53 protein-coding genes, 1 tRNA gene and 1 pseudogene (1 of these 55 running past the window's edge) are annotated in these 56,894 nt (G+C 59.5%); 19 read left to right on the forward strand and 36 right to left on the reverse strand.

The window, feature by feature from the left end; translation table 11 throughout:
- From BLU28_RS16075 to BLU28_RS16115, 9 genes are all read right to left on the reverse strand, one after another.
- Positions 1 to 304, reverse strand: a 304-nt coding sequence (locus tag BLU28_RS16075) for a helix-turn-helix domain-containing protein (protein ID WP_139190406.1), incomplete at its 3' end; no start/stop codon positions are given.
- Positions 305 to 586: 282 nt separating this feature from the next.
- Positions 587 to 2,368, reverse strand: a complete 1,782-nt coding sequence (locus BLU28_RS16080; protein WP_035208819.1) for a chloride channel protein — start codon at positions 2,366 to 2,368, stop codon at positions 587 to 589.
- A 21-nt stretch (positions 2,369 to 2,389) separates the two neighbouring features.
- Positions 2,390 to 3,220: an MBL fold metallo-hydrolase gene (locus tag BLU28_RS16085; RefSeq protein ID WP_035208821.1), complete on the reverse strand. Its 831-nt coding sequence runs from the start codon at positions 3,218 to 3,220 to the stop codon at positions 2,390 to 2,392.
- 2 nt (positions 3,221 to 3,222) lie between these two features.
- The gene (locus BLU28_RS16090) at positions 3,223 to 4,005 is read right to left on the reverse strand and encodes a TatD family hydrolase (protein WP_006697457.1); all 783 of its coding nucleotides are present in this window, start codon (positions 4,003 to 4,005) and stop codon (positions 3,223 to 3,225) included.
- Between the two features lie 11 nt (positions 4,006 to 4,016).
- Positions 4,017 to 5,567: a methionine--tRNA ligase gene (gene metG / locus BLU28_RS16095; RefSeq protein WP_006697458.1), complete on the reverse strand. Its 1,551-nt coding sequence runs from the start codon at positions 5,565 to 5,567 to the stop codon at positions 4,017 to 4,019.
- Positions 5,568 to 5,817: 250 nt separating this feature from the next.
- Complete coding sequence (locus BLU28_RS16100) at positions 5,818 to 6,843, reverse strand: DNA polymerase III subunit delta' (RefSeq protein WP_072494371.1); 1,026 nt, start codon at positions 6,841 to 6,843, stop codon at positions 5,818 to 5,820.
- Positions 6,836 to 7,510 carry a dTMP kinase gene (tmk, locus tag BLU28_RS16105; RefSeq protein ID WP_077987113.1) on the reverse strand — a complete coding sequence of 225 codons (675 nt, stop codon included), beginning with the start codon at positions 7,508 to 7,510 and terminating at the stop codon, positions 6,836 to 6,838. The genes BLU28_RS16100 and tmk overlap by 8 nt, the downstream gene beginning before the upstream one ends.
- 137 nt (positions 7,511 to 7,647) lie before the next feature.
- The gene (locus BLU28_RS16110; protein ID WP_035208907.1) at positions 7,648 to 8,820 is read right to left on the reverse strand and encodes a D-alanyl-D-alanine carboxypeptidase family protein; all 1,173 of its coding nucleotides are present in this window, start codon (positions 8,818 to 8,820) and stop codon (positions 7,648 to 7,650) included.
- A gap of 71 nt (positions 8,821 to 8,891) precedes the next feature.
- Positions 8,892 to 9,980, reverse strand: coding sequence for a septal ring lytic transglycosylase RlpA family protein (locus BLU28_RS16115; RefSeq protein ID WP_006697463.1), 1,089 nt, complete (start codon positions 9,978 to 9,980; stop codon positions 8,892 to 8,894).
- 315 nt (positions 9,981 to 10,295) lie between these two features.
- Between BLU28_RS16115 and BLU28_RS16120 the strand changes: the two genes are divergently transcribed.
- Positions 10,296 to 10,634, forward strand: a complete 339-nt coding sequence (locus BLU28_RS16120) for a hypothetical protein (protein WP_004441749.1) — start codon at positions 10,296 to 10,298, stop codon at positions 10,632 to 10,634.
- A gap of 123 nt (positions 10,635 to 10,757) precedes the next feature.
- Here BLU28_RS16120 and BLU28_RS16125 read toward each other — a convergent pair.
- Positions 10,758 to 10,847 (reverse strand) — tRNA-Ser (locus tag BLU28_RS16125).
- On the opposite strand from BLU28_RS16125, the gene BLU28_RS26350 reads away from it, so the two are divergent.
- Positions 10,848 to 11,150, forward strand: coding sequence for a hypothetical protein (locus BLU28_RS26350; protein ID WP_162702017.1), 303 nt, complete (start codon positions 10,848 to 10,850; stop codon positions 11,148 to 11,150).
- Positions 11,151 to 11,427: 277 nt separating this feature from the next.
- On the opposite strand, the gene BLU28_RS16135 is transcribed toward BLU28_RS26350, so the two are convergent.
- The gene (locus BLU28_RS16135; protein ID WP_022556128.1) at positions 11,428 to 11,655 is read right to left on the reverse strand and encodes a hypothetical protein; all 228 of its coding nucleotides are present in this window, start codon (positions 11,653 to 11,655) and stop codon (positions 11,428 to 11,430) included.
- Positions 11,656 to 11,670: 15 nt separating this feature from the next.
- Positions 11,671 to 11,934, reverse strand: a complete 264-nt coding sequence (locus BLU28_RS26610; protein ID WP_004441746.1) for a hypothetical protein — start codon at positions 11,932 to 11,934, stop codon at positions 11,671 to 11,673.
- 131 nt (positions 11,935 to 12,065) lie between these two features.
- On the opposite strand from BLU28_RS26610, the gene BLU28_RS16145 reads away from it, so the two are divergent.
- From BLU28_RS16145 to BLU28_RS16155, 3 genes are all read left to right on the forward strand, one after another.
- Positions 12,066 to 12,785: a hypothetical protein gene (locus BLU28_RS16145; RefSeq protein WP_004441745.1), complete on the forward strand. Its 720-nt coding sequence runs from the start codon at positions 12,066 to 12,068 to the stop codon at positions 12,783 to 12,785.
- Between the two features lie 139 nt (positions 12,786 to 12,924).
- Complete coding sequence (locus BLU28_RS16150; RefSeq protein WP_077987111.1) at positions 12,925 to 14,418, forward strand: D-alanyl-D-alanine carboxypeptidase; 1,494 nt, start codon at positions 12,925 to 12,927, stop codon at positions 14,416 to 14,418.
- An 82-nt stretch (positions 14,419 to 14,500) separates the two neighbouring features.
- Complete coding sequence (locus tag BLU28_RS16155; RefSeq protein WP_004441743.1) at positions 14,501 to 14,761, forward strand: hypothetical protein; 261 nt, start codon at positions 14,501 to 14,503, stop codon at positions 14,759 to 14,761.
- Between the two features lie 92 nt (positions 14,762 to 14,853).
- Here BLU28_RS16155 and gyrA read toward each other — a convergent pair whose 3' ends face one another.
- Positions 14,854 to 17,646 (reverse strand): DNA gyrase subunit A, encoded by a 2,793-nt coding sequence (gyrA, locus tag BLU28_RS16160; RefSeq protein WP_004441736.1) that lies wholly within the window; start codon positions 17,644 to 17,646, stop codon positions 14,854 to 14,856.
- 216 nt (positions 17,647 to 17,862) lie between these two features.
- Between gyrA and BLU28_RS16165 the strand changes: the two genes are divergently transcribed.
- Together BLU28_RS16165 and BLU28_RS16170 are read left to right on the forward strand one after the other, a co-directional pair.
- Positions 17,863 to 18,492, forward strand: coding sequence for a MarC family protein (locus BLU28_RS16165; RefSeq protein WP_035208833.1), 630 nt, complete (start codon positions 17,863 to 17,865; stop codon positions 18,490 to 18,492).
- Positions 18,493 to 18,619: 127 nt separating this feature from the next.
- Positions 18,620 to 19,768 carry a CBS domain-containing protein gene (locus tag BLU28_RS16170; RefSeq protein WP_077987110.1) on the forward strand — a complete coding sequence of 383 codons (1,149 nt, stop codon included), beginning with the start codon at positions 18,620 to 18,622 and terminating at the stop codon, positions 19,766 to 19,768.
- A gap of 53 nt (positions 19,769 to 19,821) precedes the next feature.
- Here the strand turns inward: BLU28_RS16170 and BLU28_RS16175 are convergent, their stop codons facing one another.
- Together BLU28_RS16175 and BLU28_RS16180 are read right to left on the reverse strand one after the other, a co-directional pair.
- Positions 19,822 to 20,085 (reverse strand): hypothetical protein, encoded by a 264-nt coding sequence (locus tag BLU28_RS16175; protein WP_077987109.1) that lies wholly within the window; start codon positions 20,083 to 20,085, stop codon positions 19,822 to 19,824.
- 33 nt (positions 20,086 to 20,118) lie between these two features.
- Positions 20,119 to 20,697: a single-stranded DNA-binding protein gene (locus BLU28_RS16180; protein WP_048902810.1), complete on the reverse strand. Its 579-nt coding sequence runs from the start codon at positions 20,695 to 20,697 to the stop codon at positions 20,119 to 20,121.
- A 264-nt stretch (positions 20,698 to 20,961) separates the two neighbouring features.
- Between BLU28_RS16180 and uvrA the strand changes: the two genes are divergently transcribed.
- Positions 20,962 to 23,883: an excinuclease ABC subunit UvrA gene (gene uvrA, locus BLU28_RS16185; protein ID WP_077987108.1), complete on the forward strand. Its 2,922-nt coding sequence runs from the start codon at positions 20,962 to 20,964 to the stop codon at positions 23,881 to 23,883.
- Between the two features lie 56 nt (positions 23,884 to 23,939).
- Positions 23,940 to 24,740 (forward strand): DUF72 domain-containing protein, encoded by an 801-nt coding sequence (locus BLU28_RS16190; RefSeq protein WP_077987107.1) that lies wholly within the window; start codon positions 23,940 to 23,942, stop codon positions 24,738 to 24,740.
- Between the two features lie 6 nt (positions 24,741 to 24,746).
- Here BLU28_RS16190 and dusA read toward each other — a convergent pair whose 3' ends face one another.
- On the reverse strand, positions 24,747 to 25,757 hold the full coding sequence (gene dusA, locus BLU28_RS16195) for a tRNA dihydrouridine(20/20a) synthase DusA (RefSeq protein ID WP_077987106.1): 1,011 nt from the start codon (positions 25,755 to 25,757) through the stop codon (positions 24,747 to 24,749).
- A 137-nt stretch (positions 25,758 to 25,894) separates the two neighbouring features.
- Between dusA and BLU28_RS16200 the strand changes: the two genes are divergently transcribed.
- Both BLU28_RS16200 and BLU28_RS16205 read left to right on the forward strand, forming a co-directional pair.
- A complete protein-coding gene (locus BLU28_RS16200; RefSeq protein WP_037089190.1) occupies positions 25,895 to 26,584 on the forward strand; it encodes a fumarylacetoacetate hydrolase family protein in 690 nt (229 codons plus the stop codon).
- 27 nt (positions 26,585 to 26,611) lie between these two features.
- Positions 26,612 to 27,145 (forward strand): gamma carbonic anhydrase family protein, encoded by a 534-nt coding sequence (locus BLU28_RS16205; protein ID WP_037089188.1) that lies wholly within the window; start codon positions 26,612 to 26,614, stop codon positions 27,143 to 27,145.
- A gap of 39 nt (positions 27,146 to 27,184) precedes the next feature.
- On the opposite strand, the gene zur is transcribed toward BLU28_RS16205, so the two are convergent.
- From zur to znuC, 3 genes are read right to left on the reverse strand one after another with little or no spacing between them, the layout of a single operon-like run.
- Positions 27,185 to 27,598: a zinc uptake transcriptional repressor Zur gene (gene zur, locus BLU28_RS16210; RefSeq protein ID WP_004441705.1), complete on the reverse strand. Its 414-nt coding sequence runs from the start codon at positions 27,596 to 27,598 to the stop codon at positions 27,185 to 27,187.
- Positions 27,595 to 28,413 (reverse strand): zinc ABC transporter permease subunit ZnuB, encoded by an 819-nt coding sequence (znuB, locus tag BLU28_RS16215; protein WP_004441703.1) that lies wholly within the window; start codon positions 28,411 to 28,413, stop codon positions 27,595 to 27,597. The genes zur and znuB overlap by 4 nt, the downstream gene beginning before the upstream one ends.
- On the reverse strand, positions 28,406 to 29,332 hold the full coding sequence (gene znuC, locus BLU28_RS16220; RefSeq protein ID WP_077987105.1) for a zinc ABC transporter ATP-binding protein ZnuC: 927 nt from the start codon (positions 29,330 to 29,332) through the stop codon (positions 28,406 to 28,408). Before znuC ends, znuB begins: the two co-directional genes overlap by 8 nt.
- 104 nt (positions 29,333 to 29,436) lie before the next feature.
- Between znuC and znuA the strand changes: the two genes are divergently transcribed.
- Entirely contained in the window at positions 29,437 to 30,456 is a 1,020-nt protein-coding gene (gene znuA, locus BLU28_RS16225; protein ID WP_077987104.1) for a zinc ABC transporter substrate-binding protein ZnuA, read from the forward strand.
- A 61-nt stretch (positions 30,457 to 30,517) separates the two neighbouring features.
- Here the strand turns inward: znuA and BLU28_RS16230 are convergent, their stop codons facing one another.
- Complete coding sequence (locus BLU28_RS16230) at positions 30,518 to 31,570, reverse strand: LacI family transcriptional regulator (RefSeq protein ID WP_034495714.1); 1,053 nt, start codon at positions 31,568 to 31,570, stop codon at positions 30,518 to 30,520.
- A gap of 486 nt (positions 31,571 to 32,056) precedes the next feature.
- Between BLU28_RS16230 and BLU28_RS16235 the strand changes: the two genes are divergently transcribed.
- The 3 genes from BLU28_RS16235 (at position 32,057) to BLU28_RS16245 (ending at position 36,179) form a co-directional block, all read left to right on the forward strand.
- Positions 32,057 to 34,522, forward strand: coding sequence for a beta-mannosidase (locus tag BLU28_RS16235; RefSeq protein ID WP_168247123.1), 2,466 nt, complete (start codon positions 32,057 to 32,059; stop codon positions 34,520 to 34,522).
- Between the two features lie 122 nt (positions 34,523 to 34,644).
- Positions 34,645 to 35,676, forward strand: a complete 1,032-nt coding sequence (gene mgrA / locus BLU28_RS16240) for an L-glyceraldehyde 3-phosphate reductase (RefSeq protein ID WP_077987103.1) — start codon at positions 34,645 to 34,647, stop codon at positions 35,674 to 35,676.
- Between the two features lie 179 nt (positions 35,677 to 35,855).
- Complete coding sequence (locus BLU28_RS16245; protein WP_004441687.1) at positions 35,856 to 36,179, forward strand: RcnB family protein; 324 nt, start codon at positions 35,856 to 35,858, stop codon at positions 36,177 to 36,179.
- A gap of 65 nt (positions 36,180 to 36,244) precedes the next feature.
- Here BLU28_RS16245 and gndA read toward each other — a convergent pair whose 3' ends face one another.
- The 5 genes from gndA to ccoG form a co-directional block, all read right to left on the reverse strand.
- A complete protein-coding gene (gndA, locus tag BLU28_RS16250) occupies positions 36,245 to 37,675 on the reverse strand; it encodes an NADP-dependent phosphogluconate dehydrogenase (protein ID WP_006697538.1) in 1,431 nt (476 codons plus the stop codon).
- A 127-nt stretch (positions 37,676 to 37,802) separates the two neighbouring features.
- Entirely contained in the window at positions 37,803 to 37,976 is a 174-nt protein-coding gene (gene ccoS, locus BLU28_RS16255; protein WP_037089176.1) for a cbb3-type cytochrome oxidase assembly protein CcoS, read from the reverse strand.
- Complete coding sequence (locus BLU28_RS16260) at positions 37,973 to 40,264, reverse strand: cation-translocating P-type ATPase (protein ID WP_077987102.1); 2,292 nt, start codon at positions 40,262 to 40,264, stop codon at positions 37,973 to 37,975. Before BLU28_RS16260 ends, ccoS begins: the two co-directional genes overlap by 4 nt.
- Positions 40,261 to 40,761 carry a FixH family protein gene (locus tag BLU28_RS16265; RefSeq protein WP_004441680.1) on the reverse strand — a complete coding sequence of 167 codons (501 nt, stop codon included), beginning with the start codon at positions 40,759 to 40,761 and terminating at the stop codon, positions 40,261 to 40,263. Before BLU28_RS16265 ends, BLU28_RS16260 begins: the two co-directional genes overlap by 4 nt.
- Positions 40,758 to 42,341, reverse strand: coding sequence for a cytochrome c oxidase accessory protein CcoG (gene ccoG, locus BLU28_RS16270; protein WP_077987101.1), 1,584 nt, complete (start codon positions 42,339 to 42,341; stop codon positions 40,758 to 40,760). The genes BLU28_RS16265 and ccoG overlap by 4 nt, the downstream gene beginning before the upstream one ends.
- A gap of 121 nt (positions 42,342 to 42,462) precedes the next feature.
- On the opposite strand from ccoG, the gene BLU28_RS16275 reads away from it, so the two are divergent.
- On the forward strand, positions 42,463 to 42,867 hold the full coding sequence (locus BLU28_RS16275) for an SRPBCC family protein (protein WP_035208858.1): 405 nt from the start codon (positions 42,463 to 42,465) through the stop codon (positions 42,865 to 42,867).
- An 11-nt stretch (positions 42,868 to 42,878) separates the two neighbouring features.
- Complete coding sequence (locus BLU28_RS16280; protein WP_004441672.1) at positions 42,879 to 43,235, forward strand: VOC family protein; 357 nt, start codon at positions 42,879 to 42,881, stop codon at positions 43,233 to 43,235.
- A 72-nt stretch (positions 43,236 to 43,307) separates the two neighbouring features.
- Here BLU28_RS16280 and hflX read toward each other — a convergent pair whose 3' ends face one another.
- The 9 genes and pseudogenes from hflX to dusB form a co-directional block, all read right to left on the reverse strand.
- Positions 43,308 to 44,714 (reverse strand): GTPase HflX, encoded by a 1,407-nt coding sequence (gene hflX, locus BLU28_RS16285; protein ID WP_175477704.1) that lies wholly within the window; start codon positions 44,712 to 44,714, stop codon positions 43,308 to 43,310.
- 107 nt (positions 44,715 to 44,821) lie between these two features.
- A complete protein-coding gene (gene hfq / locus BLU28_RS26925) occupies positions 44,822 to 45,112 on the reverse strand; it encodes an RNA chaperone Hfq (protein WP_197483846.1) in 291 nt (96 codons plus the stop codon).
- Positions 45,089 to 45,304 (reverse strand): annotated as a pseudogene (gene hfq, locus BLU28_RS26930) (RNA chaperone Hfq); the annotation flags it as partial. The gene hfq (BLU28_RS26925) and the pseudogene hfq (BLU28_RS26930), both read right to left, overlap by 24 nt.
- Positions 45,305 to 45,488: 184 nt before the next feature.
- On the reverse strand, positions 45,489 to 46,865 hold the full coding sequence (trkA, locus tag BLU28_RS16295) for a Trk system potassium transporter TrkA (protein ID WP_077987100.1): 1,377 nt from the start codon (positions 46,863 to 46,865) through the stop codon (positions 45,489 to 45,491).
- Positions 46,866 to 46,913: 48 nt separating this feature from the next.
- Positions 46,914 to 48,278, reverse strand: a complete 1,365-nt coding sequence (ntrX, locus tag BLU28_RS16300) for a nitrogen assimilation response regulator NtrX (protein WP_004441661.1) — start codon at positions 48,276 to 48,278, stop codon at positions 46,914 to 46,916.
- Complete coding sequence (locus tag BLU28_RS16305; protein WP_035208859.1) at positions 48,268 to 50,529, reverse strand: sensor histidine kinase NtrY-like; 2,262 nt, start codon at positions 50,527 to 50,529, stop codon at positions 48,268 to 48,270. The genes ntrX and BLU28_RS16305 overlap by 11 nt, the downstream gene beginning before the upstream one ends.
- Before the next feature lie 150 nt (positions 50,530 to 50,679).
- A complete protein-coding gene (ntrC, locus tag BLU28_RS16310; RefSeq protein ID WP_004441656.1) occupies positions 50,680 to 52,131 on the reverse strand; it encodes a nitrogen regulation protein NR(I) in 1,452 nt (483 codons plus the stop codon).
- Positions 52,128 to 53,276: a two-component system sensor histidine kinase NtrB gene (locus BLU28_RS16315; RefSeq protein ID WP_004441645.1), complete on the reverse strand. Its 1,149-nt coding sequence runs from the start codon at positions 53,274 to 53,276 to the stop codon at positions 52,128 to 52,130. The genes ntrC and BLU28_RS16315 overlap by 4 nt, the downstream gene beginning before the upstream one ends.
- On the reverse strand, positions 53,273 to 54,289 hold the full coding sequence (dusB, locus tag BLU28_RS16320; protein WP_035208860.1) for a tRNA dihydrouridine synthase DusB: 1,017 nt from the start codon (positions 54,287 to 54,289) through the stop codon (positions 53,273 to 53,275). Before dusB ends, BLU28_RS16315 begins: the two co-directional genes overlap by 4 nt.
- Before the next feature lie 275 nt (positions 54,290 to 54,564).
- Here dusB and BLU28_RS16325 point away from each other — a divergent pair, with 275 nt between their 5' ends.
- Positions 54,565 to 55,752 (forward strand): bifunctional 2-C-methyl-D-erythritol 4-phosphate cytidylyltransferase/2-C-methyl-D-erythritol 2,4-cyclodiphosphate synthase, encoded by a 1,188-nt coding sequence (locus BLU28_RS16325; RefSeq protein WP_072494356.1) that lies wholly within the window; start codon positions 54,565 to 54,567, stop codon positions 55,750 to 55,752.
- The gene (locus tag BLU28_RS16330; protein ID WP_022556106.1) at positions 55,749 to 56,258 is read left to right on the forward strand and encodes a CinA family protein; all 510 of its coding nucleotides are present in this window, start codon (positions 55,749 to 55,751) and stop codon (positions 56,256 to 56,258) included. The genes BLU28_RS16325 and BLU28_RS16330 overlap by 4 nt, the downstream gene beginning before the upstream one ends.
- Here BLU28_RS16330 and BLU28_RS16335 read toward each other — a convergent pair.
- A complete protein-coding gene (locus tag BLU28_RS16335; RefSeq protein WP_004441633.1) occupies positions 56,240 to 56,692 on the reverse strand; it encodes a type II toxin-antitoxin system RatA family toxin in 453 nt (150 codons plus the stop codon). The two genes, BLU28_RS16330 and BLU28_RS16335, sit on opposite strands and share 19 nt — an antisense overlap.
- A gap of 9 nt (positions 56,693 to 56,701) precedes the next feature.
- On the reverse strand, positions 56,702 to 56,894 hold the 3' portion of the coding sequence (locus BLU28_RS16340) for a P-loop NTPase family protein (protein WP_004441631.1). 377 nt of this gene lie beyond the right edge of the window; only the last 193 of its 570 coding nucleotides appear in the window; its start codon lies off the right edge, out of view; it ends in the stop codon at positions 56,702 to 56,704.

Below are 56,894 nucleotides of genomic sequence, written 5' to 3' on the forward strand. Positions count from 1 at the left end.
GCAGCTCGATCAGCTTCTCACGTGCTAGCGTCGGACCGAAATCCAGATAGCGTTCGCGGATCAGATCCAGCGCTGCATTGCGAAATTCCTCGCTGTGGCGCCGGTTGCTCGGCCGTGATCGCTTCCTGGAAACAAGACCGGCCGGACCATCCCGGTCGTAGGCTTGCAGCAGCCGATGGACCTGACTTCGACTGAGGTCGAGCCGTCCGGCCGCCTCGACAATGCTCAGGCGTTCGTCACGGATCTTCTGGATGAGTTCGAGGCGATGCAATTCTTTCTGCGACATGGTGATCAAAAAGGACATGACGACTCCGACCGCTCATGGTCTCGACCAGGCTGAAGATCGTCATCCTTGCTCCCAACGTTGGCTTTGACCAGTGCGTCGAGAGGCGAGACTGTCGCATCTCTAACTGGCCCAACTGTCGCATTACTAAATAGCCCTTACATACAATAATCGCATAAGATAGATTATGGAACTTTTTGTGCTGAATTACCGGGAATGCCGTAAGCTGTCAGATCGCAGCGCCGTTGCTGTCATCATTGAAAAGCGCCGCTTGTCGCATTGAAAGATCCATATCCAGGTCGATCATAATTCTCCTGATGCCTCTCGGCGTCGTAGATCGAGCTCTTCACTGTAGCGTCTCAGCGTGTGACTTTCGGTAAGCAGGCCAACGGGACGATTTTCGATCTTGTCGTTGACGACGACGAGTGCTTCGCTTTCTGCCGCGTCGAAGGCTGCCGCCGCTTGCCGTGCATTCATGGTCGGCAGCAACACGTCGTTCTTGTAGTGCAGATAGGTCTCGAGGCTGATCTTGCTTGGGTCGCGATCCATCGGATCGGCATAGATTTCCGGCACGAGAACGATCCCGGCATAACGCCCGTCATCGTGGGTCATGATGACCCGCTGCGTTGAACCGAGCGGGAACTTCTCCTTGAAGGCCGGAAGCCCCATGCTGACATTGGCCTTGCGTATGTCAGCGCGCATCATCTTGCCCACCGTCAGGTCGCGGATCCAGCCGATGTCATGAGCGCTGCGAATGCTCTCACCGCGCAGGTGAAAACGCCAGGTGGCGAAGGAGTAGCCGAATGTGGTGCGCACCACCAGCGATGTGGTGATGACGGCGGCAAGCACGAGCGCCGTAATCTGGAAGTCGCCGGTCAGTTCCAGCGCCAGAAATGTCATTGTCAGCGGACCACCGATGATGGCGGCGGCAAAGGCGCTCATGCCGATCACGGCGTAGACGATCGGCGCTGTCGAGCCATAGCCGATATAGGGCGCGCAGAGTGCGAAAATCTTGCCGAGCAGCGATCCCATGAACAGCGAGGCGAAAAACAGGCCGCCGCGGAAATTCGAACCTATCGAGATCGCGCTGGCCGCCGCCTTCAACAGGAACAATCCTGCAAGCCCGTAGATCGTCAAGTCGGCATCGATGTTGAGATGCAAGGCTCCATGGCCGCTCGAGAGAACCTGCGGTGAAATCAAGGCCAGCCCACCGACAACGATGCCGCCAAGCGTAGGACGCAGCCAGCCAGGAATAGCGCTTTTGCGCGCCGTCTCCTCAATGAAGGACACCGCCTGCATGAGCACGATACCGATTGCCGCGCACACAACCCCAAGGAAAATAGCCGGCACGTAATCGGCGGGCGTCACGCGGCTGGCATCGACGATATCGATGGAGAGGCCATGGCCGCCAATCAGGCCGATAACGGTTGTCGCCACCAGCGCCGAAACGATCAGCGGGGCGAGCGTGACGACTGTATAGGTGCCGATGATGAGTTCGATGGCGTAAAATGCGCCAGTCAGAGGCGCGTTGAAGGCGGCCGCGATGGCGCCCGCGGCGCCGCAGCCAACGAGGATGCGCATGTCCCCTCGCCTCAGTTTCAGCTTGATGCCGATCTTCGATGCAACGCCGCTGGCAATCTGCGTGTAGCCCGCCTCAAGCCCCACAGATGCGCCAAAACCGTTGGAAACGATGTTCTGCACGCAGACAATGATGCTGTCCGTGAGCGACAGGCGGCCACCATGCAGCGCATTTGCCTCGATGGGGTCGACCATCGGCTTTTTGCGGGTTTTGGAGAGGATGAAGATGATCAGCCCGAGCAGGACACCGCCCATGATCGGCCCCACCAGCACGATCTGTCCGGAAAGATCGCTGCTGCTCAGACGTTCGACGCCAAAGACGAGCACATGCAATGCCGTGCTCAAAGCGCCGATCAACGCCACCAGCAGGCCGGCTGCGATGCCGATGAGCACGGCAAGCGCGACAAGGCCGAGTTCGCCGCGTCGGAACATGGCGCGCAGGCGGCTGGCGCGCATATTGTCGAAGAAGCTCGCCATACTCGGTGCACGGAAAGGCTTAGTCGACATGCTGTTCCTTTTCAGGCGGCGTCAGGCGGCTTCGAGATCGATCTCAATTTCGAAACGCATCTGATCATAAGCCGGTTCAACATGATCAGGCGTTTCCTGCATCACCGTCTCATAATCGAGCGGAATATGCATGTGGGTCAAGATCGCCCTTTTGGGTGCCAGTGTTTCGATCCACCCGAGCGCCTGTTCGAGTGACAGATGGCTGGGGTGATAGCGATATTGCAGGGCGTCGATGATGAGCACCTCAAGTCCGGCGAGTTTCGGCAGGCTTTCGGCCGGAAAATCGCTGACGTCGGTGCAATAGGCCACATCACCAATGCGGAAACCCAGAGAATGGACGTCCCCATGCTGTTGCATATGCACCCCAAAGGCGATTGGTCCTCCTGCTCCATCAATAACAACCGGCTCGTTGATATCGGCAATCATATAAGGCCGGACAATCGGTGGATAATTGCTGCCCGCCGGCGTCTCGAGACAATAGGCAAAACCATCGCGGATGCGCGCCATGGTAATGGGATCGGCATAGATCGGAACTCGGCTTTTCTGGAGTGCGAAATAGATGCGCAGATCGTCAATGCCATGCAGATGGTCGGCATGAGCATGGGTGTAGAGAACGGCATCGATAGCCTCCACCTTCGCGGCGATCATCTGCTCGCGAAAATCAGGACCAGTATCGATCACAACGGTCGTTTTGCCGCCATCAGGACCGATCTGTTCCACCATGAAGGCCGCACGCGTGCGCCGGTTCTTCGGATTATCGGGGTCGCAGGCGCCCCAGTCGCCGTTAATGCGCGGCACGCCGGGTGACGAGGCGCATCCGAGAACCGTGAAGCGGCGACGGTAGATTGCCACGCCTACACCCTTGTCATCTTGGAAAAGCAGCGGAAGGCGTTTTCGGTGGTGATCTCGGCCATCCGCTCGAAGGAGATGCCATGCACCTCGGCCAGAACCTCCGCGGTATTGACGACGTAGGAAGGCTCGTTGCGTTTGCCACGCCAGCGCTTCGGCGCAAGATAGGGTGCGTCCGTTTCTACAAGCAGCCGGTCAAGAGGCACGGTTGCAGCGATATCGCGAATATCCTGCGACTTTGGGAAGGTCAGAATGCCCGAGAAAGACACATATCCGCCAAGCTCGACACCCGTTTTTGCGAGCTCGGGACCAGCGGAAAAGCAGTGCAGAATGAACGGAAATGCGCCCTTCCCGCTTTCGGAGCGCAGGATGGCGGCCATGTCGTCATCGGCACTGCGGCTGTGAATGACAAGCGGCAGCTTCGTTCGTCTCGCCGCCTCGATATGGCGAAGAAGGCCGGTCTTCTGGTCTTCGGGCTTCTGCGTGTCGTAGAAGTAATCCAGACCCGCCTCTCCGATCGCCACGATCTTCTCATGACTTTCGGCAAGCTGCACCAGCTCATCGGCGGAGATATCCAGTTCCTCATCGGCATTGTTCGGATGGGTGCCGACCGAGCAAAAGACTGACGGATATTTTTCCGTGATCTTCAACAGCTCCGGCAGACGACGCACCCGGGTCGAGATCGTCACCATCTGGCTCACGCCGGAGGCATGGGCCCGAGCGATGATGTCGTCGCGCTCCGCCTCAAAATCAGGAAAATCGAGATGGCAATGGGTATCGATCAGCATCGTGGTCGCCTTCACGCTTCCGGCGCGACATAACGCGGAAAGACTGGCTTCGGAGCTTCCAGTGGTGTCCCCGGCACCAGACGACCGGCTTCGCCCAACGCCGCGAAGTCGCGCTTGTCGGCTGGCGCCGCAACGAGATCGAGCAGCTTTTCGCAGGAACCCGGCATGATGGGCTGCAGGAGAATGCCGATCTGGCGCACAACTTCCGCCGTGACGTAAAGCACAGTGCCCATCCGCTCAGGGTCGGTCTTTTTCAGCGCCCAAGGCTCCTGAGAGGCGAAATAGCGGTCGGTCTCGGAAACGACGGCAATAATGGCGGCTACCGCGCGGTGGATGAGCTGCTTGCCCATCTCCTCACGGCAAATGGCGAGCAGACCGTCTGCAGACGCCAGCATCGCCTTGTCTTCGTCGGTGAACGGACCAGGCGTCGGAATCTTGCCGTCGCAATTCTTGACGATCATCGACAGCGAACGGCTGGCGAGATTGCCGATGCCATTGGCAAGATCGGCATTGATGCGGGTGGCAATGCCCTCTTCGCTATAGCTGCCGTCCTGGCCGAAGGAGACTTCGCGCATGAAGAAATAGCGGACCTGATCAAGGCCGAAATGGTTCACCAGATTGGCGGGATCAACGACATTGCCGAGCGACTTCGACATCTTCTCCCCCTTGTTGAGCAGGAAGCCATGTGCATAAACGCGCTTGGGCAGCGGCAGCTTCGCGCTCATCAGGAAGGCTGGCCAGTAGACGGCGTGAAAACGAATGATGTCCTTGCCGATGATATGCACGTCGGCCGGCCAATACTTCGCCCGCGGTCCGTTCCTGTCTTCGAGGTAACCCGTTGCGGTGATGTAGTTGGTCAGTGCATCGACCCAGACATACATCACGTGCTTCGGATCATTGGGAACCTTGATGCCCCAGTCGAAGGTGGTGCGGGAAATCGACAGGTCCTTCAGACCGGATTTCACGAAGGAGATGATTTCGTTACGGCGTTCCGCCGGACCGATGAAGTCGGGGTTTTCCTCATAGAGCTTCAGCAGCTTGTCCTGGTACTCGGAGAGCTTGAAGAAATAGCTTTCCTCCTCCACCCATTCCACCGGCGTGCCCTGCGGGCCGTAACGGACGCCATCGGCGCGCACTTCCGTCTCGTCCTCGGCGTAATAGGCCTCGTCACGAACGGAATACCAGCCGGCATAGCTATCCTTGTAGATGTCGCCGCTCTCGGCCATCAGGTTCCAGATATTGCGCGAGGTCTCGTGATGACGTTCTTCCGTCGTGCGGATGAAATCGTCGTTCGAGGCGTTGAGCAGCTTGCCCATCTCGAGAAACTGATTGGAATTTCGCTCCGCGAGTTCTTCCGGCGAAACGCCTTCCGCACGTGCCGTCTGCTGCATCTTCTGGCCGTGTTCGTCGGTGCCCGTCAGGAAGAACACATCCATTCCGTCCAGGCGCTGAAAGCGTGCCATGGCGTCCGTTGCGATCAGTTCATAGGCGTGGCCGATATGCGGCTTGCCGTTGGGATAGGAGATCGCGGTGGTGATGTAGAATGGTGTCTTGTCTGTCATGACGGTCTATCGACTTTACGCGCTGTTTTTTGGATAGACCGCTCTTAAACCATTGTTCGCAGCAGCGAAAGAAAAAGCTACCGAATTGGTACAATGATATCAATATTGCCGACTATTCGTCATCCTCGGGCTCGAGCCGAGTATTCATTAATTTCAGTGGGTTGTGGATTCCCGTGTCAAACCCGGGGATAATGCGGCTTAGAGTGGGCCAATCCGAAAAGGCAACTTCGGTCCTTACGATTTTCCGGCATTAGACGCCCCGGATATCCTCAAGAATGGAAATTACCATCTGTTTCTTGTCGAGATTATAGGCCTGCGCCACGGTGATGCGTTCCGAGAGCGCCGAAGAAAGCCGTGCCAGCCTTTCCGCAGCAGTGATATCGCCCGTCATGGCCGCCGCGCGCGCGCGCGCCATCAGATCTTCCGTTACATGTTCCATGAAAAAACCGAGGACGATGTCGCCATCCTTCTGGGCCAGGATCTCGGCGAGCTTGTGCATCTGTTTGCGGGCGCCTGGCCCGTCGGCATTCATGACTGCGGCAAGGGCCTCGACAATATCGGAGCCGCCGTAGTTCATCAGCTTCAGCGCCTGCGCAACGCTACCCTTGGAGGCGGCAAGCAGGGCATCGCGCTTTTCCTCCGAGAGATTTATGCCGAGATGATCGAGCGCCTGCACCATGGCCGAATCCGAAAGCGGCAGCAGCCTGAGCGGCATGCAGCGTGAGCGGATTGTCGGCAGCAATTTTCCCGGTGCGTGGGAGAGCACGAGAAACATCGCCCTTTTGGGCGGCTCTTCCAGTATTTTCAGGATCGCGTTCGCGGCATTGCGGTTGAGATCATCGGCGGGATCGATGATGACGATGCGCCAGTTGCCGGTGCCCGAGGTCTGCGAGAAAAAATGCCCTGCCCGTCGCACCTCGTCCACCGTGATGGCGGATTTCACGCGGCCGGTCTTTTCATCCACGGGCCGGGTGAGATGCAGCAGGTTATGCGAGGCGCCAGCGGTGATCTGCCGGCTGACCAGCGACTGCGGATCGGGGTCTGGCAGAAACTCCGGCGCCGACAAAGGATCGGGATGGTTCAGCACATGATTGGCGAAACGGAAAGCGAGCGTCGCCTTGCCGATGCCCTCCGGCCCTTCGATGAGAATGGCATGATGGCCTTTGCCAGAGCGATAGGACTGCGCGAGAAACGCCTCCGCCTCCTCATGGCCAAAAAGCCTCGTGTTCTGCTGCGGCGCGATTGCACCGTCGAGAACGCCTTGGACCTCACTCATGCGCCCTGCCCGCCTCGGTCCCCAGCTGTTCGAGCAAGGGCTCGACGAAGGACATGACATCCTCCGCAACTTTTTCTTCCGGCTGATCGGCATTGACGATGCGGCAGCGACGCGGCTCGGCAAGCGCGATATCGAGATAGGCTTCCCGCCGCTTCTCGTGGGTTTCGATTTCCTCTTTCTCGAAGCGATCGGGCTTCGCGCCTTCATCCGCGCGCTTTCTGGCGCGGGCAAGTCCTTTTTCGGCAGCGATATCGAAAATCAGTGTCAGCTCCGGAACGACGCCATCAATCGCGATGCGCTGCAGCGTCTCGATGAAATCCGGCTCCAGATTGCCGGTCGTGCCCTGATAGACGCGGGATGAATCGAGAAACCGGTCGCAGAGCACGATCTCGCCGCGCTCCAGCGCAGGGCGAATGACCTCTTCGACGTGATCGTTGCGCGCGGCGGCGAACAGGATGGCTTCCATCCGGACGCCAAAGGGCTCCGCCGCACCGGAAAGGAGAACATGTCTTACGGCCTCCGCACCCGGCGAACCGCCGGGCTCACGCGTTACGACCACCTTGAAGCCACGATCGCAAAGCGCCTCGGCAAGCGTGCGAATCTGCGTCGATTTGCCGGCGCCTTCGCCGCCTTCGAAGCTGATGAACAATCCGGTCTTTTCGGCCAATGTCACGTCCTGCAAGGAATTCACGTCAATGTTGAAATGCCTGTTTACAGCATCGGACCGAAATGTGTGAAGCGCTTTTCAGAAAAACCGGTGCCTGAACAAAAGCATAGGAGAAAAGGCACGTGCTGAACCGCACTTCACAGCCAGAACAGCAGAAGTTCCTTCAATGCTCCTGCGGCATTCTGGGTGAGCGAACCCTTGTTCACCCGGCTCTTCGTATAGAGCGGCACTTCGCGCAATAGACGCTCGCCCGAGAATATCTTCAGCGTTCCGGCATTCGCCCCGACATCGAGCGGCGCGTTCAGCGGCCAGCGATAGACGATACGTCCGGAGAGGCGTTCCGGATTGTTGACGGGCACCAGGACGCTGACATCGTCCTTCGGAGAAAGGTCGACATAGGAGGCATCGCCGCCATACACGCTGACGGAGCCAACCACTTCATCCTTGCTGAACAGGCGGCGTTTTTCGAAGGCGGTCAGGCCCCAGTCCACCACTCTGCGCGCTTCCTCCTGCCGCGTCTTGTCGTCTGCGATGCCGGCAAGCGCCAGATAGATGCGGCGCCCTTCCCGCTCCGCCGAAACCACGGCGGCAAAACCGCTGCCTTCTGCAAAACCGAGGCCAAGACCGTCTATACCGCTTCCCGGCATCAGCAACGTGTTCTTGTTGCGCTGGAAAATCCGGTTCCATTCGAAGTCCGGCTTCGTAAACAACGAGTAGCGGTCGGGATAGGTGTCATGCAGATGCTGGGCAAGGCGCACCATGTCCCTGGCGGTCGTCTGGTTTCCGGAATCGGGAAGTCCGGTGGAATTGGCAAACGTGCTGCGGTTCATGCCAAGTTCGCCGGCCCGTGCCGTCATGCGCTTGGCAAAGGCAGCGTCCGATCCCGCCATGCCTTCGGCGATGATGATGCAGCCGTCATTGGCGTTCTGCACGATGATTCCGGTCAAAAGGTCATTGATGCCAACGGAGGATTTCAGGGCGGCGAACATGGTTGACGTTCGCGATGGGGCCCCGCCCGTGCGCCAGGCATATTCCGAAACGGGATAGACCGTTTCCGACGCCAGCTGTCCTCTCGACAGCGCATCCAGCACCACCTCCACCGTCATCAGCTTGGCAAGTGATGCGGGCGGAAAGGACTGATCCTCATTTTGGGCAAGAAGCACCGTACCGGTTTCGGCATCGATCATATAGGCCTGCTCGGCCTTAGCGATGAAGGGCGCTGTCTGCGATTGCGCCGCGCCGGCGCTCAAAAATGCAAAAGCGGCCGCCGCGACGGCCGACAGATAGGAGCGATGAAAGGTCTTGCGCATGAAACCGCCCAGTGCTGTCTGCCACAACCGGCCACCCGCCATGAGAACGGTGCGGCGGTGTCCTTAATCCGTTAGCGTGACTTCGCCTGCTGACGCTTCACATGGGCGAGGATCGACTCTTCGCTCAAGCCGTCACGATTGACGAGCACGGTGTCGAACACCTTTGCGGTTTTGGATACGGCGGCGGATTCTTCGGAATAGGCCGCTGCATATTTGGAAGACGGCGTGGGCACACGCAGATAATTGCCGCCTGGAGCCGCTGGTTCCCGCAGGAAGTTACCTTCGGGGCGCTCCGCCAGGATCGGGCCGATTTCCGGCAGGATCGCGAATTGTTCGAATGCGGGCTGTACACCGTTGACGAGTGGCATGGCCTGAAGCGCCGCATTCTTCTTGGAACCAACGAGCGCGGTCTGAGCCGAGCCGGCATAATTCGGGTTCGATGTCGGCGCCGGCACGAAATTCGGCGAGGCCGAAGCAACCATCACGCCGGTCGCGATCTGCCCTTCAGGCGCGACGCCCGGCGAACGCGAACCCTTCGGAATATAGGAAGCCATCAGGTAAGGCATGTCATGGCCGTCGAGCGGCGCACGGCCCGCATATTGAACCCGTACATTTGCCGTCCCCGTCGCCTTCATGTCCAGAAGATCCGCCGTCTTGCTGGAAACGTCGATCAGACGGCCCTCGTGGAACGGACCACGGTCGTTGACGCGGACGAGCACCGACGCGCCATTATCCATATTGGTGATGCGCGCGTAGCTCGGCAGCGGAAATGTCGGATGTGCGGCAGAAAGATGTTCCTTGTCGTAAACCTCGCCATTGGCCGTGAGGCGTCCATGGAAGGCAGAGCCATACCAGGAAGCAAGGCCAACCTTGTTGTAGCCCGGCTCTTCTTTCGGGAAGTAACGGCGGCCCTTGACGGTGTAGGCGTTACCCAGCAGCTCGCGTCCGCCACCCTTCGGGATGTTCTTTCCATCGGCAACGCGCGGGCTGGCCTTCACGCCATATTCGGATTCGGAGAAATATTCCTTGCTGCGCTTGGGCTTAGGCTTTGTCTCGGAGGTGGTGGAACACGACGCCGTTGCAGCGCAAAGCACGGAAATTGCAAGCCACTTCACGCCCGACCTAGCGCTGATGCCTGTTTTCTTGACCGTAGAATTCAAATCGTCTGCCCCACGCTGCTATTGGCTCGGAGAACCGCACCCTCACTTGCCTCGATATTGCCCCTGCCATCGAAGCACCTAACAGTCGCTTAATCTTGTGCATAACGTGGCGAAAATGCGAACGACTTTTGCAAATTCGATAAAATTGTAACGAACGTGGTTAATGATTTCTATTTTTTCGGCATGCCCCTCCACGGCGGAATCCGCCCGCCGTCAGTCCTCCCCTCGCAGCCTCGCAAGGAACAAAGCAGCGGTAACCGCGTTTTCTCCGCGCAAACAAACGAGCTTCCGCCGGTTTCGGCTGAGGGAGGAAACATGATAAATTTTATGAAAACCACAGGTCTGGCGATTGGCATCGCCCTGGTATCCTTCGCCGCACCTATGCCTGCCGGTGCCCAGGATATGGAGCTCAGAATCGGCCCGGATGGCGTCCGTCCCGTCATCCGCGACCGTGATCGGGACATGGACCGCCGGGGTCCTCCACGCATGCGTGGCTGCAGCGAACGCGAAGCCCGCGCCGCGGCCCGTGAAGCAGGCCTTCGTGATCCCGAAGTCGTGCGCGTCACGCCGGGCCGCGTTGTTGTCGAAGGCTTCACGCGCCGGGGACCGGACCGGATCACCTTCGCAAATGAACGAGGCTGTCCGGAAATCTGATCCACTACCGCTGCCTGGAACCCGCCGAAAGGCGGGTTTCTTATTCGTACGGAATGTACGCGATGCCCAAACGCTGCGGGAACACGCCTCGTCGCGACATTGTAGGAATGATGTTGCGCTTGATGGCAGATGGGGTGGGATTCGAACCCACGGTACGCTCTCACGCACGCCGGTTTTCAAGACCGGTTCCTTAAACCACTCGGACACCCATCCATGGTGGTGAGGCTTTATAGCGGTTTGAAAAAGGGCGTCAATCCCGCTCCGACAAGCATCGTCTTCCTTCTCTCACAGTTGGCGGATCATTGCCCCGGGGTCGCTGCGGGCGGCAGCAGGGAGCCGTCACCTGAAGGTATCGAAGGGACCTGCTGCGCTGTATCGAACAGCGTAAGGCTCAAAACGATTGCAACAAGCACCAATAAAAGCGCCACAAAGAGGATTCCGGATTTATCCATGCGTCTGCTCATGTCACGTTACGTTAAAGGAGAATATGTGCAATTCGAGGCAAGCAAAGAATAAAGCGAAAGCCTGTCAAGTTGTCTTACAGATCCGTCAAATTCATCGTTCAAAAATCTGCGGATTAAGTGAAATTTGTGCATTGGCGTACTGTTTGGGACGGAAGTGGCCTATCGCGTCCGCACCATTGTCTCTTATATCCCACTCATCGCTCCCGGGCATTGCCCAACTTTCCCCGAGCGATCAACCTGCCCCGCCTCTTTGCGGGGCTTTTTTCTTTTATGGTCATGACATGATGTGCGGCCGGAGGATGGGCGACCCTTGACGGCGGGCGCCTCACTCAAACGCCGATGCTGGGCCCGCCATGGCCGTGCCGGCCTTCCCCCTGGAGAAGGTCCTCGAAGAGGTTCAGCAGCGCCGGCGGCAAGGTATCGGACAACTCGGCGATGATTTCGTTGGCGCGGTTATAGGAGTAGATCGCGCAGAGCGTGAGCACCAGCAGAACGATCCAAGGCCAGATTGGTTTGCGCCTTTGCGGCGCTCCGTTGGGCTGTTGCGGTAAAGTCATGCCGGCACCTTCCGTTCAGGCCTTGACGCGCGGCTCGCCTCCCGGCGCATAGGCGGTTTTCTGCAGGAAGCGGAATATGTTGCCGCATTGGGCGCAGCGGATCATGAAGTCGGTTGGGTCGCCCGAAGGGCGTTCTGCGCGAAATCCCCGGGGCATTTCGTCAATGCGGAAATCAACGTCCCGGCGGGTTTTGTCGTCCGACTCGGACGCCTCGGCAAAACCCTGATGGCCACATTTGGAACATTCGAGTTTCCGGGAATATCTGTCACGCGCTGCCATATGCCGTCCTTTGCTTGCGCTTATCAGGTAGCAGCGGCAAAACATCATTTCAATGGCGATCGCCGCGGGTTAAAGCTTTGCCTGTTATTTCCGCGCCGAAAACCCGGCGGACAGAACGAGTTTGAAAGCTCATGCATAGCGACACAGGCTTCCTTTCCTCTTCTCTCATAAGACGCGTCATCGTCATATGCGGAGCCCTTGCCGCCCTTCTCACTGCGCTCAATTTCGGCATGAAATGGTATGGCGACAGAATTATTCAGGCGGGACACACCACGTCGACCGACGAAGTGGAGATCACCATCGGCAACGACCGGCTGAAACTCGCAAAAAACACCCTTCGGAATCCGTCTGATCGTGACAGTGGTGCACATGAGCGCGCCGACCTCTACCTCACCTGGCCCGACCTTGCGGGGTATCGAGATTCGAATCGTGCCCTTTTCGACGATCCGAAAAATGCAGTCGGGCTGATTTTCGTTCAGCTGTCGCAAAGCACCATGTCGCAGGACATGTCAGGACGTTTCGAGCCGATTTATACCAGACTTATAGAAGGTGAGCCGACGCCCCTGAAGCACGGTCTGCTGCTCCATCGGCTGCGCGCTGATTCCGGTTATGGCAAGGAAGTCATATTGACCGGCCGACGCGACGGCGAAAGCGTCTATGTGGTGCGCTGCCTGCTGCCGCAGACGCCTCAGGAAACAACGGGTAGCGATTGTCAGAGAGATATCCACGTCGGCCAGGACCTGAGCCTGTTCTACCGATTCTCGGCCAACCTGCTGCCGCAATGGCAGGCGCTAGACGCAGCCGTGACACGCTATGTCGAGAAACGCCTCGTAAAAGACGAAAACCCGTGACACGGCACGAGACAGATCGCGTGTGAAAAGTCGCATTTTATGGAAGGCGGATACCTTTCATAAACCACTTGGTAACGCCATCCCGATAAAGTTTCTACCCGGAGCATTCGGGCGGGGCGTGTCCGAGCGGAACATAAATATGCGATTGAAGAGTTCAGCAGTGTTGAAAAGTCTATCTTGGGCACATTCGCGCAAAGCGGGTACAGGGTCTTTTGTAAGGTTTGTGGCGTTGACACTTGCGGCGGCGTTCATAACCGCAACATCCGTCCAGACCGCAAAGGCCGATCCGAAATATGCGGGCATCGTCATCGATGCGAAGACCGGCAAGGTGCTTTACGGCGAGGATCCCGACGGGCTGCGTTACCCGGCTTCGCTCACAAAGATGATGACGCTTTATCTGACGTTCGAAGCCCTCAGTGCCGGACGTATCTCTCTTGATTCCAAGGTGCCGGTTTCGGCGAATGCAGCCAAGGAGCCGCCGTCCAAACTCGGTGTGCGCGCTGGCGGCAGCATTACGGTCGAGCAGGCGATCCTTGCTCTCGTTACCCGGTCGGCCAACGACATGGCGACGGCGCTCGGTGAATATCTCGGCGGCTCAGAAGACCGTTTCGCCAGAATGATGACCGCAAAGGCCCGTGCCCTTGGCATGACGCGCACGACCTACCGCAATGCCAACGGGTTGCCCAATACAGCCCAGATGACCACGGCGCGCGACCAAGCCCGCCTCGGCATCGCGCTTCGCCAGCATTTTCCGCAATATTACGGTTACTTCTCCACCCGCACCTTCAATTTCGGCAAGCAGGTGATCGGCAATCACAATCGCCTCGTCGGAACCGTGAAGGGCGTTGACGGTATCAAGACCGGTTACACGCGTGCAGCCGGTAGCAATCTTGCCACCTCCGCGCAGCTCGACGGGCGCTCCATTGTCGCCGTCGTTCTCGGCGGTCGCTCCAGCGCCGCCCGTGACGCCACCATGCGCAAACTGGTTGCAACCTATCTGCCGCAGGCGTCGCGTGGCGGCAACAGCAACCTGATTGCACAGACGCGTTCCGCCCCGGTCGAAGAGCCGGTCGCTGTGGCCGCCGCCGTTCCCTCTGTCGCCGTCGCCGCGACGGATGCCGGCCTACCCAATGCCGGACCCGTTCCGCAGACGCGTTACGAGGAAGCGCCGGTTACCGCCTTTGCTGGCTCCTCTTCCAATGCAGCCGTCAAGGCGATGGAGGCGGCTACCTGGCAGAAGGGTAAAGATCCCATCCGTCAGGCGCCCTCCGCGCCCGATCGCAAGCTGATAACCAATTCCACCAAGGTCGATAATATCGTCACGGCTTCCACCTCGGCTTCCGCAGCCTCCGTACCTTCCGTTGCGGCAAGGTCTGACGCGCCGCAGGGCGGCTGGGTCATCCAGATTGGCGCATCGCCGGACGAAAATTCCGCGCGCGGCCTGCTGCAGAGCGCCCAGGAAAAAGGTGGTGCGGCGCTGCGTTCAGCCAAGCCCTTCACAGTGGCCTACAGCAAGGATGGCTCCCAGATATACCGCGCCCGTTTCGGCGGCTTCGATGGCCAGAACGCCGCGGTGAATGCATGCAATGCATTGAAAAAGAAAGGCGTCAGCTGCTGGGCATCCCTTCAGTGAAGACGTTCCCGCAGGCGGTGCTCTCTGTTTCGAACATCGCCTGTCTCCTCGAATTGTGTAATGAGTAGCGAGGCTTTCCAAGATGGCAGTCAACGAGAATTATTCGGACATTGCGTCTGGCAACGGGCATGGCAGCCTGTCGGTTCTGCATCCCATTCATGAGGCGGCGATGCGTATCGCCGATCTCGGTCTCAACCGTTCCAAGGCAAAAACGCGTGATCTCGTGGCGTTGCTGCTCTCGCACGGCGCCCGTGCCTGGCGCGCCAACCAGCCGGAAGCCAGCATTCACCTGCACGTCGCCCGTCGGTCGGGGCGCTCACCGGTTCATATACGTATTCGCTAACAGACCGCACCAGACGGAAACCCAAAGAAAAACCCCGCGGCGCACAGGCACCGCGGGGTTTTTGTTGATCCTGATGTGAAAAACGAGGCGGCTTACGCCTCGCTTTCCGGTGCCTCCGGCGTGGTCGGCAGATTGTCATCCGCCTCCTCGCCATTGCCATTTTCAGCCTCGTCGTCGCCTTCAGGCTCGTTGATGCGCTCCACGGAAACCACCTTCTCATCCTTCGCGGTCGAGAAGATTGTCACACCCTTGGTCGCGCGGCTGGCGATGCGGATGCCGTTCACAGGCACACGGATGAGCTGTCCGCCATCGGAAACCAGCATGATCTGGTCGCCTTCTTCCACCGGGAAGGCCGCAACAAGTTCACCGATCTCCGACGTCTTCGCGGTATCGGTGGCGCGGATGCCCTTGCCGCCGCGGCCTGAAGTGCGGAAATCGTAAGACGATGAACGCTTGCCGAAGCCCTTCACGGAAACCGTCAGCACGAATTCTTCGCGCGCCTTCAGTTCCTGGTAGCGCTCCTCACTGAGTTCGCCCTCTTCCGTTACTTCCTCACCGACGAGCGCGATATCGTCCTCATCCACGCCTGCGGCACGCCGTTCGGCAGCCGAGCGCTTGAGGTAAGCCGCACGCTCCCACGGCTCCGCTTCCACATGGCCCACAATGGTCATGGAGATGATGCGGTCGCCTTCGGCCAGGTTGATGCCGCGCACGCCGACGGAATTGCGGCCGGCAAAGACGCGTACATCGTCCACGGGGAAGCGGATGCACTGGCCGAGCGCGGTCGTCAGCAGCACATCGTCGCGGTCCGTACAGGTTTCGACGGAGAGGATTTCATCGCCCTCCTCGTCCAGCTTCATGGCGATCTTGCCGTTGCGGTTGACCTGTACGAAATCGCCGAGCTTGTTGCGGCGAACCGTGCCGCGCGTCGTCGAGAACATCACGTCAAGCGTTTCCCAGGTCGTTTCGTCCTCGGGCAACGGCATGATGGTGGTGATGCGCTCGCCGGGTTCCAGCGGCAACATGTTGATAAGGGCCTTGCCCTTGGACTGCGGCGTGCCGATCGGCAGACGCCAGACCTTTTCCTTGTAGACGATGCCACGCGAGGAGAAGAACAGGACCGGCGTGTGGGTGTTGGCGACGAACAGACGGTTGACGAAATCCTCATCGCGCGTTGCCATGCCGGAGCGACCCTTGCCGCCGCGACGCTGTGCACGATACGTCGTCAGCGGCACGCGCTTGATGTAACCGAGATGCGAAACGGTCACGACCATATCTTCGCGGGCGATGAGGTCTTCATCGTCCATATCGGGACCGCCCTCGACGATCTCGGAGCGACGCGGCGTGCCGAATTCGTCGCGGACGGCGGAAAGCTCGTCCTTGACGATCTGCATGATGCGCAGGCGCGATGACAGGATTTCCAGATACTCGCTGATCTCAGCGCCGATCTTGTTCAGCTCGTCGCCAATTTCATCGCGGCCGAGCGCTGTAAGACGTGCGAGGCGCAATTCGAGAATGGCGCGCGCCTGTTCCTCGGAAAGGTTGTAAGTCCCGTCTTCGTTGATGCGGTGGCGCGGATCATCGATGAGGCGGATCAGGCTTTCCACATCCTGTGCAGGCCAGCGACGCGTCATCAGTTCTTCTCGGGCCGAAGCCGGATCGGGAGCATGCCGGATGACGCGGATGACCTCATCGATATTGGCGACGGAAATCGCCAGACCGACCAACACATGCGCCCGCTCGCGCGCCTTGCGCAGCAGGTATTTCGTGCGACGGCTGACGACATCTTCGCGGAAGGACACGAAAGCACGCAACATGTCGAGCAGCGTCATCTGCTCGGGCTTGCCGCCGTTCAGCGCCACCATGTTGCAGCCAAACGAGGTCTGCAACGGTGTGTAGCGGTAAAGCTGGTTCAGGATAACGTCTGCATTGGCGTCGCGCTTCAATTCGATGACGACGCGATAACCCTGGCGGTCGGATTCGTCGCGCAGGTCGGAAATGCCCTCGATGCGCTTTTCCTTGACCAGCTCAGCCATTTTTTCGATCATAGACGCCTTGTTCACCTGATAGGGAACTTCGGTGATGATGATCTGCTCGCGGTCGCCACGCATCGGCTCGATAGTGGCTCGGCCACGCATGATGACCGATCCGCGGCCCGTTTCGTAAGCCGAGCGGATGCCGGAACGGCCCATGATCAGCGCACCGGTCGGGAAATCAGGGCCCGGAATGATCTGCATCAGTTCCGGCAGCTCGATCGCGGGATTATCGATCAGGGCGATACAGCCATCGATAACCTCTGACAGGTTATGCGGCGGGATGTTCGTGGCCATGCCGACCGCGATGCCGCCTGCCCCGTTGACCAGCAGGTTCGGGAACTTGGCCGGAATGACGACCGGCTCCTGCAAGGTGCCGTCATAGTTGTCGCGGAAGTCGACCGTTTCCTTGTCGAGATCGTCAAGCAGCGAATGCGCGGCCTTATCCAGACGGCATTCGGTATAACGTTCAGCGGCCGGCGGATCACCGTCGATGGAGCCGAAGTTGCCCTGGCCGTCGATCAGCGGCAGGCGGAGCGACCAGTCCTGCGCCATACGCGCCAGCGCGTCATAGATTGCCGAGTTGCCGTGCGGATGGAATTTACCCATCACGTCCCCGGTTACGCGGGCGCATTTGACGTATTTCTTGTTCCAGTCGATGCCGAGTTCGGACATGCCGTATAGAATACGGCGATGAACCGGCTTCAGGCCGTCTCGCACATCGGGAAGCGCGCGGGACACGATAACGCTCATGGCGTAATCGAGATACGACCGCTGCATTTCCTCCATGATGGAAATCGGTTCAATGCCTGGCGGAAGCTTTCCGCCGCCGGGGGGGCTCTGGTCAGTCAAAACGGATCACATTCTCTGTTAAGAATCGGATGGATTTTTATAGCGGAAACAGCCACGTTAAGCCAATTTCCCGGCGAGTTTTGAACAGGCTTTTGCGTCATTTGCAAGACGAACGCCGCTTTTCATGATTTAGCCGCCCAAATGCGTAGCGCTCTCTTTCAAAGTGCCCGCGACTTGCGTAGGCTCCGGCCTAAAAACAAAACCAACGGGGAAAGAATGGCCAGCAGCGAAACGCTCATCAATGCGCTTACCACACTTCTGGTCACACTCGATCCGCCTGGGCTTGCGCCCGTCTTTCTGGCGCTGACTGCCGGGATGACCCGTGACCAGCGCAGCCAGGTGGCGTTGCGCGGCTCCATCATCGCTTTCGGTATCCTTGCCGTCTTTGCCCTCTTCGGCCTCGCAATCCTCAATCTGCTCGGTATTTCGCTGGGCGCCTTCCGCATCGCCGGCGGCCTCCTCCTGTTCTGGATCGCCTTTGAAATGATTTTCGAAAAGCGCCAGGAGCGCAAGGAAAAGACCTCGGAAATCGCCATTACCAAGGACCATCTCCACAATCTCGCGGTCTTCCCGCTGGCCCTGCCATTGATTGCCGGGCCAGGTGCTATTTCCGCCACCGTTTTGCTTGCCGGCTCAATGAAGACCACGGTCGAGATGGTGGTGCTCATCCTTATCCTTGCTTTCGCGATGGCTCTCGTTTACGCGGCCTTGATCGTCTCGGAACGGATGGACCGCTTTCTCGGCAATACCGGCCGCGCCATCCTTACCCGGCTTCTCGGCGTACTGCTGGCTGCACTGTCGGTGCAATTCGTGGTCGACGGGATCAAATCCGCATTCGCTTTCTGAGCCGTCCCTGCGCGACACCAACGCAATAAATTCCTGCCACCGCTGAAATGCCGGAAAATCCTCCCTTAAATTCAGCTGGCGCTTCGGCTAAAAGACGCGTGTCATTTCGGATTCGAAAGTTATCTCCATGCGTTCCACGCTGCGCCGCATCATTCCCGATGCCGCACCCGTCAGCAACAGGGAAAGGCTCCGCTCCGCCACAGGCGCCTTCGTCGGCATACTGCTGACTGGCATTCTCGCCAGTTTCGCTCTTCGTTTCGATCCCACGCTGCCCGCCATGATCGCGCCGATGGGGGCTTCGGCCGTCCTGTTGTTCGCCGTACCCTCCAGCCCGCTGGCGCAGCCCTGGTCGATCCTGTGCGGGAATTTCGTCTCGGCTTTTGTCGGGGTGACGGTGGCGCTGCTGGTTCCGGATCCGTTTCTCGCAAGCGCGCTCGCCATCAGCCTGGCCATCGCCGCCATGATGGCGCTGCGCTGCCTGCATCCGCCGAGCGGTGCGGTGGCGCTGACGGCGGTTCTGGGCGGCCCTGCCATACATGGCCTCGGCTATGGTTTCCTGTTGTGGCCGGTCGCCGGAAATTCGCTGATCCTTCTTGCCCTGGCCTTCGCTTACAACAATGCCACTGGCCGCGCCTATCCACACGGTCTGAAGCTTGGCAAGGCCGCGCACGGGACAGCCGATCCGACCCCCATCCAGAAAATCGGCTTTTCCTCCACCGATCTTGACGACGTGCTGAAGGAATATGATGAGTTCATTGATATCGACCGCGACGCGCTGGAAACCATCCTGCGGAAGACAGAGTTGCGCTCCTACCGGCGTCGCGCGCTGCATCTCGATTGCGAAAGTGTCATGTCCCGGGATGTGGTCGGCGTCGCCCCTGATGACAGCCTGCGCCACGCGCATGCCCTGATGCAAAGCCATCATTTCAAGGCGTTGCCCGTCACCAATGACAGCGCCGAAATCGTCGGCATCGTCACCCAGACAGACTTTCTGGAAAAGGCGAGCTGGAGAAACGGTCGTCCCTCAATCGGTTTCCTGCAGCGGCTTCGCCTCATCCTGTCAGGCGCAAGTGCCCCCAACGATACGGTGAAGGACATCATGACATCGCCCGTTAAAACCGTGCGGCCGGAAACCCCAATCGAGGAAGCAATCGTCCGCTTTGCGGAGGAAGGATTGCATTATCTGCCTGTCATCGACGCCAGGGGTAAGATGGTCGGCATCGTGTCGCAATCCGATGTCATGGTGGCGATGCTGGCCGATAAAGTCGCGGCATAGATTGCGCCGGGCGTCGAAGTGTTCTTCTCTTAAAAAAACGGCAAAGCCCGATGTCAGCGTCTCGCCTTCAAAAGGCGCTGCCACAGTGTGCCACCGAAGAACCGCCCGAGCACGACAAAATAGGCAATGATCAGCGCAAAGGCGATAAAGGCGGGCGCACCGTTGAGGGCGAAACCTTCGGGCGTTCGCCCTCCCGCTACCGTCGCGACCAGAAATCCGGCGGCGAAAAACGCCGTCCAGAAGTCGAGAAAAAAAGCGAGGATGATGCGCCAGGTGGCGGGCTGTTTTGGCTGCAGGGTTTCGTCAGTGAAGCTCACCTCCTGTCACACGTTTCTTCGTCCCCGGTCCGATCAGAACGGGATATCGTCATCCATGTCGTTGGAGAATCCGCCCGAAGGCTGGTTGCCACCACGGGAAGAACCGCCGCGCGAGGAGGACTGCTGGTCGTAACCGCCGCCATAGCTGGAGCCGCCGCCGCTGCCATAATCATTACCGCCGCCGAAGTCGCCGCCGCCGCTGCGGCCGCCGCCCTCACCGCGACCATCGAGCATGGTCAGCGTGGAGTTGAAGCCCTGCAGCACGATTTCGGTGGAGTAACGGTCGTTACCGGTCTGGTCCTGCCATTTGCGGGTCTGCAACTGGCCTTCGATATAGAGCTTGGCGCCCTTCTTCACATATTGCTCGACGACCTTGCACAGGCCTTCGTTAAAGACGACGACCGTGTGCCACTCGGTCTTTTCCTTGCGCTCGCCGCTGTTGCGGTCCCGCCAGGTCTCCGAGGTGGCGATGCGCAGGTTGGCAATGGGTCGGCCATCCTGCGTCCGGCGGATTTCGGGATCAGCGCCCACGTTTCCGATCAGAATTACCTTGTTTACGCTACCAGCCATCTCGTCATCCTGTCCGCCGGCCATCATGACCGGCAATTGCATTTCAAAAAATTCGGCACACAATAGCTGCCGCGGCCCGCAAAGGGCACCGCAAGGATGGAACTATCCACAAAGAATAATCTTAAGCTGTGGGGGCAGACATTCGCGCTTGCAATTCGTTCCTTTTTTGTTCTATTGAATTGCAGATTTCGAGTCAAGCATCGTGAAAAGCTGCGACCGATAGGGAATAGACCTCGACACGTCCGGCTGCGTCACTACATAAGGACGCGCCGCCATCCAGCCTGTTATTTTTGTCCGAGCCTTGTCATGAGTGAACTGAAGACGATTTCCATCCGTGGTGCCCGTGAACACAATCTCAAGGGTATCGATCTCGATCTGCCACGTAATAAGCTGATCGTCATGACCGGGCTTTCCGGTTCAGGCAAGTCGTCGCTCGCCTTCGATACGATCTACGCCGAAGGCCAACGCCGTTATGTCGAAAGCCTCTCGGCCTATGCGCGCCAGTTCCTGGAAATGATGCAGAAGCCGGATGTCGACCAGATCGAGGGCCTGTCGCCGGCAATCTCCATCGAACAGAAGACCACCTCGCGCAACCCGCGCTCCACGGTCGGCACGGTCACCGAGATCTACGACTATATGCGCCTGCTCTTCGCGCGTGTCGGTGTCCCCTATTCGCCGGCCACGGGCCTGCCGATTGAAAGCCAGACGGTCAGCCAGATGGTCGACCGCATCCTCGCTTTCGAGGAAGGCACGCGTCTTTACATCCTCGCGCCGATCGTGCGCGGCCGCAAAGGCGAGTACAAGAAAGAACTTGCCGAGCTGATGAAGAAGGGCTTCCAGCGCGTCAAGGTGGACGGCCAGTTCTACGAGATCGCCGACGTTCCTGCTCTCGACAAGAAGTACAAACACGACATTGACGTGGTGGTTGACCGCGCCGTCGTGCGCCCGGATATGGCCGCGCGTCTTGCCGACAGCCTTGAGACCTGCCTCAAGCTCGCGGACGGCCTGGCGATCGCGGAATTCGCCGACAAACCGCTGCCCGCAGAAGAAACGGCGGCCGGTGGTTCCGCCAACAAGTCTCTCAACGAGACCCATGAGCGGGTGCTGTTTTCGGAAAAATTCGCCTGCCCCGTTTCCGGTTTCACCATTCCGGAAATCGAACCGCGTCTGTTCTCCTTCAACAACCCCTTCGGCGCCTGCCCCAGCTGCGATGGCCTTGGCTCGCAGCAGAAGGTGGATGAGAACCTGATCGTACCGGAGCCAGCCCGCACCCTGCGGGACGGGGCCATTGCTCCCTGGGCAAAATCATCGTCGCCCTATTACAACCAGACGCTTGAGGCACTGGGCAAGGCCTTCGGATTCAAGCTCTCGAGCAAGTGGTCCGATCTTTCGAAGGAGGCGCAGCACGCCATTCTTCAGGGCACTGACGACAAGATCGAGTTCAATTACCAGGACGGCGCCCGCTCCTACAAGACAGTCAAGAACTTCGAAGGCATCGTGCCCAATCTGGAGCGGCGCTGGAAAGAGACAGACAGCGCCTGGGCGCGCGAGGAAATCGAGCGCTACATGTCGGCAGCCCCCTGCCCGGCCTGCGCCGGTTACCGCCTGAAGCCGGAGGCGCTGGCGGTCAAGATCAACAAGCTGCATATCGGTGAAGTCACCGAAATGTCGATCCGGACGGCGCGCGACTGGTTCGAGGTGCTGCCGGAAAGCCTGAACGCGAAGCAGAATGAAATTGCCGTCCGTATTCTCAAGGAAATCCGCGAACGCCTGCGATTCCTCAACGATGTAGGGCTGGATTATCTCAGCCTGTCGCGCAATTCGGGCACGCTGTCGGGCGGGGAGAGCCAGCGTATCCGTCTGGCCTCGCAGATCGGCTCTGGCCTCACCGGCGTTCTCTACGTTCTCGATGAGCCCTCAATCGGCCTGCACCAGCGCGACAATGCGCGCCTGCTGGATACGCTCAAACATCTGCGCGATATCGGCAACACCGTCATCGTGGTCGAACATGATGAGGACGCCATTCTGACGGCGGATTATGTTGTCGATATCGGCCCGGCGGCCGGTATTCACGGCGGCCAGGTGATTGCCGAAGGATCCCCGCAGGAAGTGATGGCCAATCCGAAATCGCTGACCGGCAAATATCTCTCCGGTGAACTCGGCGTTGCAGTGCCGGCTGAGCGCCGCAAACCGAAGAAGGGCCGCGAGATCAAGGTTTTCGGCGCACGCGGCAACAACCTGAAGAATGTCACGGCCGCTGTGCCGCTCGGTGTTTTCACGGCCGTAACCGGGGTTTCGGGTGGCGGCAAATCCACCTTCCTGATCGAGACGCTCTATAAATCGGCGGCGCGCAGGGTCATGGGCGCGCGTGAAATCCCGGCCGAACACGACCGCATCGATGGTTTCGAATTCATCGACAAGGTGATCGATATCGACCAGTCGCCGATCGGACGCACGCCGCGCTCCAACCCGGCCACCTATACCGGCGCCTTTACGCCGATCCGTGACTGGTTCGCCGGCCTGCCGGAAGCCAAGGCTCGTGGTTACGCGCCCGGCCGTTTCTCCTTCAACGTCAAGGGTGGCCGCTGCGAGGCCTGTCAGGGCGACGGGGTGATCAAGATCGAGATGCACTTCCTGCCTGACGTCTACGTCACCTGCGACGTCTGCCACGGCAAGCGTTATAACCGCGAGACGCTGGACGTCACCTTCAAGGGCAAATCCATCGCCGACGTGCTGGATATGACGGTTGAGGAGGGCGTCGAATTTTTCGCCGCCGTTCCCGCCGTGCGCGACAAGCTGCAATCGCTCTTCGATGTCGGCCTCGGTTACATCAAGGTCGGACAGCAGGCCAATACGCTTTCAGGCGGCGAGGCGCAGCGCGTCAAGCTCGCCAAGGAACTGTCGAAGCGCTCGACGGGCCGCACGCTCTATATTCTCGACGAGCCGACGACGGGCCTGCATTTCCACGACGTCAACAAGCTGCTCGAAATGCTGCATGCGCTGGTGGAACAGGGCAATTCCGTGGTGGTGATCGAGCATAATCTCGAAGTCATCAAGACGGCGGACTGGATCATCGATATCGGGCCTGAAGGCGGCACGGGCGGCGGCGAAGTGGTGGCCACGGGCACGCCGGAAGACATCGTCAAGGTGGAGCGTTCCTATACCGGCCACTTCCTGAAGGAGCTTCTGGAGCGCCGGCCGGCCGGAAAACGGGAGGCTGCGGAGTAAGCCGCAGCTTTCGTCGCAAAGGTTCGAAAGGCCGAAGGCCGGAGGAGGAACTAGATATGTCGACATCAGGCACGATCCGCACCGGTATCGGCGGCTGGACCTTCGAGCCCTGGGAAGGCACTTTTTATCCCGAAAAACTGCCGAAAAAACGCCAGCTGGAACACGCCAGCCGGCAGCTCACGGCAATCGAGGTGAACGGCACCTATTACAGCAGCCAGAAACCGGAGACCTTTGCGAAATGGGCATCCGAAGTGCCCGAGGATTTCGTGTTTTCGCTAAAGGCAAGCCGCTTTGTCACCAACCGCAGGGTTCTGGCCGAGGCAGGTGAGTCGATGACGAAGTTCCTGACGCAGGGGTTGACGGAACTCGGGTCCCATCTCGGTCCCATCCTCTGGCAGTTTGCGCCCACGAAAAAATTCGACGCGGAGGATTTCGGTACATTTCTGGCGCTGCTGCCCGAAAAGCAGGACGGGCTCACTCTTCGCCATGTCGTGGAGGTGCGCAACCCGACATTTCAGGTTCCGGAATTCATCGAACTTCTTGCCAGGCACAAGGTCGCAGTCGTCTGCGCTGACCATCACGATTATCCGATGCTGCCTGACGTAACGGCCGATTTCGTTTATTGCCGCCTGCAGAAGGGCGAGGACGACATCGAGACCTGCTATCCGAAAAAAGAGATCACGCACTGGGCTGAGCGGGTAAAGACCTATGCCAGTGGCGGTGTGCCGGACGATCTGCCGCTGATCGCGCCGGATCGGAAGGTTGAGAAGACCCCACGCGACGTTTTCGCTTTCTTCATTACCGGCGGCAAGGTCAACGCGCCTAATGGTGCGCAGGAACTGCAAAAGGCGGTCTGAGCGCTTTCAGCCCGCCATGTCTTTCGTGGTGCTGACATCGATGCTGGCGAAAGCGGCCTCGATGACCTCCGGCCCTGCCCCGGGCCTCGTGGCATCGCTGGAGAGGATTTGCCGGAAACGGCGCGCGCCGGGCATGCCCTGAAACAGTCCGACCATATGGCGGGTGACGTGGTTGAGACGTCCGCCCGCGGCGATATAATCGGCGGCATAGGCCATCATCGCGTCACGCAGCGCCATCCAGTCCGGGTGGCGGGCCTCCTCGCCATAGATGCGATGGTCGACGTCGGCAAGGATGGAGGTGTTGTGATAGGCGGCCCGGCCGAGCATCACGCCATCCATATGCTGGAGATGTCCGCTCGCCTGATCGAGATCGGCGATGCCGCCGTTGATGCCGATAAAGACGTCAGGATTTTCCCGCTTCATGCGATAGACGAGGTCATAATCGAGCGGCGGCACTTCGCGGTTTTCCTTTGGCGAAAGCCCCTGCAGCCAGGCTTTGCGCGCGTGAACCCAGACCGCGTCCGCGCCCGCCGCAACAACCCTCTTCAGAAAATCAGGCAGAACCGCTTCCGGCTCCTGCTCATCCACCCCGATCCGGCATTTCACGGTAACCGGCACACTAGCGGCAGCCTTCATTGCGGCCACACATTGCGCCACCACATCAGGCTCGCGCATCAGGCAAGCGCCGAAGGTGCCGGATTGCACCCGATCCGAGGGACAGCCAACATTCAGATTGATTTCATCATAACCGTAGTCCCCGGCGATCCGCACCGCTTCGGCAAGCTTGGCCGGATCAGACCCGCCGAGCTGCAACGCGACGGGGTGTTCTTGAGGGTGATAACCGAGCAGCCTGTCACGCTGGCCATGGATGATGGCGTCGGCAACGATCATTTCGGTGTAAAGCAGCGCACGCTTCGACAATTGCCGGTGCAGAAACCTGCACCTCGTATCGGTCCAGTCGATCATGGGGGCCACGGCGAAGATTTTTTCGCCGCTTGCAAGCGCTTGTCTGTACATGGATTAACCTCTTTGCGCCGGCTTCTACAGCAAAGGACTGTAAAAAGCCAGTTTTGCAGGCGAGGCAATTTTGAACTGGAAATCGCGCCGGAATCGCGGGACAAGAATTGCACCCTAAAAGACGACAGGAAATCCACATGGCCGCTACCGTCATCCCCGCCTCGAAGCCCGTTCTCCTGCCCGTCGAAGGCACGAGCGATCTGTTCCCTGTACGGCGGGTCTATTGTGTCGGCCGCAATTATGCCGATCACGCCATTGAGATGGGCCACGACCCCTCGCGCGAGCCGCCCTTCTATTTTCAGAAGAACCCGGACAACCTGCTGCCCGCAGGACAGGATTTTCCCTATCCGTCGCTCTCATCGAATGTGCATTACGAAGTTGAGTGCGTCGTGGTGCTGAAAAGCGGCGGAGCGGATATTCCGACGTCGGAAGCGCTGAACCATGTCTGGGGTTACGCCGTCGGTATCGACATGACACGCCGCGACCTGCAGGACGGGCTGAAGAAGATGGGACGTTCCTGGGAGGGCGCGAAGGCCTTCGAATATTCCGCGCCGGTGTCCCACATCGTCCCAGCGGACAGGATCGGGCATCCCGCAACCGGCGCGATCTGGCTCGACGTCAATGGCGAACGCAAGCAGACGGGCGATCTCGCCCAGATGATCTGGAAGGTGCCGGAAGTGATTGCAGAGCTTTCCAAGCTGTTCACCCTTGCCGCTGGCGACATCATCATGACCGGCACGCCGGCTGGCGTTGGTCCAATCGTTCGCGGTGACCGCATAGAATGCGGCGTCGAGGGTGTCGGCACACTGTCGGTGACGGTCGTCTGACGCACGAACATAAGGGAGGACATCGACATGCCGCTTTACCGCCTTGCCGACCGTGTGCCGCAAACGCCTGCAGCGGATCGCTACTGGATCGCTCCCGACGCCAATGTCATTGGCTCAGTCACGCTCGGCGAAGACGTCGGCATTTGGTTCGGTGCAACGCTGCGTGGAGACAATGAGCCGATCATCGTCGGGCGCGGCACCAATATTCAGGAAGGCGTGATGGTTCACAGCGATCCCGGCTTTGCCGCAACGATCGGCGAAATGTGCACCATTGGCCACCACGCTATCGTGCATGGCTGTACCATCGGCGATAATTCGTTGATCGGCATGGGCGCGACGATCCTGAACGGCGCAAAGATCGGCCGAAACTGCCTCGTCGGCGCCAATGCCCTGGTGACGGAGGGGAAGGAATTTCCGGATAATTCCCTGGTCGTCGGCTCGCCCGCGCGCGCTATCCGCACGCTTGATGACGACGCCGTGGCGGGGATTCGCCGCTCAGCGGAAAAATACGTCGAAAACTGGAAGCGTTTCTCGAAGGATCTGGCGATCATCGAAAGGTGATCGGGAGCGGGCAACAATACCCATTCCATCTATCGTCCGTCAGGCCGAGCACGCGGCGCAAAGACCGCGGATTTCGATGGTGGTCTTTTCCGCTTTGAACTTGCTGTCCTTCACCCAGCGCTCCAGCCGGTGATCGATCTCGTGATCGTGGAATTCCGTGACCTGCCCGCAGGACTCGCAGATGGCGAAGGCGACGGTGCCATGGTGACTGGAGCAGCACTCCGCCTGGGTATGGGTGCAGGCGACGAAGGCGTTAAGGCTCTCCAGCCGGTGCACAAGGCCATATTCCACCAGTTTTTCCAGCGCCCGATAGACCTGCAGCGGCGCGCGGAAACCATCATCGCGCAACTTGTCGAGGATCATATAGGCGCTGAGCGGCTGATGCGCGTTTGAAAGGGCGTTCATGACCAGCGACTGGTTCTTGGTGAGGTTCTGCTGGGTCTGCGCATTCATGACTTGCCTCCTTCATCCGCGGAGCGGGACAAACCCGGCGCCGGCAACAGGCTTATAACGAAGAGGATCACCGCGGCAACCACGATGGATGGACCGGACGGTGTATCATAGGTGAGCGATCCGAAGAGGCCGCCAACAACGGCAACCGCACCGATCAGCGAAGCCACCACCGCCATTACCTCCGGTGTAGCGGAGAAACGTCTGGCGGTCGCAGCCGGTATGATGAGCAGCGATGTGATGAGCATGATACCGACCACCTTCATCGCGATGGCGATCACCAGCGCCATCAGCAACGTGAAGATCAATTTCGCCCGTTCCGGTTTCAGCCCCTCGGCTTCGGCCAGCTCCGTATTGACGGTGGAGGCAAGCAGCGATCGCCACAGGAACACCATGGAGACGATGACAACCAGTCCGCCGCCCCAGATCAGTGCAATATCGCTGCGGGTGACGGCGAGAATGTCGCCGAACAGGAACGAGACGAGATCGATGCGGACCCAGCTCATGAAGGCAACGATGACAAGGCCGATCGCCAATGCGGAGTGGGACAGGATGCCCAGCAGCGCATCGGCGGACAGCGCCTGCCGCCGTTGCAGGAAAATCAAAAGGAGCGACACGGCCGACGCGACCAGAAACACGCTGACAATGAGGTTCAGCTGCAGCAGCAGAGACAGGGCAACACCCAGAAGCGCCGAATGGGCCATGGTATCGCCAAAATAGGCCATGCGCCGCCAGACGACAAAGCAGCCAAGCGGACCGGCTGTCAATGCAACCCCAATGCCGGCGACCATGGCGCGGACGAAGAAATCGTCAAACATGGCGTTCTCCCTGCCGCTGGTTAAGGTGGGCGTCGTCGTCACGTTCATGGCCGCAGCCGCATTCTCCATGATCATCGTGGCGGTGCCCGTGGTCATGATGAAGATCATGCCCGTGATGGTGACCATCCTCGGGGTGGCAATGGTCCGTGACCGTGCCATCCGCATGTTGCACCCGGCCATCCGGCAAATGGGTGTGATCATGATGGTGACTGTAGACGGCCAGCCCCTTCGCCGCCGCGCCGCCAAACAAGCGCATATATTCCGGACTCTGGCTCACCGCCTGCGGTGTGCCGCGGCAGCAGACATGGCCGTTGAGGCATATCACCGTATCGGTTTCCGCCATCACTACATGCAGATCATGCGAGATTAACAGAATTCCGCAATTATTTGAATTTCTGATATTTTTTATCAGATCATAAAGCGCGATCTCGCCGGAGAAGTCCACCCCCTGCACGGGTTCGTCAAGAACCAGAAGGTCTGGCTTGCGGGCAATGGCGCGGGCAAGAAGCGCGCGTTGGAACTCGCCACCGGACAGATGCTGCACCTCGGCATTGGCAAGATGCGCGATACCGGTCGCATTCAGCGCGGCGTCTATTTCGCGGGCGGCGAGCGGTCCTGTCAGTGTCATCAGTCGGCGCACCGAAAGCGGCATTGTCCAGTCGACAGAGAGCTTCTGCGGCACATAACCCACTTTCAGACCAGCCTTGCGGGTAACCACCCCCTCGGTTGGTTTGACGACACCAATCGCCATTTTCGCGCTCGTGGACTTGCCTGATCCGTTCGGCCCAATCAGTGTGACGATCTCGCCCTTGCTGACGGAAAACTCCACGCCGCGCACCAGCCAGCGGCCGTTGCGCTGGACGCCGGCATTGGCAAGGGAGACCAGTATGTCGTTACCCGGATGGGCGGAATGAAGCATGGGATTGTCCGTTTGGCGATGTTGCTTACCGCTATCGCATACGTTATAGAGTTACGCAATAAATGTAATAACATAACTAACATTCTTCAAGTGGAGTGCATTTCATGAAATCGATCCTGATCCCGCTCGCGGCGTCCATGGCAATCGCGGTCGCCGCTTCGGGCGCCACCGCTGCACCCGAGGTCGTCGTGTCGATCAAGCCCGTCCACTCCCTCGTTGCGGCCATCATGCAAGGTGTCGGGGAACCACAGCTCATCGTCGACGGCGCGGCCTCGCCGCATACCTATAATCTCCGTCCGTCGAATGCACGCAAGCTCGAAACGGCGGATGTGGTTTTCTGGGTGGGTCCCGGACTGGAAGCATTTCTGGAGAAGCCGCTGGAAGCGCTGGCCGCCAAGGCGACTGTTGTGGAACTGGAAGATGCCAAGGGGCTGGAAAAGCTGCCCTTCCGTGAAGGGGGGCCCTTTGAAGCGCATGATCATGGCGAAGAAGGCCATGAGGCGAATGACGGTCATGCCGAAAAGCCGGACGCGCACGAGCATGGTCACGAGCATGACGGAGGCGGTCACGCCGGTCACGACGGTGAGAGCCACGATGACCATGAGCATGGCACCTATGACACACATCTCTGGCTTGACCCCGCCAATGCCAAGGCCATGGCCCAGGCAATCGAAACCGCGCTGATCGCGGCCGATCCCGGCAATGCCGCGATCTATCAGTCCAACACAAAGAAGCTGATCGATGATCTCGATACACTTGACGCCGAACTGGCCAAAACGGTTCAGCCGGTGAAGGACAAGCCGTTTATTGTCTTCCACGACGCCTACCAATATTTCGAACATCGCTATGGCGTGAAGACGGCGGGGTCGATCACCGTCAGCCCCGAAACCCTGCCGGGCGCGGATCGCGTCAAACAGATGCAAGAAAAGGTTCGCCAGCTCGGCGCGACCTGCGTTTTTGCCGAACCGCAATTCGAGCCTAAGCTGGTCTCGGTCATCACCGAAGGCGCGGCAGCGAAATCGGCTACGCTTGATCCGGAAGCGGCAACGCTGGAGCCAGGCCCGGAGCTTTACTTCAAGCTGATGCGCGGTATCGCCGGGTCGCTGAAGAACTGTTTGTCCTGATGGGCACCTCATCAAGCCCGGCATGGCCAATGCGCCATGCCGGCTCGGTCTTGCGTGTGCCTTAAGGCTTCGGCGCCATGGAGGACCAGACCGGGCGGCTGATACTCTGCAGAGTTTCCGCGGGCGCGCCGTTGATGCGGGCCAAAAGGGCTTTCGCAAGCTCCCTGCCCGCCAGTTTGATATCTTCATTGACGGTATGGATCTGCGGCTTGATCCAGTTCAGGAATTCGGCGGACTGTTTCGAGACGATGTCGATGTCCTTTCCGATTTTCACGCCCGCGGCCTCGAACCCGGCCACCAGCGCTATGGTGCTGCTGCCACTGATCGAAACGATGCCATCGGGACGATCATCGGACTGCATGAGCCTCTGACCGAAATCGCGGATTTTTTCCAGCGGCGTTTCAATTGTAACGGTGTCCAACGGAAATTCGGTAAGGCCGAAATCCCTGATTGCCCGATTAAACCCCTTGCGAGCGTGGTCGTGAAACGAAAAACGTGACGGCGGCACGATGACGGCGATCTTCCTGCGTCCGCATTGAGCCAATCGCTCGACCGCTTCGTAGGCATAGGCTTCATTGTCAAAATCATGAAAGGCATGGTCGATGCCCATGTCCGAACGTCCATGGGTGACGAAGGGCATCTTGCGCTCCGTCATGAAACGGACTCGCGGATCGTTGGGTTCGATCTTAGAAATGATGACGCCATCCGCCGACCCCGTTTCGAGAATGTAGCGGATCGGCACCATGGAATCCTTGGCGTGGATATGGGGCGTTACGACCAGATGATATTGGGTCGAGGACAGAACCTCGGTGATGCCGAACACCATCTGGCTGGTAAAACCCATCAGCTCTTCATCGACGCTGAGAACGAGGGCAATCACATTGGTCTTGCCGGTGCGAAGGCGCACGCCGGCGCGGTTTGGCTGATAGCCGATCTGGCGGGCAATCAGCCGCACGCGCTCCTTGGTCTCCGCGCCGATATCAGGCGCATCCTTGAGAGCGCGCGAAACGGTGGTGATGCCGAGGCCCGTCATGTAAGCGATGGTCTTCAGGGTCGGGCGCTCGCCCGTCGTCACGGGCGCTTCGCTCCCGCCGGATTTACCAGTATCGTTCATGTCATTTCGCCATGCTTGACCGAACGGTGATCATAGATAGCTTTTACGTCGTTGCAAAGGCAAAGGTCCTCAACCGGGGTCCGCTTTCCGCGCGGGGGCCCTAGTTCGGGCTATAACGATGTAGCTCGAAAAAATGTCCGGTTCTTACTGCGCTTTTCTCTGGCCCGCCCGTGATGGCGGCGTAGCCAATATATGATTTGATCAAAAACATTGAAAAATCATAATAACTTATTGATATAAAATATAAATATAAAATATTGTCTAGACCGATCCATCCGGCCGCGATTGATGAGCCGTTCCGGAGATTTTTCCTGAAATATGTTGTACCTGAAAGACATGACGGAATGGAGGTTTTACGGTAACGTTGCCGAAGGGAGGGTGTCATGAGACCGAGCAAGCGGGCTTTAGCCACTTGCGGCGTCCATCCTCCCCAGATTCTGACACAAGCCTGCATCACAATGCCGGCTTCCTTATTTGAATTCATAAATGCAGGGTCCCGTCATGATTTCTTCCTCCACGCCCGAAACCGTCATCGATCTGGCAGGGCTCTGGCGCCTGACATCAGTGGACAGAGATCATACGACCGAGCTTACCGTCCCTGGGGATATCCATACGGCACTCAAAGATGCGGGCATCATTCCAGATCCCTACCACGGAGCCAATGAAAAGGCCGTGCAATGGGTGGCCCGACAGGACTGGGTTCTTGAGCGAACGTTCATCCTCGATGAGGCGGACGCAAGCTGGTATCTCGACATCGACTATCTCGACACCGTCGCGATTGTCTTCGTGAACGACGTTCCGGTGCTCAGCGCGGACAATTGCTTCCGTCGCTACCGCCCTGATGTTTCCCGTGCAGTGCGCCCCGGTGAAAACACCATTCGCATCCATTTTCACTCCAATATAACCGCCGGGGCGGAGCGGCAGGCGCGCCAGCCGTTTTATATACCCTATCACCCGGGGAATTCGCCTATCGCCAATGGCAATATGCTGCGCAAGCCGCAATGCCATTTCGGCTGGGACTGGAACATCGCGATTGCGCCACTCGGGCTTTACGGCAAAATCCTGCTGAAACGGCTCGATACGGCCCGGATCGAGCATGTCGTTACCTCACAGCGCCATATCGACGGCGGCGTCGAGCTGCATGTGGCCGTCACCCTCTTTGCCGAGGGACCGGCAAGCCTGCCGGTTTATCTGTCTCTCAACGATGAAAGGCTGAGGCTCGATTGCGGCGTCGGCGCAGGCGAAACCGTGGTGCGTCACGTCTTCTTCGTGGAAAATCCGGAGCTCTGGTGGCCTGCCGGCAGTGGCGAGCAGACGCTCTACACGCTGATGGTGGAGCTGCCCGATGAGACTGTGACCCGGCAGATCGGCTTCAGGACCATCGAGCTTCTGACCGATAAGGATGAGGCTGGCAGCCGCTTCGCGTTCCGCATCAACGGCCGGGAAATCTTCTGCCGCGGTGCCAACTGGATTCCCGCAGATGCGCTCTATTCGCTCACCAGCCGGGAAAAGACCGAAGACCTCCTCTGCTCCGCGGTCGAGGCTAACATGAACATGATCCGGGTCTGGGGCGGCGGATTTTATGAGGAAGACTGGTTCTACGATCTCTGCGACCGTCTTGGCCTGCTGGTGTGGCAGGACTTCATGTTCGCCTGCAATCTTTATCCCTGCAGCGAGGATTTTCTCGATAATGTCGAACATGAGGTTGATTATCAGGCGAAACGCCTCTCCTCGCATCCTTCCATCGCGCTCTGGTGCGGCGATAACGAGCTGGTGGGTGCACTGACCTGGTTCGATGAGTCCCGCAACAATCGCGACCGATACCTTGTGGCTTATGACCGACTGAACCGCACCATTGAAAAGGCCCTGAAAAAGGCCGCGCCCGAAGCACTGTGGTGGCCATCAAGCCCCGCCTCCGGTTATCTCGATTATGGCGATGCCTGGCACGCGGATGGTTCCGGCGACATGCATTACTGGTCCGTGTGGCACGAGAACAAATCATTCGACAATTACCGTTCGGTGAAGCCGCGTTTCTGCTCGGAATTCGGTTTCCAGTCCTACACCTCCATGCCGGTCATCCGCACCTATGCGGAAGACAGGGACATGAACATCGCCTCCCCCGTCATCGAACTGCACCAGAAAAATGCCGGCGGCAACGAGCGGATCGCCGGTACGATGTTCCGCTACTTCCGCTTCCCAAAGGACTTCGAGAATTTCGTTTATCTGAGCCAGGTCCAGCAGGCATTGGCTATCCGCACGGCCGTCGATTACTGGCGCTCGCTGAAGCCGCATTGCATGGGAACGCTATACTGGCAGCTGAACGACACCTGGCCGGTCGCCTCGTGGTCAAGCCTCGATTATGGCGGCGGCTGGAAGGCGCTGCATTATGCCGCTCGCCGCTTCTTCCAGCCTGTCACGGTTTCGGCTATTCCCGCGGAGGATGGACGCCGAATAAACTTCTCCATGGTGAACGACACGGCGGAAGACGTCGAGATCGACATGAATATCGTTGCCCTGACCATGGACGGCAACCGAGTGCCGTTGAAATCCGCCAACGGCACCTGCACGACCGACAAGGCCGCTACGCTGACCGACATCGACATGAGCAGCCTGCCTGACGGCACCATCCTTGCCTGGAGCTTCATCGCCTCCAACGGCATGACCGGCGAAGGCCACCATGTGCGCGACACCTATAAAGCGCTGGAACTTCTGCCCGCCGGTCTGACATTCACCACCAGCTCGCTGAAAAACGGGCAGTTCGAAATAGATGTCACCGCAAGCGGGCTTGCGCTCTTCGTCATGCTGGAGGCAGATCAGCCCGGGCGTTATTCCGACAACCTTTTCGATCTCGCCGCCGGCGAAACGCGGCGTATCATCTTCACCCCGAAAGCGGGCGGCGGACAGCCGCACTTCCGTGTCTTCGATCTTCATGGCTGCCAGTCCCCGCATTGAAACGACGCGGAGAAAGGCATAACCATCCTGTTCGGGAAGACAGGCGTCGCGGCCTGCCCTCATCAGTTCAAATGGTTGCCGGGTTCTTCGGCAGCCGATCATCAGCAAGTGGAGGAAGACCCATGGTTTGGCAACCGGCCGAAAACCGTTACACGTCCATGAAATATAATCATTGCGGAAAGACCGGACTGAAACTGCCGGCGATCTCGCTGGGACTCTGGCATAATTTCGGCAACGATACGCCGCATCAGACGAAACAGGCCATCTGCCGCCGTGCCTTCGATCTCGGCATTACCCATTTCGACCTCGCCAACAATTATGGCCCGCCGCCCGGCAGCGCCGAGACCGCCTTCGGCGAAATCCTGAGGACGGATTTCCGGGGTTATCGTGACGAGATGATCATCTCCTCCAAGGCGGGTTACAACATGTGGCCAGGCCCTTACGGCGAATGGGGCAGCCGCAAATATCTTATCGCCTCCTGCGACCAGAGCCTGAAACGCATGGGGCTGGATTACGTCGACATCTTTTATTCTCACCGTTTCGATCCCAACACGCCGCTTGAGGAAACCTGTGGTGCGCTCGATCAGATCGTGCGTTCGGGCAAGGCGCTTTATGTCGGCATCTCTTCCTACAATTCGAAGCGCACCCGCGAGGCCGCCGCGATCCTGAAGCACCTCGGTACGCCCTGCATCATCCACCAGCCGAGCTATTCGATGATCAACCGCTGGATTGAAGAAGATGGTCTCGTTGATACGCTGGAGGAACTAGGCATTGGCTCCATCGTCTTCTCGCCGCTGGCGCAGGGCATGCTGACGACGAAATATCTCGGCGGCGTGCCTGATGGCAGCCGCGCATCGCAGAGCAAGTCGCTCAACCCGGCTTTCCTCAACGAACGTAATGTCGAGAATATCCGGGCGCTGAACGGCATCGCCGAGCGGCGTGGCCAGACACTGGCGCAGATGGCCATCGCCTGGGTGCTGCGCGGCGGTCGTATCACCTCGGCGCTGATCGGCGCCAGCCGCGTCGAGCAGGTTGAAGACTGTGTGAAAGCGCTGGACAAACCGGATTTCACGACCGAAGAACTCGCTGAAATCGACCGCTACGCCAAGGACGCGGATATCAACCTCTGGGCAAAATCTGCCGAACGCGTCTGACCGAGGAGAGACCGCCCGGTTATTCCGGGCGGTCCCACCGTGTCAAGAAACTTCAAAACAAAAGATTAACTTCCGCCTCTAAGCCTTAACAACCATTACATAATTGTAATTTTAAATTCAGTTTCCGTTCATTCGTTTATTCGTAAGTTCTCCTCATTGAAACACGAGAGGAAACTTCCATGAAAAAGTTCGTCACCATTCTTCTGGCTGCAACCGTTCTCGCGGCCCCGATGGCTCAGGCGCAGGGCCGTCACGATGATCGCCACCGCGGCGTCACCGTCGAGCGTCATGTCACGAAAAAGGTCATCGTCAAGAAGCACCGTTGGGATCGTGGTCAGCGCCTCTCGCCAGCAGAGCGTCGTCATTTCGTCGATCGTCGCGATTATCGCCGTTACCGCCTGGCCGAACCGCGCCGCGACCAGCGCTGGGTGCGCGTTGACAACCAGTTCCTGCTCATCAATGCCGTCAGCGGCCTGATCGTCGGCCTTGCCGCCGCTCGCTAATTCCAAGCACCGGTGAAATGAAAAAGGCCCGCTTGCGCGGGCCTTTATCTTTATCCAATGGCCGATCAGAAAATATCGGCGCCGCTGCCCCACGGGCCATGCGGCTTGTCCACGCCGTCGGTGCGTTCGAAGCCATGGGCGCCGAAGAAGTCGCGCTGCGCCTGGATAAGGTTGGCGCTGCCGCGGCCGCGACGATAGGCATCGAAATAGCCGAGTGCAGAGGCCAGCGCCGAAACCGGCAGGCCCGACAGGGCAGCGTAAGAAACGACGCGGCGTAGCGGCGCATCGGTTTCCTTGACGATAGCGGAGAAAGCCGGCGTCACGATGAGGTTGGCCACATGCGGATCCTTGGTAAAGGCCGAGGTGATTTCATCGAGGAACTCCGAGCGGATGATGCAGCCGGCGCGCCAGATGCGGGCAATCGTCGGCATCGGCAGGTTCCAGTTGAACTCCTTCGAAGCGGCCGACATGATGGCGAAGCCCTGCGCATAGGCACCGACCTTGGCGGCCAGAAGCGCGCTTTCCAGATCGGCGATGAAGGCCTTCCTGTCGGCCGGTGCGGCTGCAAGGGCCGGAAGGCCGAAGATCTTCTCGGCAGCTTCGCGCTCATCCTTCTGCGAGGAGAGAATACGGGCAGCCACGGCCGCTTCGATGGCGGTTGCGGCGACGCCCATGTTCTGCGCCTCGATGACGGACCACTTGCCCGTGCCCTTCTGGCCGGCCTTGTCGAGGATCAGATCGACCATCGGTTTGCCGGTGATCGGATCGGCGGCGCGCAGAACCTTTTCGGTGATTTCGATCAGGTAGGAATTAAGACGGCCCTTGTTCCATTCACCGAACACATCGGCGATTTCGGCAGCGCTCATCTTCAGACCGTCACGCAGGATGCCGTAGATTTCCGCGATCATCTGCATGTCGGCATATTCGATGCCATTATGGATGGTCTTGACGAAGTGGCCAGCACCATCATTGCCGAGCCATGCCACGCACGGATCGTCATTATATTTGGCGGAGATGGAGGTGAGCACTTTCTCGACGCGCTTCCAGCTGTCCTCGGTGCCGCCAACCATGATGGACGGTCCATGACGCGCGCCTTCTTCGCCACCCGAAACGCCCATGCCGATAAAGGTGAGGCCGCTGTCCTTCAGATTGTCGAAACGGCGGATCGTGTCGCGGAAATTCGCATTGCCCGCGTCGATCATGATGTCGCCGTTCGAAAGGTGCGGCTTCAGGATTTCCATCTGCTGGTCGACCGGATCGCCAGCCTTGATCATGATGATGATCGGGCGCGGAGGACGAATGGCGGCAACGAATTCCTCGATGGTTTCGCAAGGGATCAATTGTCCCTGCAACTCGCCGGCTTCAGCGTAGAATTTTCTCGTCGCTTCAGGGGTTCGGTTGAATACGGCGATCTTGTTGCCCTTTTCGGCGATGTTGAGCGCCAGGTTAGAGCCCATGACGCCGAGACCGATCAAACCGATTTCTGCCTGTTCCACGGATGTGCCTCCATCTTGCTTTTTGGTGGTCGTGTTGTGGCACTGTAATCACCAAACGGCAAGGCTGGGCGCGACTGAAACGATTAAATTTTGATGACGCAAATCAGCTTTGCATATTTGCGGCAGGTCACGGCCTATTCGAAATCGAGGATCGCGGCCGGTTATCACCATCGTCCAGTGCCCGCCAGGCGGCCCCATCCATGTCCTCATACTGGCCCGAACGCACGGACCAGAGGAAGGCAAAAAGTCCGAGTGCACCTAATAGCAGCGCAACGGGAATGAGATAGATCAGCATGTTCATGTCAGTTGCGCCCCCTCGCCCGCAAACCCGGTCTCTGGTTCATTCCGACGACCGGCGGATTCAACCGATCCGGCGAGGCGCAATGCGTTGGCGACGACGATCAGCGACGATGTCGACATGGCGATAGCCGCGATCATCGGCGTCGCATAACCAGCAATCGCGATCGGCACGGCAATGATATTATAGCCGATGGCAAGCGCGAAGTTCTGCCGGATGAGCTTTCCGGCCTGCTGCGACGTCTCGATCGCGAAAGGCACGGCATCGAGGTCCTCCTGCATGAAAACAAAATCGGCGGCCTGCCGGCCGATATCGGCCGCGGTGGCGGGCGCCATCGAAACATGTGCGGCGGCGAGCGCCGGCGCATCGTTGATACCGTCTCCCACCATCAGGACTTTGTGCCCTTCCCCGGTAAGCGAGGCGCAACGCGCCGCCTTGTCCTTCGGCGACAGGTCCGCGCTCCAGTTGGCGATCCCCAGCCGGTCGGCCATGGCGCTGACAGCTGCTGCCCGGTCACCCGAAACGATTTCCTGAGCCAAACCCCGCACCGACAGGCTGCGCAATGCCGCAGCCGCACCTGCGCGCGGATTGTCATCGAAACCGAAGCTCGCCAGAAGGCGGCCATCGAGTGACAACACCACCTCCGACCGCGCATTGCCGTTGTCGGCACCCTCATCATCCGGGCACGCGAAACGGCGGTTACCGAGCCGATAGGTTCCCACACCAGTCTTCGCCTCGACGCCCGAACCCGGGATTTCATGCACCGTCTCATACGCCGGCAAAGGGCCGCTGTAGGCGGCATGCAGAGCTTTTGAGAGGGGGTGGCGGGAATGGGCAGCAAGTCCTGCCGCAATTGCCATGGTGGCGGGCTTTACCTCGCCCGTCTCGACCAGTCGCGGCCTGCCGATGGTCAATGTGCCGGTCTTGTCGAACAGTACGGTATCGATCTCCGCCAGTCGCTCCATGGCCGACCCTTCCTTGACCATGATCCCGTGCCGGAAAAGCCTTCCCGCGGCCACCACCTGCACGACGGGAACGGCAAGGCCGAGCGCGCAGGGGCAGGTGATGATGAGAACCGCGATGGCGATCAGCATCGCCTGCTTCCAGTCGCCACCGAAGAAACCCCATCCGAGAAACGACACAAGCGCCAGAAGATGGACGACGGGCGAATAATAGCTTGCGGCCCGGTCGGCAATACGGCGGTAACGCGCTCGCCCACCTTCGGCCGCCTCCATCAGACTGATGACCTCCGACAGGAATGAATCCCTGGCCGAGGCGGTCACCCGGGCCACCAGCGAACCGGTAAGGTTCAGCGTACCCGCCTGCAGGCTGTCACCCGCCGCAACACGCCGTGGCGCGCTTTCACCATTGACGATCGACATGTCGAGATCGCTGCTGCCACTCTCGACCACCGCGTCCACCGCCACACGGTCTCCTGCCGCTATCGCAATCGACATTCCCGGCTCGATATCAGCAAGCGGGCGGTATTCGCGTGTTCCGTTCTCACCGAGGACGGTCGCGCCCCGTGGCGAAAGCCGGGCGAGCCCGGCAATCGCCGAACGAGCCTTGTCGCGCATGATATGATCGAGCGTGCGGCCGATCAGCAGGAAGAACAGCAGCGACACCGTCGCATCGAACCAGGCATGTTCACCGTGGTGGATCGTCTCCCACAGCGAAACGGCATAGGACAGCGTGATGGCCAGTGCGATCGGCACGTCCATGTTTGTGCGGCCGTGTTTCAGCGCGCTCCAGGCCGACTGATAAAAGAAACGCCCACCGTAGATCAGCGCCGGGGCGGCGATCATCGCCGAAATCCAGTGAAACATGTCGCGCGTCGCCGCATCCGCGCCGGACCAGACGGAAACGGACAACAGCATGATATTGGCCGAGGCAAAGCCGCATAGCGCAACCGCCCTGATCAGCTGCGAACGCAACGCGTCGGAAGCGTCCTGACCACTGGCGAAAAGATGCGTGCGGTATCCCGTCGCCAGAATGGTGCGGGCAAGGTCGGCGGGATCGGTCCTGACACCCTCGACCTCTTCTCTCCAGACAATCGCAATACGCTTGGACGAAAGGTTCAACCGCGCCCGCTCCACCTGCGGCAAGCGGCCGAGCGCGCTCTCCACGGTGGTGATGCAGGCGCCGCAATAAACATCCGGCACGCTGAGATCGGTCTGGCGGAGACCCTGCCCGAGATCACGGCTTGCCAGCATCAGCTCCTCTGACGACGGTGGATTGACCGGATCGGCAAGTTGCAGCGATCCTTCTGTCCCCGGTGCACAACAGCTCATTGGCGCCCCCTGACAACGGCGATCCGCGTGCCCTCGTGCACGATGATCCGGCCGTTCTTGACGGCTGTAATTTCTACGATCCACTGACCCGGCAGCATGTCATGCGGGCCGGTAAAGACCCCTTTGGCAACCGGGGTCAGCTCCATGTCGAAATTCTGGCGCTCCCCGACGGGCCGGCGAAAATGCGCGATCACCTGATCGGTATCGACCGGGCCGGTATCGGGATGAAAGACCTCGTAGCGGACCGTCCTTTCGTCCACCGCAAGTTTACCCTTGATGCCGGTCGCCGCCCTCGCCTTGGCTGCTTCCGCCTTCGCGTTGAACTGCTGGCTGGCTACATAGGTATTCGGCACGACAAGCCCGCTCCAGCTGTTGACCGCGTTCCAGGCCATCACCATGTTGACGGTGATGACGGTGCCGAAAAACAGCAGCATGACGCCCAGCATATGCCAGCCGGTAAAAGTGAAACCGGACGTGTGACGATTGTTCACGGTCATTTTGTCGCTCCCGGAACGTTGAAAACAGCGTCATAGCGGGCCGTCTCATGGCCGCCCGTATCGCTGACGATAAACTCGAAATTTTCCGCGGCCCGAGCGACGCGCCCGCCCGGCCGGGTGACGAAGACCTTCAGCGTCGTCGCTTCATCCGGCTCCACCGTCACCTCAAAGGCACGCGCGGCCGCATCGGGCATACCGTTTATCTTCATCACGGCATCAGGAAGGCCATTGATGGTCAGGCTCATTGTGCGCGGCTGCGGCACCATGTTGAGGATGCGCACGGTGTAGCCGTTGCGGATGGATCCGTTCGATTCCAGCACATATTGCGGATTGCGGTCGTGCAGAACATTGAGCGCCAGCCGCTCGCGCGTCACCAGCGCAAACAGCATGCCGATGCCGACAGCCGCCCAGATGGCAGTATAAAGCAGCGTGCGCGGACGGAAGATGATGCGCCAGTTGAAGTGGCGCACGCGCTTGCTGAACTTGCCGTCTTCCTCACGCACGTTGGCTGGGCGGATTGCGTGCTGACCGTTGCCGGTCGCGAGCGCCATGTTGGATTGATACTCGGCAAGCGTGGCATAGGCGATCAGGCCACGCGGCTTGCCGATCTTGTCCATCACCCCGTCGCAGGCATCGATGCAGAGCGCGCAGGTGATGCATTCCAGCTGCTGCCCGTCCCTGATGTCGATGCCCATGGGACAGACCGCCACGCAAGCGTTGCAATCGACGCAATCGCCGACGCTCTCCCCCGCTGCGGCGGCCTTTTTGGCGTGCCGTGAGCGTGGCTCGCCGCGCCAGTCGTTATAGGTGACGACAAGCGAATTCTCATCCAGCATCGCCGCCTGAATGCGTGGCCAAGGGCACATGTAGGTGCAGACCTGTTCCCGCATCAACCCGCCAAAGACATAGGTCGTGGCGGTGAGGATGGCGACGGTCGAATAGGCAATCATGGGCGCCTGGCCGGTGACGAATTCCCGCGCCAGCGTCGGCGCATCGGCGAAGTAGAAAATCCAGGCGCCGCCGGTCAGGGTGCCAATCACCAGCCAGATCGCGTGCTTCAACACTCGCTTGCGGAATTTGCCGACTGTAACGGGCGCGGCGTCCAGCTTCATGCGTGCATTTCGGTCACCCTCGATCGCCCGTTCGACGACGAGAAACAGGTCCACCCACACTGTCTGGGGACAGGTATAACCGCACCATGCACGTCCCACGGCGGAGGTGATGAGAAACAGCCCCAACCCCGCCATGACCAGCAATCCCGCGACGAAGAAAAATTCCTGCGGCCAGATTTCGATGAAAAAGAAATAAAAGCGTCGATTGGCGATATCGATCAATACCGCCTGATCGGGCGCATAGGGGCCACGGTCCCAACGCAGGAACGGCGTGAGATAATAAATGCCGAGCGTGACGAGCATGACAAGCCATTTGAACCGCCGGAACCGACCTTCCGCGCGCTTGGGAAAAATCTTCCTGCGTGCTTCGTAAAGCGGTTTGCGCGTTTTTGCGGAATTGACGGCCTCCGCGTCCAGCCTTTCAAAGGGCTGCTTCTGGCGTTCCTGTCCGGCGCGATAGATGTTCATGATAGGAGTCCGGTTTTTATCTCCTTGCTTTCTCCCATCTCTGCGGTGAAACATCCTTGACTTGCATCAAATGACGACAAAGTGGCGCAGCAAGAGGAGCGTGCCGCAAGAGGAGGATGAAATGTCTGTCATGCAGTCGAGAATCATTCATCTGTCTATCGAGAAGCCGTGGAGTCACGTCTATGACTTCGTTTCCGATCCGAACAACATGGCTCGCTGGGCTGCCGGACTGGCAGGTGGCCTCAGGCCGGATGGCCAAGACTGGATCGCCGAAGGCGGACCACTCGGCGAGGTCAGGGTGAATTTTGCGCCAGCAAACGAATTCGGGGTCGTGGATCACGTCGTCACCTTGCCCGATGGCCTGAAGGTTTATAACGCGCTCAGGGTGACCCCGAACGGCAGTGGCGCCGAGGTTAGTTTCACGCTGCTTCGTCTTGAGGGGATGACGGACGAGGATTTCAACGGGGATGCGAGGGCTGTCACAGCCGATCTCGAAGCCTTGAAGGCGCTGCTCGAAGAGACGTGATGGAGTAAATGATGACGGAAAATGGCAACGACCGGCGAATCGACTATGTCGAATTCAACGTGAGCGATATTGAGCGCAGCAAAGCCTTTTACGGCGGCGCTTTCGGCTGGTCTTTCAAGGATTACGGTCCGCAATATTGCGAATTTTCCGACGGCCGCCTGACCGGCGGTTTTACCACCACGGCGCCGGTTTCCGCGAAGGGTGGACCGCTGGTTATTCTCTATGCGGCTGATATTGACGATGCCCAGCGGCAGGTGGCGGCGGCGGGTGGCGAGATAACCGTCGCAATCTTCGCCTTTCCCGGCGGACGCCGGTTCCATTTTACCGATCCCGATGGATATGAACTGGCGGTCTGGTCTGCGGCGTAAGACGTTTCGGCAAACGTCAACTCTCGGCTTTGCGCGGAAGAATGACTTGGAATAAGGGGCGGCCGGGAGCGCTCAGCGTTCCCAGTCCTCCCGCTCGCGTGTGGTCGTCTTCCCGAGCTTGCGTTCCAGCTCTGCGGCCTGCGCTTCGGAAAGGCGAACATCGAGGGCAACCGAACCATCCTCGTGATCTTCCCGCCCGTCGACGATGGAATTGCTGTAGACCCAGGAAATCAGCGGCAATTGTTCAACGGACAGGACCACGGTCGTCTCCGTCAGAACACCGGAGAGGCGTTTCGAAATCTCGTCCATCAGGGCATCGACGCCCTCGCCGGTGATCGCAGAGACAGCACGAATATTGGCGCTGCCTTCGGCTCTTTGCATGATGGCGTCGTGGGCTTCCGGATCGAGGCGGTCAACCTTGTTCCAGACCTCGATGATACGGTGCTCGGCTTCCTTTTCGTCAATGCCGAGATCGCCGAGAATGCGCAGCACATCCGCCGACTGCGCGGCATTGTCCGGATCGGACATATCGCGGACATGCAGGATGAGATCGGCTTCCAGCACTTCTTCCAGCGTCGCACGGAAAGCCGCGACCAGATGTGTCGGCAGATCCGAAATGAAACCGACCGTATCGGACAGGATCACCGTGCGGCCGTGCGGCAGTTTCATGCGCCGCAATGTCGGATCGAGTGTGGCGAACAGCATGTCCTCGGCCAGAACGCCCGCACCGGTAATGCGGTTGAACAGCGTCGACTTGCCGGCATTGGTATACCCGACCAGCGCCACGATCGGATGCGGCACTTTGCGGCGCTTGGCGCGATGAAGCTGGCGGGTTCGCACCACCTGCTCCAGTTCCCGCTCAAGCTTGACAATGCGTTCCTGAAGCAGGCGCCGGTCAGCCTCGATCTGCGTTTCACCGGGGCCGCCCATGAAGCCCGCGCCACCGCGCTGGCGTTCAAGGTGGGTCCAGCTTCGAACGAGGCGACCCTTCTGATAGTTGAGATGCGCAAGATCGACCTGCAGCGTACCCTCCTTGGTGGAGGCTCGGCGCCCGAAGATTTCCAGGATCAGGCCCGTTCGGTCGATAACCTTGGCATTCCAATGCTTTTCGAGATTGCGCTGCTGTACCGGCGTCAGCGGATGGTCGACAATGACCAGGCCGGAATTGGTTTCATCCAGAAGATGACCGATTTCCTCGATCTTGCCGGTGCCGAACAATGTCGCCGGGCGTGGCTGGTTGACCGCGACGATGAGCCCCTGGGTCACCTCGAGATCGATGGCGAGCGCCAGCCCCTTCGCTTCCTCAAGCTTCGCCTCGACCGAGCGGCCAGCAGCGGCAGGTGATGCAGCCGCGTCGCGGGTGTCGCGCTGCTTCAGGACCGGCACAAGAACCACGGCGCGCATGTCGTCGCGGTGTTTTTCCTGCTCGGGAATGATCGATTCGTTCGAGGTGTCGCGGGTCGAAATGGCAGTCCTCATCGGGAAAGACGGTTGGAATTCGTCCGCGCCGGCGCGGACGTCAATAGGAAGCAACCGCCCAGCGGCAAATAAGTTCCCGGTGCGGTTGGTCCATTAAGAAGAGAAGGTCAGGACGCCTCGCGTGCAGCGCCTTCTTCGTTTTCGAACATCTGCATCGGCTGACCCGGCATGATGGTCGAAATAGCGTGCTTGTAGACAAGCTGTGCGTGATCGTCGCGACGCAGAAGCTCGCAGAAATTGTCGAAAGCCGTGACCACGCCCGTGAGCTTGACACCGTTGATCAGGAAGATCGTCAGCGCAATGTTCTTCTTGCGAACCGTGCTGAGGAACAGATCCTGAAGGTTCTGCGAGCGGTCCGGACCTTCTTCGATTTCGAGTTCCAGCGGCTGTCCGGGCATGATGGTCGAGATCGCATGCTTGTAAACCAGCTGCGAATGACCGTCCCGGCGCAGCAGAACGCAGAAATTATCGAAGGACGTTATCACGCCCGTGAGCTTCACACCGTTGATCAGGAAGATCGTCAGTGAAATCTTTTTCTTGCGTACGGTGTTGAGGAAAAGATCTTGAAGGTTTTGAGAACGTTCCGCCATGGCGCCGCTTCTTTCTTTTTTGCCGGCAGGGATACCGGAAAATAATCAATCAATAATAAGCCGGCCAAATCTCGTCCCCCGTTTGGCCGACCTCAAACTCTGGTATCAAATCGTGTCTTGTTCGGCAACGGCGAAAACAGTCGAATGGGTACGAGTATTGACCCGTTTTCTGCCGTCGAAACAGTCAGAAATATTGTATCGAAACGCGGAAAAGCTGTTCCACGTCCCGCACCGCGTCGGCGGAGGCGAACAGTACGACACGGTCTTTCGCCTTGATCTTGGTGCTCCCGTCCGGCCGGATGACCACGCCATCGCGATATATCGCGCCGATACGGACGCCTTCGGGCATTTCAACGTCACGAAAGGACTGGCCGACAAGCGGTGACGTTTCCAGCGCCTCCGCCTCGATCACCTCTGCCGAACCGCGCTGCACGGCATAGACGGAACGAATACGACCCTTGCGCACATGCTGGAGAACGCGGGAAATGGTGACCGCCCTCGGATTGATATAGGCGTCAAGTCCGAGCGAGTCGGCAACCTCGTGAAAGGAGGAACTGTTCAAAAGCGCGAGGTTCGACTTGCAGCCGAGTTGCTTGGCCATGACCGCAGCCAGGATATTGGTCTGGTCGTTATTGGTCAGGGTGACGATCAGGTCCGCGTCCTGAATGTCGGCCTGCATGAGAGTTTTCTGGTCCAGCGCTGAACCATGCATGACGATGGTGTGGCTGAGCTGTTCCGATGCGGCAACCGCCCTGTCGCGATCCGCTTCGATAATTTTCACCCGCGTCTTTGGCTGCAACTCCTCGATCTTGCTGGCAACGAAGTGGCCGATATTGCCCGCGCCCGCAATAACGATGCGCTGCGCCTCCTGCTCTTCGTGACCGAACAGGCTGAGCGTGCGGCGGGCGTGTTGCCGCTGGCAGATGACGTAGGCAAGGTCGCCGACCCGCAATTGTTCGGAAGAATGCGCCACCTTGAGGAAACCATCCCGGTAGACACCCACAACCGTCGCGATGAGGTCTGGAAAGAGGCTGGAGAGTTGCTGCAACGGCGTATTGATGACCGGGCAATCCTCCATACATTCGATGGCCAGCATGTAGACCGTGTCGTCCGCGAAACGCACCACGTCGGTCGCGCCCGGAAAGGCGATGCGCCGCAAAACCATCTTGCCGACTTCAACTTCCGGCGAGATCGTCACGTCGATGGACATGTTTTCGCGGCTGAAGAGATCGGCATATTCAGGCTTAAGATAGCTCTGGTCGCGGATGCGGGCGATCTTGGTCGGCACGCTGAACAAGGCATGCGCAACCTCGCAGGCGACGATGTTGATTTCGTCATGCAGCGTCACGGCGATGATCATGTCCGCCTGGTCCGCTCCGGCCTTGGCCAGCATGTCCGGATGCGCGCCGTGGCCGACGTAACCGCGGACATCAAGCGTCTCTGTGATGGCGGTTATCAAGGACGCGGCGGTATCGATGACGGATACTTCGTTGTCCTCGCGCGACAATTGTTCGGCGATGCCGTAACCCACCTGCCCTGCGCCGCAAATGATGACTCTCATGCTGTCTCTCTGACGGATAATCGGTTACGGCGACCTAGCCCTGGCCCCTTATACGCCGAGAGATTTCAGTTTGCGATGCAGTGCAGAGCGTTCCATGCCGACAAATTCCGCCGTTCGCGAAATATTGCCCCCGAATCGGTTGATCTGCGCCACCAGATAGTCTCGCTCGAACATTTCGCGAGCTTCGCGCAACGGCAGCGTCATGATGTGCTGATCGCCCTGAGCCGATATCTTCGGCAGCATGTCGCCGATATCGGACGGCAGCATGTCAGCAGAGATCGGGGCTTCACCGCCTTCGGGACGCGCCAGTATCATCAACCGCTCGATATTGTTGCGAAGCTGTCGAATGTTGCCCGGCCAGTCATGGGTCTGAAGAACGGCCATTGCGTCGTCGCCGATCTTGCGCGGACGGATGCCAGCCTGTTCGGAAATCTGCCGCATGAACATGTCGACGAGGAAGGGAATATCCTCACGTCGCTCGGACAGCGCCGGTACCTTCACCGGCACGACGGCGAGCCGGTGGTAGAGATCCTCACGGAACTGGCCCTCGGCGATCAGGCTTTCGAGGTGATGGGCCGTCGACGAAATGATGCGCACATCAACCTTCACGCGCTTGCCGCCGCCCACACGCTCGAATTGCTGATCGACAAGCACGCGGAGGATCTTGTTCTGGGTCTCGCGGGGCATCTCGCCCACTTCGTCGAGATAAAGAACGCCACGATGGGCTTCTTCCAGTGCGCCCACCTTCCGGGGCTGTCCAGGCAGGCCTTCGGTGCCGAAGAGTGCAATCTCCATGCGATCCGGCGTGATCGTCGCGGCGTTAAGGGCAACAAAGGGACCCGTCGCCCGAGACGACTTTTTGTGGATCATCCGCGCCACCAGTTCCTTGCCGGAACCTGACGGGCCGAGAATCATGATTCGGCTGTTGGTGGGCGCGACCCGGTCGATGGTCTGGCGCAGCTGCGATACCGCAAGTGACGCACCGACAAGTTCAACCGCATCCCCCGTGCGCTTCTTGAGCTCCTGAACCTCGCGCTTCAGCTTGGAGTTTTCCAGCGCGCGTTCGGCAATGAGAATAAGGCGGTCAGCCTTGAACGGCTTTTCGATGAAGTCGAAGGCGCCACGCTTGATGGCGTTGACGGCGGTTTCGATATTGCCGTGACCGGAAATCATGACGACCGGAATTTCGGGATGGCGGCTCTTGATCTCGTCCAGCAGCGCCAGACCATCGAGCTTCGAACCCTGCATCCAGATGTCGAGGAAGATCAGGCGCGGCACGCGTTCCGAAATGGCAGCCAGCGCGCTGTCGCTGTCGAACGCCATACGCGTTTCATGCCCCTCATCGGAGAGAATGCCCGCCACGATTTCGCGAATGTCCGCCTCGTCATCCACGACCAGAATATCAGACGCCATATGCTGCTTCCTTGTTATTTTCGCCGCCGACCGCCTCGATATAGGGCAGCAGCACTCTGATCATGGCGCCGTGGCCATGATCGAACTCCGGCGGGGCATCATGGAGTTCCAGATACCCGCCATGCTCTTCGATGATCTTCTTGACGATGGCGAGGCCAAGGCCTGTGCCCTTATCCCGCATCGTCATATAGGGTTCGAGAATGCGGTGGCGATTTTCCACCGGCAAACCGCGGCCATTGTCGATGATGTCGGCCACAAAACGCGAGTTGGTCTCGTCGAAGGACGCGCGAACGAGGATCTTGCCCGGCCGCTTTTCGCCTTCCACCGCTTCGATGGCTTCCGTCGCATTCTTGATGAGGTTGCCAAAGGCCTGCCCCAGCATGCGGGCATCGAACATGCCCTCCAGCGGGGTGTCACCCAGCTCCGTCGTGAACTTGGTGTCCGCGGCGCTGATTTCCCGGAGAAACGCTGCGTCCTTCAGGATCGCCCGCAGGTCCGACTTTTCCTTCGTTGGCTTCGGCATACGCGCAAAAGCGGAGAATTCATCCACCATGCGGCCGATATCGCCGACCTGCCGGACGATGGTGTCCGTACACTGGTCGAAGACGGCGCGGTCACTTTCGTCGATCTGCTTGCCGAAACGGCGCTTGATGCGCTCGGCGGAAAGCTGGATCGGCGTCAGCGGGTTCTTGATTTCGTGCGCGATACGCCGCGCGACATCCGACCACGCCGTCGAGCGTTGCGCGATGACGAGATCGGTGATGTCGTCGAGCGTGATGACGTAGCTGTCACGGCTGTCGCGGGCGTCTTCGCGCGTTACCTGTACATTCAGCGTTCGTTCCTTGCCACGCCGCATAATGTTGATCTGCTTGCGGAAGTTGCCGCGCGACCAGCTGTTGGCCTCGTTGACGACCTGTTCGATCTCAGGCGCGATCTCGGAGAGTTGTGCGCCAATGAGCTGTTCCGACGTTTGTGCGAGGAACTCTTCGCCCGACGGATTGACGATGGTTATCCTGCGGTTTTCGTCAACGCCGATAACCGCGGCGGTCACGCCTGACAGCACGGCCTCGATGAAACGGCGGCGATCATCGATGTCGTCCTTGGCCTCGATGATCTGCTCCTGCTGGCTGCGCAGTTCCGACACCATCTTGTTGAAGGTGCGGGACAGGCGCCCGACGTCGCCATCGACGGCGCGAACTGGAACGAGGACATGCATGTTGCCGGTGGCAACGCTGTCTGCGGCGCTGATGAGAAGGCGGATCGGCCGCACGATACGGTCGGCCACCGCAATGGCCGTCCAGATTGCCGCGAGCAGCACTATCAGCGCAAAACCGAGATAGAGAATTGCGAAGGCGATCTGCAGCGGGGCGCGGCCTGCCTCCATGGCCTTGTATTCGGCGCGGTTCTCTTCCATCAGCCGCATCGCGCCCATCACCTTGGGATCGACCGCACGCACCGTATAAAGGAATGTGCCGCTGATGCCTTCGAGCTTGATGATGGCGCCTACGAGGTTGGTAATACCGGGCGGGATCAGCGTCGGCTGGCCGGCGGCCGCCTTTTCGAGCGCGTCATGCGGTATCGCGGGAAGGGGCTTTTCCGTCTTGATGTCGGCCTGGGCGACGGCGTCGCCATCCTCCTGCACGAGAAACGCACCAAGAAGGCCGCGCCCTTTCGCCTGGCGGGTCATAAGATCAACGAATCCGGTGCGGTCGAGATAAAACAGGGCGCGGTTGCGGTCGAGGTCGGTCGCCATCGACAGGGTCTGCCCCTGGAGGTAACCGGCATTCTCCATCATGTATGCCTGGGCGATATTACTTGATGAATCGACGATCGACTGGGTGCGCAGCGAAAACCAGCGATCGAGACCGACATTCAGCGTCAGGCTGGCGAAGATGGCGACGAGCACTGCGGGCGTGATCGCCACGATGGAGAAAAGGACGACAATGCGCACGTGCAGACGCGCCGCCGCCCTGCCCTTTTTGCGCGCTTTCAGCAGCCGGTTGATTTCGCGACCGATCAGGAAGATCAGGCCGATCACGAAGATCGAGTTGATGACGACGGAAGCGATGACCACGTTCGATGTCGGCGCGATTGGCGTGACGCCCAGCAGCACGAAAAGCGTGATGATGGCGCACACGAGGGCCACGCCGGCGAGCACCAGCCCCGGCAGAGCGAAAGACATCCTGCGATCGGCGACCACCATGCCCGCTGCTTCGTCGGCAACGGCGTTTTCGGCGGCGGGTTTCCGCATGCACTACTCCCAATCGCTGGCCAGCCAGCGCCACAGTCATGAAGTCAGGCGAGGTTCGCACATATGGGGCGAATCTCTGTCCTTCCTAGTGTTTTCCAAGCAACACAATGTGGCGAAAATGCAACGACAAATGCGGTCTTGTCAACATTCTCAGCTGGGGCGGGAGCTGCGATAAACGGAAACACCCAGCTCGCGTATTTTCTTGCGCAGGGTATTTCGGTTCAGGCCGAGAAGATCGGCAGCCTTGATCTGGTTGCCGCGCGTGGCGGTCAACGCAGCCAGAATCAGCGGATACTCCAGTTCGCGCAGCACGCGGTCATAAAGGCCGGGCGGCGGAAGGCCATCGCCGAAGCTGGCGAAATAGTCCCGCATGTTTTCCTCGACAGCCTGCGAGATGGTGAGTGAACCGGTGCGGACCGCCATCTTGTCGAGCGGGCTGTCGGGAACATCCGATTGCAGTTCCTGCTCGATGATCTCGCGGGTGATGACTTCCTGCGGATAAAGCGCCATCAGTCGGCGGATCAGGTTTTCCAGCTCGCGCACGTTGCCCGGCCAGGCATAGGCCTTCATGACTTCAAGAGCTTCGGTCTCGAAACGCTTGCCTTCCAAGCCTTCCTTCTCGCCCGTCTGGATGAAATGGCGCACCAGATCGGGAATATCCTCGGCGCGGTCACGCAGGGGTGGCAGGCGCAACGGCACCACGTTCAGGCGGTAATAGAGGTCCTCGCGGAAGAGGCCCTGATTGATCGACTGCTTCAGATCCTTGTTGGTTGCCGCGACGATACGGACATCGGTACGGATCGGCGTGCGTCCGCCGACCGTCGTATATTCACCCTGCTGCAATACGCGCAGCAGGCGCGTCTGGGCGTCCATCGGCATGTCGCCGATTTCATCGAGGAAGAGCGTGCCGCCCTCGGCCTGTTCGAAACGCCCCGTGGAGCGGTTCTGAGCGCCGGTAAAGGCGCCCTTTTCATGGCCGAAGAGTTCGGATTCAATGAGGTCGCGCGGGATTGCCGCCATGTTGATGGCGACGAACGGACCGTTGCGGCGTTTGCCGTAATCATGCAGCGCGCGGGCCACCAGTTCCTTACCCGTGCCGGATTCGCCCGTTATCATCAGCGTCAGGTCGGTCTGCATCAGGCGGGCGAGAACCCGGTAGATTTCCTGCATTGCGGCGGAGCGACCGACGAGCGGCATGCCGTCCTGCATGTCGTCGTCCAGCTTCGCCGGCTTGCGCTTGGGCTCCGATAAAGCCCGGCCAATGATGGCGATCAGTTCTGTCAGGTCGAAGGGCTTGGGCAGGTAATCGTAGGCGCCCTTTTCCGAGGCCTTGATGGCGGTCATGAAGGTGTTCTGAGCGCTCATGACGAGAACGGGAAGGTCCGGACGGGCTTTCTTGATGCGCGGCAGAAGGTCGAAGGCGTTCTCATCGGGCATGACGACGTCCGTGACGACAAGATCGCCCTCACCTGCCGAAACCCAGCGCCAGAGCGTTGCAGCATTGGAGGTGATGCGCACGTCGTAACCGGCGCGGCTCAGCGCCTGGTTGAGCACCGTGCGGATTGCGGCATCATCATCGGCGACGAGGATCGTAGCTGTCATTGGTCATTCCCTGTCGTGTTCGGCAAAGTGCTGTCGTCGAGCGCCACTTCCGGCGAGACGGGCATCAATACGCGGAAAGTCGTGCGGTGGTTCTGGCTGTCGCATTCGACAATGCCGCCATGGGCGCCGATCAGCTTGGCGACAAGCGCCAGGCCGAGGCCCGAACCATTCGTCTTGGTGGTGATGAACGGATCGAAAAGATGCGGCAAGAGATCGGCGGGTACGCCCGGGCCATTGTCATGCACGCAGAATTCCAGCGGGAGCGAGATGCGCTCCCGGCTGCCGGCAACCGATAGTCGGATCCCGGGACGATAGGCGGTCGTCAGCACGATCTCGCCATCCGACTGATTGGCCACCGCTTCGGCCGCATTCTTGACCAGGTTGAGGAAGACCTGCACCAGCTGGTCGCGGTTTGCGTAGACCGGCGGCAGCGACGGGTCGTAATTCTCCGATATCTTGATGTTGCGGGCGAAACCGGCCTTGGCGATCGCCTTTACATGATCGAGAACCGAATGGATGTTGACCGGCACGCGATCCACCGGCCGCTCGTCGGAAAACACCTCCATACGGTCGACCAGCGAAACGATGCGATCCGTCTCGTCGCAGATCAGCCGGGTCAGCGCCCGGTCCTCATCCGCAACCGAGGTCTCCAGAAGCTGGGCCGCGCCGCGAATGCCCGACAGAGGGTTCTTGATCTCATGCGCGAGCATGGAGGCAAGACCGGTGACGGAGCGGGCAGCAGCGCGATGGGTCAGCTGCCGGTCGATCTTGTCGGCCATAGACCGTTCCTGAAAGACGACGACGACCGATCCAGGCTCGCTGACGACGGGCGCGACATAAAGATCGACCAGCTTGTCCTGGCCGAGACGCGGCGAGCTCAGATCAACGCGATATTCATTGACCGGCGCGCGGCGCTCCCGCACCTGATCGATCAGGGCAAGCAGCGGGCTGCCGAAGGGGATGAAAGTGGAAACCCTATAGCGCGCTAGGTGGGAGGCGCTGGCGCCGAAAAAGGCTTCGGCTTCCCAGTTGGCGAAGGCAATAAAACCTTCGGCATCCACCAGAATGACGGGATTCTGCACCGCGTTCAGAACCGCCATGGCGAGCGGGTTCGCATCTGCAGGGCTGTGTTTATCAGCGCTCATGCGGCCTTCCTTGCGGCATCTTCGCTCGCATTTTCGCAAAGGGCGGAACGCAGCAGGTCTGCCACCTCCCCCGTCTCGCGCGATGTCATGATTTTTGCCTTTTCGGTCGTGGCGATACCTGGCGCGAAACGGTCGAGATACCAGCCGAGATGTTTGCGGGCATGCCGGAGGCCGGCTTCCCTTCCGTAAAATTCCAGCATCATCTCATAATGTTCGACGGCGATGGCGGGGATATCCTCTCGATGCGGCGCTGCATGCCCCGCGAGCACCGCCGGCAACCACGGCTGCCCCTGTGCGCCGCGACCGACCATGACGGCGTCCGCACCCGACCGCCGCAGAATTTCGCGTGCATCTTCCGCCGTCTCGACGTCACCATTGGCGATCAGCGGCACGGAGATCACCTCACGCACGGCGCGGATGGCATCCCAATCCGCCCGACCCTCGTAAAACTGCATGCGGGTACGACCGTGAATGGTAATAAGGCGAACGCCTGCTGCTTCGGCGCGCCGAGCTATATCAGGTGCGTTAATGCTGTTTTCATCCCAGCCGAGCCGCATCTTCAAGGTCACCGGCACATCGACCGCATTGACAGTCGCCTCGATCAGCGAAAGCGCGTGATCGGGATCCCGCATCAGCGCCGAGCCTGAATAACCGCCCGTCACCTTCTTGGCAGGACAGCCCATATTGATATCGATGATACCGGCGCCATTGCCAGCAGCGATCTTCGCCGCCTCGGCCATGAAATGCGCCTCGCGCCCCGCAAGCTGCACCATGTGCGGAACCATGCCTGCATTTTTCAGCCGCGCCCAGGATTCCCCGCGATTGGCAACAAGCTCCCGGCTTGCCACCATTTCCGTCACCACGAGGCCCGCTCCGTAACGCCAGGCGAGCTGTCGGAACGGCAGATCCGTCACGCCCGACATGGGCGCCAGCACAGCCCGATTACGGATCGTGACTGAGCCGATGCTGAACGGTTCTGACAACTCCGGAAGGGCCAAATGATGATCTTTCATGCAGAAGGGTTATTTGCATTATTTTTAGACAGTGTTTGCGCAGTTGCCAAGCACTTTTAGAAGGTTGCACCTTTTATTTGCTGAGCGGCTGCCTGCCTGTTTTGCTGTCGGCGGCAAATTGTGCAGCTTCGAAAGCGCAGCAACGTCATCTCCTGCGCTTTGCGGGGCTGATGCCCGCCTTATCGGGCTGGCCATCCGGGTTTTGAAACGCTAGAGCATGACTGTCAACCACGAAGGGTTGCACGCAAAGCATACGACCAATGCAGGAACGTACTATGAAACTCGGCATCGTCATCGTGGCCGCGGGACGCGGGGAAAGAGCCGGCTCTCCCGAGGAGGGTCCGAAACAATATCGTCCGATCGGCGGCAAGGCTGTGATCGAGCACACTTTGTCGACGTTCCTCCAGTGGAAGAACGCTTCCCATATCGTCGTCGTGCACCATGCGGACGATACGGCGCTGCTCACTCCGGTTCTCCAGCGACTTGATGCCGGGGAGCGCGTCACCACGGTTATTGGCGGCGTGACACGGCAGCAGTCTGTTCTGGCAGGGCTGGAGGCGCTTTCCCGCCATGGCCTGAGCCACGTAATGATCCACGACGCGGTGCGGCCTTTCGTTTCCGTCGATATGCTTGAACGTATTGTCACCCTGCACCGGGAGGGTGCGGGCGGTGTTCTACCCGCCCTGCCCGTCACTGACACGCTGAAACGCGGCGCGGGCAATCGTGTCACCGACACGGTTTCGAGACAGGGCCTTTATGCCGCACAGACCCCACAGAGTTTCGACTATGACGACATCCTCGCCGCGCATCGCGCTGCTGCCGCCTCGGGAAAATCGGATTTTACCGATGACGCGTCGATTGCCGAATGGGCGGGTCTGGCAGTAACATTGACCGAAGGTTCGGTCGATAATGTGAAACTCACTCTCAAGCGGGATATCGCCATGGCCGATGAAAAGCTCTCTCCTGCAATGCCGGACGTGCGCACCGGGAACGGCTACGACGTACACCAGCTGGAGGCCGGCGAAGGCGTGACGCTGTGCGGCATATTCATCGAGCATGATCAGAAGCTCAAAGGTCATTCGGATGCGGACGTTGCGCTGCATGCGCTGACGGATGCCTTGCTGGCGACCTGCGGCGCCGGCGACATCGGTGACCATTTCCCTCCTTCCGATCCGCAATGGAAAGGAGCTCCTTCCCGCATATTTCTGGAGCACGCGGCGAAAGTGGTGCGCGACAATGGCGGCACGATCATGAATGCCGATGTCTCGCTGATCGCCGAAGCGCCGCGCATCGGGCCGCATCGGCAGGCCATGCGGGAAGCGCTCTCCGACATGCTCGGCATCTCGCTGGAGCGTTGCTCGGTGAAGGCGACGACCAATGAAACCATCGGCTTCGTTGGTCGCAGGGAGGGGATTGCAGCAATCGCCACCGCCACGGTCGTTTACAAGGGCAGACCGCTATGAGCCTGTTTCCAGCGGATATTGAAGGGCTCGCACGGCAGATCATTGCTGATTTTGCAGCAGACGGTCTCATGGTCTCGACCGCGGAAAGCTGCACGGGCGGCCTGATCGCGGGTGCGTTGACGGAGATTTCGGGCTCCTCTGCGGTGGTCGACCGCGGTTTTGTCACCTATACGAACGAGGCCAAGATGGACATGCTTGGCGTTGGCGCTGAAACGCTGACGGGCTTTGGCGCGGTCTCGCGGCAAACCGCACTGCAGATGGCGCACGGCGCCCTGTTCCGGTCACGCGCCGATTTCGCGGTTGCCGTTACCGGCATTGCCGGTCCGGGGGGTGGATCCGCCGAAAAGCCGGTGGGTCTCGTTCATCTGGCCGCCAAGGCCCGTCACGGCCGGAGCCTGCATCAGGAAATGCGTTATGGCGAGATCGGCCGTACGGACATCCGTCTTGCAACGGTCAGGACGGCGCTCGAGATGCTGATCGCCCTCCGTCAGGCGGGATTGGTGTAGATCTTATCGGCGCGGGTCTCGAAAGCTTCTGCGAACATGCGGAAGGCACGGTCGAACATGGACCCCATGACTGCGCCCAAGAGGCGGTTCTTGAACTCGTATTCGATGAAGAAATGCACGTTGGAGCCGCCCTCGGCAGCATCGAAACGCCAGCGATTGTCGAGATATTTGAACGGCCCGTCGATATATTTGACGTCGATTGCCCGTTCCGCGGGATTGAGCAGAACCTGCGTGGTGAAGGTCTCGCGAATGGCCTTGTAACCCACGGTCATATCCGCCACCAGCAGCGTCTTGCCATCGCGCTCCTTGCGGGAGCGCACGGTAAGTGCTTCGCATAAGGGCAGGAACTGCGGATACTTCTCCACATCGGCGACGAGGTCGTACATGCGGTCCGGCGAGTGTTTTACAAAACGATGCGTTTCGAACTTGGGCATGAGCGGCAGTTAATCCTCGATGTGCAGAAGATCAAGAAGGCGGCGGAGTTGTTTTCGGCTTTTCAGCTGCCATACCGGCACATCCGGCCCATAGAGGTCGAAATTCTGCTCGAAAAGTGGTGCGTGTCGCCGCTCGAAATTCCAGATATAGCGCAGGAATTCGCGGTCCAGTCGCTCAGGGCAGCCCTGCGCCATTTCCGGT

Source organism: Agrobacterium pusense (genome assembly GCF_900102105.1).
In the GTDB taxonomy this organism is placed as follows: Bacteria; Pseudomonadota; Alphaproteobacteria; order Rhizobiales; family Rhizobiaceae; genus Agrobacterium; species Agrobacterium pusense.

Bases quoted from the DNA above. Each gene is read 5' to 3' on its own strand.
- znuA (WP_077987104.1), top strand. From the start codon at position 29,437: ATGAAATCGATCCTGATCCCGCTCGCGGCGTCCATGGCAATCGCGGTC.
- BLU28_RS16275 (WP_035208858.1), top strand. From the start codon at position 42,463: ATGTCTGTCATGCAGTCGAGAATCATTCATCTGTCTATCGAGAAGCCG.
- BLU28_RS16330 (WP_022556106.1), top strand. From the start codon at position 55,749: ATGAGCCTGTTTCCAGCGGATATTGAAGGGCTCGCACGGCAGATCATT.
- BLU28_RS16110 (WP_035208907.1), bottom strand. From the start codon at position 8,820: ATGCGCAAGACCTTTCATCGCTCCTATCTGTCGGCCGTCGCGGCGGCC.
- BLU28_RS16100 (WP_072494371.1), bottom strand. From the start codon at position 6,843: ATGAGTGAGGTCCAAGGCGTTCTCGACGGTGCAATCGCGCCGCAGCAG.
- BLU28_RS16080 (WP_035208819.1), bottom strand. From the start codon at position 2,368: ATGTCGACTAAGCCTTTCCGTGCACCGAGTATGGCGAGCTTCTTCGAC.
- BLU28_RS16145 (WP_004441745.1), top strand. From the start codon at position 12,066: ATGCATAGCGACACAGGCTTCCTTTCCTCTTCTCTCATAAGACGCGTC.
- hfq (WP_197483846.1), bottom strand. From the start codon at position 45,112: ATGCCCGGACAGCCGCTGGAACTCGAAATCGAAGAAGGTCCGGACCGC.
- BLU28_RS16135 (WP_022556128.1), bottom strand. From the start codon at position 11,655: ATGACTTTACCGCAACAGCCCAACGGAGCGCCGCAAAGGCGCAAACCA.
- metG (WP_006697458.1), bottom strand. From the start codon at position 5,567: ATGACAGACAAGACACCATTCTACATCACCACCGCGATCTCCTATCCC.
- ccoS (WP_037089176.1), bottom strand. From the start codon at position 37,976: ATGAACATGCTGATCTATCTCATTCCCGTTGCGCTGCTATTAGGTGCA.
- uvrA (WP_077987108.1), top strand. From the start codon at position 20,962: ATGAGTGAACTGAAGACGATTTCCATCCGTGGTGCCCGTGAACACAAT.
- BLU28_RS16170 (WP_077987110.1), top strand. From the start codon at position 18,620: ATGCGTTCCACGCTGCGCCGCATCATTCCCGATGCCGCACCCGTCAGC.
- BLU28_RS16280 (WP_004441672.1), top strand. From the start codon at position 42,879: ATGACGGAAAATGGCAACGACCGGCGAATCGACTATGTCGAATTCAAC.
- BLU28_RS16150 (WP_077987111.1), top strand. From the start codon at position 12,925: ATGCGATTGAAGAGTTCAGCAGTGTTGAAAAGTCTATCTTGGGCACAT.
- BLU28_RS16235 (WP_168247123.1), top strand. From the start codon at position 32,057: ATGCAGGGTCCCGTCATGATTTCTTCCTCCACGCCCGAAACCGTCATC.
- BLU28_RS16200 (WP_037089190.1), top strand. From the start codon at position 25,895: ATGGCCGCTACCGTCATCCCCGCCTCGAAGCCCGTTCTCCTGCCCGTC.
- znuC (WP_077987105.1), bottom strand. From the start codon at position 29,332: ATGCTTCATTCCGCCCATCCGGGTAACGACATACTGGTCTCCCTTGCC.
- BLU28_RS16165 (WP_035208833.1), top strand. From the start codon at position 17,863: ATGGCCAGCAGCGAAACGCTCATCAATGCGCTTACCACACTTCTGGTC.
- BLU28_RS26350 (WP_162702017.1), top strand. From the start codon at position 10,848: ATGGTGGTGAGGCTTTATAGCGGTTTGAAAAAGGGCGTCAATCCCGCT.
- mgrA (WP_077987103.1), top strand. From the start codon at position 34,645: ATGGTTTGGCAACCGGCCGAAAACCGTTACACGTCCATGAAATATAAT.
- trkA (WP_077987100.1), bottom strand. From the start codon at position 46,865: ATGAGAGTCATCATTTGCGGCGCAGGGCAGGTGGGTTACGGCATCGCC.
- ntrC (WP_004441656.1), bottom strand. From the start codon at position 52,131: ATGACAGCTACGATCCTCGTCGCCGATGATGATGCCGCAATCCGCACG.
- BLU28_RS16155 (WP_004441743.1), top strand. From the start codon at position 14,501: ATGGCAGTCAACGAGAATTATTCGGACATTGCGTCTGGCAACGGGCAT.
- ccoG (WP_077987101.1), bottom strand. From the start codon at position 42,341: ATGAACATCTATCGCGCCGGACAGGAACGCCAGAAGCAGCCCTTTGAA.
- BLU28_RS16205 (WP_037089188.1), top strand. From the start codon at position 26,612: ATGCCGCTTTACCGCCTTGCCGACCGTGTGCCGCAAACGCCTGCAGCG.
- BLU28_RS16180 (WP_048902810.1), bottom strand. From the start codon at position 20,697: ATGCAATTGCCGGTCATGATGGCCGGCGGACAGGATGACGAGATGGCT.
- BLU28_RS16230 (WP_034495714.1), bottom strand. From the start codon at position 31,570: ATGAACGATACTGGTAAATCCGGCGGGAGCGAAGCGCCCGTGACGACG.
- BLU28_RS16315 (WP_004441645.1), bottom strand. From the start codon at position 53,276: ATGAGCGCTGATAAACACAGCCCTGCAGATGCGAACCCGCTCGCCATG.
- zur (WP_004441705.1), bottom strand. From the start codon at position 27,598: ATGAATGCGCAGACCCAGCAGAACCTCACCAAGAACCAGTCGCTGGTC.
- BLU28_RS16305 (WP_035208859.1), bottom strand. From the start codon at position 50,529: ATGCGGAAACCCGCCGCCGAAAACGCCGTTGCCGACGAAGCAGCGGGC.
- BLU28_RS26610 (WP_004441746.1), bottom strand. From the start codon at position 11,934: ATGGCAGCGCGTGACAGATATTCCCGGAAACTCGAATGTTCCAAATGT.
- BLU28_RS16260 (WP_077987102.1), bottom strand. From the start codon at position 40,264: ATGAGCTGTTGTGCACCGGGGACAGAAGGATCGCTGCAACTTGCCGAT.
- hflX (WP_175477704.1), bottom strand. From the start codon at position 44,714: ATGAGGACTGCCATTTCGACCCGCGACACCTCGAACGAATCGATCATT.
- dusB (WP_035208860.1), bottom strand. From the start codon at position 54,289: ATGAAAGATCATCATTTGGCCCTTCCGGAGTTGTCAGAACCGTTCAGC.
- ntrX (WP_004441661.1), bottom strand. From the start codon at position 48,278: ATGGCGTCTGATATTCTGGTCGTGGATGACGAGGCGGACATTCGCGAA.
- BLU28_RS16190 (WP_077987107.1), top strand. From the start codon at position 23,940: ATGTCGACATCAGGCACGATCCGCACCGGTATCGGCGGCTGGACCTTC.
- BLU28_RS16090 (WP_006697457.1), bottom strand. From the start codon at position 4,005: ATGCTGATCGATACCCATTGCCATCTCGATTTTCCTGATTTTGAGGCG.
- BLU28_RS16245 (WP_004441687.1), top strand. From the start codon at position 35,856: ATGAAAAAGTTCGTCACCATTCTTCTGGCTGCAACCGTTCTCGCGGCC.
- BLU28_RS16335 (WP_004441633.1), bottom strand. From the start codon at position 56,692: ATGCCCAAGTTCGAAACGCATCGTTTTGTAAAACACTCGCCGGACCGC.
- BLU28_RS16325 (WP_072494356.1), top strand. From the start codon at position 54,565: ATGAAACTCGGCATCGTCATCGTGGCCGCGGGACGCGGGGAAAGAGCC.
- BLU28_RS16120 (WP_004441749.1), top strand. From the start codon at position 10,296: ATGATAAATTTTATGAAAACCACAGGTCTGGCGATTGGCATCGCCCTG.
- znuB (WP_004441703.1), bottom strand. From the start codon at position 28,413: ATGTTTGACGATTTCTTCGTCCGCGCCATGGTCGCCGGCATTGGGGTT.
- dusA (WP_077987106.1), bottom strand. From the start codon at position 25,757: ATGTACAGACAAGCGCTTGCAAGCGGCGAAAAAATCTTCGCCGTGGCC.
- BLU28_RS16265 (WP_004441680.1), bottom strand. From the start codon at position 40,761: ATGACCGTGAACAATCGTCACACGTCCGGTTTCACTTTTACCGGCTGG.